This is a genomic window from Micromonospora sp. M61, assembly GCF_018070245.1.
Classification (GTDB): Bacteria; Actinomycetota; Actinomycetes; order Mycobacteriales; family Micromonosporaceae; genus Micromonospora; species Micromonospora zamorensis.
In genome coordinates this window covers 1-54,761 of sequence record NZ_JAGPYA010000034.1, presented here as the reverse complement: position 1 = coordinate 54,761, position 54,761 = coordinate 1, and the positions used below count along the sequence as shown (strand labels likewise).

General features: G+C 71.1%; 61 protein-coding genes, 1 pseudogene and 1 riboswitch (1 of these 63 running past the window's edge). Of the genes and pseudogenes, 27 read left to right on the top strand and 35 right to left on the bottom strand.

Annotated elements, in window-relative coordinates; genetic code table 11:
- Together KBX34_RS20230 and KBX34_RS20225 are read left to right on the top strand one after the other, a co-directional pair.
- Positions 1-360, top strand: a pseudogene (locus KBX34_RS20230) (family 20 glycosylhydrolase); its annotated part reaches 1,408 nt to the left of the window's first position; the annotation flags it as partial.
- A gap of 820 nt (positions 361-1,180) precedes the next feature.
- Positions 1,181-1,840 (top strand): C39 family peptidase, encoded by a 660-nt coding sequence (locus tag KBX34_RS20225; protein WP_210926293.1) that lies wholly within the window; start codon positions 1,181-1,183, stop codon positions 1,838-1,840.
- Positions 1,841-2,042: 202 nt separating this feature from the next.
- Here the strand turns inward: KBX34_RS20225 and dusB are convergent, their stop codons facing one another.
- The 4 genes from dusB to KBX34_RS20205 all read right to left on the bottom strand — a co-directional run bounded on the left by dusB (position 2,043) and on the right by KBX34_RS20205 (position 5,619).
- Complete coding sequence (dusB, locus tag KBX34_RS20220; RefSeq protein WP_210793585.1) at positions 2,043-3,200, bottom strand: tRNA dihydrouridine synthase DusB; 1,158 nt, start codon at positions 3,198-3,200, stop codon at positions 2,043-2,045.
- A 79-nt stretch (positions 3,201-3,279) separates the two neighbouring features.
- Positions 3,280-4,659, bottom strand: a complete 1,380-nt coding sequence (locus KBX34_RS20215) for a glycine--tRNA ligase (protein ID WP_088949663.1) — start codon at positions 4,657-4,659, stop codon at positions 3,280-3,282.
- 114 nt (positions 4,660-4,773) lie between these two features.
- Positions 4,774-5,253, bottom strand: coding sequence for a hypothetical protein (locus tag KBX34_RS20210; protein ID WP_088949664.1), 480 nt, complete (start codon positions 5,251-5,253; stop codon positions 4,774-4,776).
- 24 nt (positions 5,254-5,277) lie between these two features.
- On the bottom strand, positions 5,278-5,619 hold the full coding sequence (locus KBX34_RS20205) for an antibiotic biosynthesis monooxygenase (RefSeq protein WP_088949665.1): 342 nt from the start codon (positions 5,617-5,619) through the stop codon (positions 5,278-5,280).
- 29 nt (positions 5,620-5,648) lie between these two features.
- Here KBX34_RS20205 and KBX34_RS20200 point away from each other — a divergent pair, with 29 nt between their 5' ends.
- The 8 genes from KBX34_RS20200 to KBX34_RS20165 all read left to right on the top strand — a co-directional run bounded on the left by KBX34_RS20200 (position 5,649) and on the right by KBX34_RS20165 (position 10,234).
- Positions 5,649-5,906, top strand: coding sequence for a hypothetical protein (locus tag KBX34_RS20200; RefSeq protein ID WP_088949666.1), 258 nt, complete (start codon positions 5,649-5,651; stop codon positions 5,904-5,906).
- A gap of 54 nt (positions 5,907-5,960) precedes the next feature.
- On the top strand, positions 5,961-6,905 hold the full coding sequence (locus tag KBX34_RS20195; protein ID WP_210793529.1) for a metal ABC transporter substrate-binding protein: 945 nt from the start codon (positions 5,961-5,963) through the stop codon (positions 6,903-6,905).
- Positions 6,902-7,663 (top strand): metal ABC transporter ATP-binding protein, encoded by a 762-nt coding sequence (locus KBX34_RS20190; RefSeq protein ID WP_210926292.1) that lies wholly within the window; start codon positions 6,902-6,904, stop codon positions 7,661-7,663. The genes KBX34_RS20195 and KBX34_RS20190 overlap by 4 nt, the downstream gene beginning before the upstream one ends.
- Before the next feature lie 3 nt (positions 7,664-7,666).
- Positions 7,667-8,533 carry a metal ABC transporter permease gene (locus tag KBX34_RS20185; protein ID WP_099856520.1) on the top strand — a complete coding sequence of 289 codons (867 nt, stop codon included), beginning with the start codon at positions 7,667-7,669 and terminating at the stop codon, positions 8,531-8,533.
- A 43-nt stretch (positions 8,534-8,576) separates the two neighbouring features.
- On the top strand, positions 8,577-8,876 hold the full coding sequence (locus KBX34_RS20180) for a metalloregulator ArsR/SmtB family transcription factor (RefSeq protein WP_030338189.1): 300 nt from the start codon (positions 8,577-8,579) through the stop codon (positions 8,874-8,876).
- A complete protein-coding gene (locus KBX34_RS20175) occupies positions 8,873-9,271 on the top strand; it encodes a Fur family transcriptional regulator (protein WP_088949670.1) in 399 nt (132 codons plus the stop codon). Before KBX34_RS20180 ends, KBX34_RS20175 begins: the two co-directional genes overlap by 4 nt.
- Positions 9,272-9,448: 177 nt before the next feature.
- The gene (locus tag KBX34_RS20170; protein ID WP_088951942.1) at positions 9,449-10,057 is read left to right on the top strand and encodes a hypothetical protein; all 609 of its coding nucleotides are present in this window, start codon (positions 9,449-9,451) and stop codon (positions 10,055-10,057) included.
- Between the two features lie 9 nt (positions 10,058-10,066).
- Positions 10,067-10,234 carry a hypothetical protein gene (locus KBX34_RS20165; RefSeq protein WP_210926290.1) on the top strand — a complete coding sequence of 56 codons (168 nt, stop codon included), beginning with the start codon at positions 10,067-10,069 and terminating at the stop codon, positions 10,232-10,234.
- A 67-nt stretch (positions 10,235-10,301) separates the two neighbouring features.
- On the opposite strand, the gene KBX34_RS20160 is transcribed toward KBX34_RS20165, so the two are convergent.
- The 5 genes from KBX34_RS20160 to KBX34_RS20140 form a co-directional block, all read right to left on the bottom strand.
- Positions 10,302-12,308: an acyl-CoA dehydrogenase family protein gene (locus KBX34_RS20160; RefSeq protein ID WP_210926288.1), complete on the bottom strand. Its 2,007-nt coding sequence runs from the start codon at positions 12,306-12,308 to the stop codon at positions 10,302-10,304.
- A 112-nt stretch (positions 12,309-12,420) separates the two neighbouring features.
- A complete protein-coding gene (locus KBX34_RS20155) occupies positions 12,421-12,924 on the bottom strand; it encodes a DUF6328 family protein (RefSeq protein ID WP_088949672.1) in 504 nt (167 codons plus the stop codon).
- Between the two features lie 174 nt (positions 12,925-13,098).
- Positions 13,099-13,848: a sugar isomerase domain-containing protein gene (locus KBX34_RS20150; RefSeq protein WP_210793532.1), complete on the bottom strand. Its 750-nt coding sequence runs from the start codon at positions 13,846-13,848 to the stop codon at positions 13,099-13,101.
- Positions 13,845-14,651: an aminoglycoside N(3)-acetyltransferase gene (locus KBX34_RS20145; RefSeq protein WP_210926286.1), complete on the bottom strand. Its 807-nt coding sequence runs from the start codon at positions 14,649-14,651 to the stop codon at positions 13,845-13,847. Before KBX34_RS20145 ends, KBX34_RS20150 begins: the two co-directional genes overlap by 4 nt.
- Positions 14,652-14,680: 29 nt before the next feature.
- Positions 14,681-15,511, bottom strand: coding sequence for an alpha/beta fold hydrolase (locus KBX34_RS20140; RefSeq protein ID WP_210926283.1), 831 nt, complete (start codon positions 15,509-15,511; stop codon positions 14,681-14,683).
- 108 nt (positions 15,512-15,619) lie between these two features.
- A riboswitch (TPP riboswitch) is annotated at positions 15,620-15,724 on the top strand.
- Positions 15,725-15,798: 74 nt separating this feature from the next.
- On the opposite strand from KBX34_RS20140, the gene KBX34_RS20135 reads away from it, so the two are divergent.
- From KBX34_RS20135 to KBX34_RS20125, 3 genes are all read left to right on the top strand, one after another.
- Positions 15,799-16,392 (top strand): ECF transporter S component, encoded by a 594-nt coding sequence (locus KBX34_RS20135; protein ID WP_088951943.1) that lies wholly within the window; start codon positions 15,799-15,801, stop codon positions 16,390-16,392.
- Between the two features lie 113 nt (positions 16,393-16,505).
- Positions 16,506-17,942 carry an ABC transporter ATP-binding protein gene (locus KBX34_RS20130; RefSeq protein ID WP_210926280.1) on the top strand — a complete coding sequence of 479 codons (1,437 nt, stop codon included), beginning with the start codon at positions 16,506-16,508 and terminating at the stop codon, positions 17,940-17,942.
- Complete coding sequence (locus KBX34_RS20125) at positions 17,939-18,739, top strand: energy-coupling factor transporter transmembrane protein EcfT (protein WP_210926278.1); 801 nt, start codon at positions 17,939-17,941, stop codon at positions 18,737-18,739. The genes KBX34_RS20130 and KBX34_RS20125 overlap by 4 nt, the downstream gene beginning before the upstream one ends.
- A gap of 186 nt (positions 18,740-18,925) precedes the next feature.
- Here the strand turns inward: KBX34_RS20125 and KBX34_RS20120 are convergent, their stop codons facing one another.
- Positions 18,926-19,378 (bottom strand): hypothetical protein, encoded by a 453-nt coding sequence (locus KBX34_RS20120; RefSeq protein ID WP_210926276.1) that lies wholly within the window; start codon positions 19,376-19,378, stop codon positions 18,926-18,928.
- A 294-nt stretch (positions 19,379-19,672) separates the two neighbouring features.
- On the opposite strand from KBX34_RS20120, the gene KBX34_RS20115 reads away from it, so the two are divergent.
- On the top strand, positions 19,673-19,969 hold the full coding sequence (locus tag KBX34_RS20115; RefSeq protein WP_088949679.1) for an MTH1187 family thiamine-binding protein: 297 nt from the start codon (positions 19,673-19,675) through the stop codon (positions 19,967-19,969).
- 104 nt (positions 19,970-20,073) lie between these two features.
- Entirely contained in the window at positions 20,074-21,516 is a 1,443-nt protein-coding gene (gndA, locus tag KBX34_RS20110; protein WP_088949680.1) for an NADP-dependent phosphogluconate dehydrogenase, read from the top strand.
- A 36-nt stretch (positions 21,517-21,552) separates the two neighbouring features.
- Here the strand turns inward: gndA and KBX34_RS20105 are convergent, their stop codons facing one another.
- From KBX34_RS20105 to recO, 5 genes are all read right to left on the bottom strand, one after another.
- Positions 21,553-22,314, bottom strand: a complete 762-nt coding sequence (locus KBX34_RS20105) for a pirin-like bicupin family protein (protein ID WP_210793537.1) — start codon at positions 22,312-22,314, stop codon at positions 21,553-21,555.
- Complete coding sequence (locus KBX34_RS20100) at positions 22,311-22,511, bottom strand: thioredoxin reductase (RefSeq protein ID WP_231927123.1); 201 nt, start codon at positions 22,509-22,511, stop codon at positions 22,311-22,313. The genes KBX34_RS20105 and KBX34_RS20100 overlap by 4 nt, the downstream gene beginning before the upstream one ends.
- A 287-nt stretch (positions 22,512-22,798) precedes the next feature.
- Positions 22,799-22,984, bottom strand: coding sequence for a hypothetical protein (locus KBX34_RS20095; RefSeq protein WP_088949682.1), 186 nt, complete (start codon positions 22,982-22,984; stop codon positions 22,799-22,801).
- A 69-nt stretch (positions 22,985-23,053) separates the two neighbouring features.
- On the bottom strand, positions 23,054-23,866 hold the full coding sequence (locus KBX34_RS20090) for an isoprenyl transferase (RefSeq protein ID WP_088949683.1): 813 nt from the start codon (positions 23,864-23,866) through the stop codon (positions 23,054-23,056).
- Positions 23,867-23,870: 4 nt separating this feature from the next.
- Complete coding sequence (recO, locus tag KBX34_RS20085) at positions 23,871-24,737, bottom strand: DNA repair protein RecO (RefSeq protein ID WP_088949684.1); 867 nt, start codon at positions 24,735-24,737, stop codon at positions 23,871-23,873.
- Positions 24,738-24,839: 102 nt separating this feature from the next.
- Here recO and KBX34_RS20080 point away from each other — a divergent pair, with 102 nt between their 5' ends.
- Positions 24,840-25,646 carry a DUF4097 family beta strand repeat-containing protein gene (locus tag KBX34_RS20080; protein WP_210926274.1) on the top strand — a complete coding sequence of 269 codons (807 nt, stop codon included), beginning with the start codon at positions 24,840-24,842 and terminating at the stop codon, positions 25,644-25,646.
- Here the strand turns inward: KBX34_RS20080 and KBX34_RS20075 are convergent.
- From KBX34_RS20075 to KBX34_RS20040, 8 genes are all read right to left on the bottom strand, one after another.
- On the bottom strand, positions 25,633-26,796 hold the full coding sequence (locus tag KBX34_RS20075; RefSeq protein WP_210926272.1) for an acyltransferase: 1,164 nt from the start codon (positions 26,794-26,796) through the stop codon (positions 25,633-25,635). The genes KBX34_RS20080 and KBX34_RS20075 overlap by 14 nt on opposite strands.
- A 185-nt stretch (positions 26,797-26,981) precedes the next feature.
- Complete coding sequence (era, locus tag KBX34_RS20070) at positions 26,982-27,878, bottom strand: GTPase Era (RefSeq protein ID WP_374223709.1); 897 nt, start codon at positions 27,876-27,878, stop codon at positions 26,982-26,984.
- Between the two features lie 5 nt (positions 27,879-27,883).
- Positions 27,884-28,270: a cytidine deaminase gene (locus KBX34_RS20065; RefSeq protein WP_088949687.1), complete on the bottom strand. Its 387-nt coding sequence runs from the start codon at positions 28,268-28,270 to the stop codon at positions 27,884-27,886.
- Positions 28,263-29,687 carry a hemolysin family protein gene (locus tag KBX34_RS20060; protein ID WP_210926316.1) on the bottom strand — a complete coding sequence of 475 codons (1,425 nt, stop codon included), beginning with the start codon at positions 29,685-29,687 and terminating at the stop codon, positions 28,263-28,265. Before KBX34_RS20060 ends, KBX34_RS20065 begins: the two co-directional genes overlap by 8 nt.
- Positions 29,663-30,136 (bottom strand): rRNA maturation RNase YbeY, encoded by a 474-nt coding sequence (gene ybeY, locus KBX34_RS20055; protein WP_088949688.1) that lies wholly within the window; start codon positions 30,134-30,136, stop codon positions 29,663-29,665. Before ybeY ends, KBX34_RS20060 begins: the two co-directional genes overlap by 25 nt.
- 15 nt (positions 30,137-30,151) lie before the next feature.
- Positions 30,152-31,210: a PhoH family protein gene (locus KBX34_RS20050; protein WP_210926271.1), complete on the bottom strand. Its 1,059-nt coding sequence runs from the start codon at positions 31,208-31,210 to the stop codon at positions 30,152-30,154.
- Positions 31,211-31,342: 132 nt separating this feature from the next.
- On the bottom strand, positions 31,343-32,740 hold the full coding sequence (locus KBX34_RS20045) for a serine hydrolase (protein ID WP_210926270.1): 1,398 nt from the start codon (positions 32,738-32,740) through the stop codon (positions 31,343-31,345).
- The gene (locus KBX34_RS20040; protein ID WP_210793542.1) at positions 32,737-33,096 is read right to left on the bottom strand and encodes a histidine triad nucleotide-binding protein; all 360 of its coding nucleotides are present in this window, start codon (positions 33,094-33,096) and stop codon (positions 32,737-32,739) included. Before KBX34_RS20040 ends, KBX34_RS20045 begins: the two co-directional genes overlap by 4 nt.
- A 97-nt stretch (positions 33,097-33,193) precedes the next feature.
- Between KBX34_RS20040 and KBX34_RS20035 the strand changes: the two genes are divergently transcribed.
- Positions 33,194-33,955 (top strand): SDR family NAD(P)-dependent oxidoreductase, encoded by a 762-nt coding sequence (locus KBX34_RS20035; RefSeq protein ID WP_210793543.1) that lies wholly within the window; start codon positions 33,194-33,196, stop codon positions 33,953-33,955.
- 72 nt (positions 33,956-34,027) lie between these two features.
- The gene (gene ppk2, locus KBX34_RS20030; protein ID WP_088949692.1) at positions 34,028-34,939 is read left to right on the top strand and encodes a polyphosphate kinase 2; all 912 of its coding nucleotides are present in this window, start codon (positions 34,028-34,030) and stop codon (positions 34,937-34,939) included.
- Positions 34,940-34,959: 20 nt separating this feature from the next.
- Here ppk2 and KBX34_RS20025 read toward each other — a convergent pair whose 3' ends face one another.
- The 3 genes from KBX34_RS20025 to hrcA form a co-directional block, all read right to left on the bottom strand.
- The gene (locus tag KBX34_RS20025) at positions 34,960-35,694 is read right to left on the bottom strand and encodes a 16S rRNA (uracil(1498)-N(3))-methyltransferase (protein ID WP_210926269.1); all 735 of its coding nucleotides are present in this window, start codon (positions 35,692-35,694) and stop codon (positions 34,960-34,962) included.
- Position 35,695: 1 nt separating this feature from the next.
- A complete protein-coding gene (gene dnaJ / locus KBX34_RS20020) occupies positions 35,696-36,841 on the bottom strand; it encodes a molecular chaperone DnaJ (RefSeq protein ID WP_172862226.1) in 1,146 nt (381 codons plus the stop codon).
- A 75-nt stretch (positions 36,842-36,916) separates the two neighbouring features.
- Positions 36,917-37,939 carry a heat-inducible transcriptional repressor HrcA gene (hrcA, locus tag KBX34_RS20015; protein ID WP_088949695.1) on the bottom strand — a complete coding sequence of 341 codons (1,023 nt, stop codon included), beginning with the start codon at positions 37,937-37,939 and terminating at the stop codon, positions 36,917-36,919.
- 225 nt (positions 37,940-38,164) lie between these two features.
- On the opposite strand from hrcA, the gene KBX34_RS20010 reads away from it, so the two are divergent.
- Positions 38,165-38,761: a DUF4870 domain-containing protein gene (locus KBX34_RS20010; RefSeq protein WP_088949696.1), complete on the top strand. Its 597-nt coding sequence runs from the start codon at positions 38,165-38,167 to the stop codon at positions 38,759-38,761.
- A gap of 54 nt (positions 38,762-38,815) precedes the next feature.
- Here the strand turns inward: KBX34_RS20010 and hemW are convergent, their stop codons facing one another.
- Positions 38,816-40,039: a radical SAM family heme chaperone HemW gene (hemW, locus tag KBX34_RS20005; protein WP_210926314.1), complete on the bottom strand. Its 1,224-nt coding sequence runs from the start codon at positions 40,037-40,039 to the stop codon at positions 38,816-38,818.
- Between the two features lie 19 nt (positions 40,040-40,058).
- Between hemW and KBX34_RS20000 the strand changes: the two genes are divergently transcribed.
- Positions 40,059-40,868 carry an enoyl-CoA hydratase-related protein gene (locus KBX34_RS20000; RefSeq protein ID WP_210926268.1) on the top strand — a complete coding sequence of 270 codons (810 nt, stop codon included), beginning with the start codon at positions 40,059-40,061 and terminating at the stop codon, positions 40,866-40,868.
- Between the two features lie 119 nt (positions 40,869-40,987).
- Here KBX34_RS20000 and KBX34_RS19995 read toward each other — a convergent pair whose 3' ends face one another.
- A complete protein-coding gene (locus KBX34_RS19995) occupies positions 40,988-41,752 on the bottom strand; it encodes an SDR family NAD(P)-dependent oxidoreductase (protein ID WP_088949698.1) in 765 nt (254 codons plus the stop codon).
- 371 nt (positions 41,753-42,123) lie between these two features.
- On the opposite strand from KBX34_RS19995, the gene KBX34_RS19990 reads away from it, so the two are divergent.
- The 3 genes from KBX34_RS19990 to KBX34_RS19980 all read left to right on the top strand — a co-directional run bounded on the left by KBX34_RS19990 (position 42,124) and on the right by KBX34_RS19980 (position 45,496).
- Entirely contained in the window at positions 42,124-42,984 is an 861-nt protein-coding gene (locus KBX34_RS19990) for a hypothetical protein (RefSeq protein ID WP_088949699.1), read from the top strand.
- 221 nt (positions 42,985-43,205) lie between these two features.
- Complete coding sequence (locus KBX34_RS19985; RefSeq protein WP_210926267.1) at positions 43,206-44,108, top strand: phytanoyl-CoA dioxygenase family protein; 903 nt, start codon at positions 43,206-43,208, stop codon at positions 44,106-44,108.
- A gap of 197 nt (positions 44,109-44,305) precedes the next feature.
- Positions 44,306-45,496, top strand: coding sequence for a low temperature requirement protein A (locus tag KBX34_RS19980; protein ID WP_210926266.1), 1,191 nt, complete (start codon positions 44,306-44,308; stop codon positions 45,494-45,496).
- A gap of 32 nt (positions 45,497-45,528) precedes the next feature.
- On the opposite strand, the gene KBX34_RS19975 is transcribed toward KBX34_RS19980, so the two are convergent.
- Positions 45,529-46,722, bottom strand: a complete 1,194-nt coding sequence (locus KBX34_RS19975; RefSeq protein WP_210926265.1) for a low temperature requirement protein A — start codon at positions 46,720-46,722, stop codon at positions 45,529-45,531.
- Positions 46,723-46,849: 127 nt separating this feature from the next.
- Positions 46,850-47,491 carry an MOSC domain-containing protein gene (locus KBX34_RS19970; RefSeq protein ID WP_210926264.1) on the bottom strand — a complete coding sequence of 214 codons (642 nt, stop codon included), beginning with the start codon at positions 47,489-47,491 and terminating at the stop codon, positions 46,850-46,852.
- 72 nt (positions 47,492-47,563) lie between these two features.
- Between KBX34_RS19970 and KBX34_RS19965 the strand changes: the two genes are divergently transcribed.
- The 3 genes from KBX34_RS19965 to KBX34_RS19955 are packed head-to-tail and all read left to right on the top strand — an operon-like array spanning position 47,564 to position 49,947.
- Complete coding sequence (locus KBX34_RS19965; protein ID WP_247672016.1) at positions 47,564-48,361, top strand: ABC transporter ATP-binding protein; 798 nt, start codon at positions 47,564-47,566, stop codon at positions 48,359-48,361.
- On the top strand, positions 48,358-49,119 hold the full coding sequence (locus tag KBX34_RS19960) for an ABC transporter permease (protein WP_210926263.1): 762 nt from the start codon (positions 48,358-48,360) through the stop codon (positions 49,117-49,119). The genes KBX34_RS19965 and KBX34_RS19960 overlap by 4 nt, the downstream gene beginning before the upstream one ends.
- Positions 49,120-49,164: 45 nt before the next feature.
- On the top strand, positions 49,165-49,947 hold the full coding sequence (locus tag KBX34_RS19955) for a MerR family transcriptional regulator (protein WP_210926262.1): 783 nt from the start codon (positions 49,165-49,167) through the stop codon (positions 49,945-49,947).
- A gap of 24 nt (positions 49,948-49,971) precedes the next feature.
- Here the strand turns inward: KBX34_RS19955 and KBX34_RS19950 are convergent, their stop codons facing one another.
- The 5 genes from KBX34_RS19950 to KBX34_RS19930 all read right to left on the bottom strand — a co-directional run bounded on the left by KBX34_RS19950 (position 49,972) and on the right by KBX34_RS19930 (position 54,347).
- Positions 49,972-50,802, bottom strand: coding sequence for a carbohydrate ABC transporter permease (locus KBX34_RS19950; RefSeq protein WP_088949707.1), 831 nt, complete (start codon positions 50,800-50,802; stop codon positions 49,972-49,974).
- The gene (locus tag KBX34_RS19945) at positions 50,799-51,785 is read right to left on the bottom strand and encodes a carbohydrate ABC transporter permease (RefSeq protein ID WP_099856570.1); all 987 of its coding nucleotides are present in this window, start codon (positions 51,783-51,785) and stop codon (positions 50,799-50,801) included. The genes KBX34_RS19950 and KBX34_RS19945 overlap by 4 nt, the downstream gene beginning before the upstream one ends.
- Positions 51,782-53,068 (bottom strand): sugar ABC transporter substrate-binding protein, encoded by a 1,287-nt coding sequence (locus KBX34_RS19940; protein ID WP_210926261.1) that lies wholly within the window; start codon positions 53,066-53,068, stop codon positions 51,782-51,784. The genes KBX34_RS19945 and KBX34_RS19940 overlap by 4 nt, the downstream gene beginning before the upstream one ends.
- Before the next feature lie 251 nt (positions 53,069-53,319).
- Positions 53,320-53,604, bottom strand: coding sequence for a GlsB/YeaQ/YmgE family stress response membrane protein (locus tag KBX34_RS19935; RefSeq protein ID WP_091410004.1), 285 nt, complete (start codon positions 53,602-53,604; stop codon positions 53,320-53,322).
- 458 nt (positions 53,605-54,062) lie between these two features.
- Positions 54,063-54,347, bottom strand: coding sequence for a GlsB/YeaQ/YmgE family stress response membrane protein (locus KBX34_RS19930; protein WP_099857898.1), 285 nt, complete (start codon positions 54,345-54,347; stop codon positions 54,063-54,065).
- A gap of 233 nt (positions 54,348-54,580) precedes the next feature.
- Here KBX34_RS19930 and KBX34_RS19925 point away from each other — a divergent pair.
- Positions 54,581-54,761 (top strand): hypothetical protein (locus KBX34_RS19925; RefSeq protein ID WP_210926260.1); only part of this gene is annotated, 181 nt, incomplete at its 3' end.

Sequence of the window (54,761 nt, the reverse complement as noted above, 5' to 3'; positions counted from 1 at the left end):
ACTGGGCCGGCCTGATCGACGTACGAAAGGCGTACGACTGGGACCCGGCCACGCACGTCGCAGGTGTACCGCCCGAGGCCGTCCTCGGTGTGGAGGCCCCGCTCTGGACCGAATCGGTCACCTCACTGGCCGACATCGAGTTCCTGCTCCTGCCCCGACTCCCCGCCATCGCCGAGTTGGGCTGGTCCACCCGGGCGACCCACGACTGGGCCGACTTCCGTGACCGGCTGGCCGGTCAGGGCCCGCGCTGGGCGACCGCCAGCATCACCTTCCACCGCGCGCCCGAAATCCCCTGGGCAACCACCGCCACCATCCCCACCCAGCGCAACACGCCCCAGACCGACACCGCCACCCACTGACGCGGCCCGCGTTCACGGGAGGCCCCGGTCACAATCCGGGTCTCTGGGTCTACCCCTGATCGTGCTCGATCCCGGTTGTAGTGGCCTCGTCGGCGCCGGATGGGCCTGTTTCCTGGATCGAGCGCGACCTTGGCGTGATGCGCTGCGTTTGACGTCCCCGGCGTGGGTGTCCGGACCCCCACCCAGTCAAGATCCGCGCAACATCCGGGAAACTGCTGCCTCGCGGCGTCGTGAGGCAGCACTTTCCCGGAAAGTGCGCGGATCTTGGATTGTCCAGGCCGGGGTTGGCGGGCGTGGTGTCCCGTTTCGGGATGGGCTCTTGGGGCGGCTGTCCGATTTCGGTATGGATGTCCCGTGGTTGGCACGACCCTGGCGGCGGAATCGTGGGCCGGGCGGGGTCGTTATACCTGGCATGCCACCGCGACTTCGGGTCGTGGAGCGCGGCAGCCGCCGGGAACACCCGACAGGCCGCCCCGGTTACACCCCCTCAGCACGCACCGCCAGCGGGCGGAAATGCGTCGCCCGCCCGGCCGGTTACAGCCCCGGAGCACCGTGGCGGGGAACCCGGCGGAATGACTCGCCAGCCCGGCCGGTTACACACCCCGCACCCCCCGAGCACCCCGGTTACACACCCCGCACCCCCGAGCACCACAAGCCGGGGCCAGGTGGAATGACCCGCCGCCCCGCACCGTTACACCCTCACCCGACGCCGGCCCCTGTGGCCACCGGGCAAGAACCTCCCAAACTTCCCCCCTTGCACGTGCGGCACGCCCACCCCCCGGGCGTGCCGTGCACCCCCAATCGCAGAGGAGCACGCCATCATGCGTACCGATCTGATTCGTAAGACCGCTCTGACCGCTGCTGGCCTGGCCTTCACCGGCGGCGCGATCGTCGGACCCGTCACCGCCGCGTACGCCGCGACCGATGCGAAGCCGGCGTCGCAGACGCAGTCTGATCGCAAGCCTGCGGGTGAGCGTCAGCTGGGCGTGCGCTACGAGGCCCAGCCGAACTTCTACTACTGCGGACCCGCCGCCGCCCGTAACGCCCTGAGTGTGCAGGGCAAGGACATCAGCGTCGACGCGATGGCCAAGGAGATGGGCACCACCGAGGCCGGCACCAACTCCATCAACGACATCACCCCCGTGCTGAACAAGGAAACCGGCAAGAACGACGCCTACCGGTCCGTGGAGATCAGCACCCCGGACGCCGACGCGAAGCAGACCGACAAGCTGCGCGCCGACATCGTCAAGACCGTTGACGACGGCCGGGCCGTGGTCGCCAACATCGCCGGCACCACCACCGACACCGACGGTGCTATCCACTCCTTCGAGGGCGGGCACTACATCAGCGTCGTCGGCTACCGCGACAACGGCCAGACCGTGAAGATCGCCGACTCCGCCGACCCGAACACCGCCTCCTACGACGTCACCGTCGAACACCTCGCCGACTGGATCGCCACCCGCGGCTACGCCACCAGCTGACCCCGTACCAGACACGAAGCGAAGGGCCGGACCCCACCACGGGGCCCGGCCCTTCGTCATGACCGTTCACGACATCAGCTCGATAGGACGCCGAACTCATCTGCCCAGCCTCTGCGAGCGGATCGTCGAGGAAAGACCGAGCGCCACGAGACCGAGGAGGGATGGCCGCCGGGCGTCTCCGCCCAACCGGCCGGAGGCTCGGTCAGCCGCCGGAGTCGTCCATCTCGGCGCCCTCGGGGACGGTGTCGTCGTCCCGGCTGGCCAGCCACCCGTCGGGCAGGGCGACCTTGCCCGGCGAGTTGGTGCGCCCGCGTGGCTGCCCCAGAGCGGTCACCGGGAACGGCTCGCTCGGGTCGAGCTTGCCGAGCAGGTCGTCGAGCTGGGCCAGGCTTTCGATCATCGCCAGCGAGCGGCGCAGCTCGCCACCGACTGGGAAGCCCTTGAGATACCAGGCGACGTGCTTGCGGAAGTCGGTGCAGCCGTCCCGTTCGCCCCGGGCCGGGTTGCGGGCACCGGCCACGAACTGGTCCACCAGCAGCTCGGCGTGCCGGCGCATGGTCACCGCCACCTCGCCGAGGCTGGGCAGTCGCCGCTCTGGCCGGCCGTTGGAGGCGGCCTCCAGGTCGGCGAAGAGCCACGGCCGACCCAGGCAGCCGCGCCCGACGACCACGCCGTCCACGCCGGTGTGCGCGACCATCCGCAGCGCGTCGTCGGCCTCCCAGATGTCGCCGTTGCCGAGCACCGGCACGTCGAGGGCCTGCTTCAAGGTGGCGATCGCGTCCCAGTCGGCGGTGCCCGAGTAGCGCTGCGCCGCCGTGCGCCCGTGCAGGGCCACCGCGGCCACGCCGGCTTCCTGGGCGGCGAGCCCCGCTTCGACGTACGTCAGGTGGTCGTCGTCAATGCCCTTGCGCATCTTGACAGTGACCGGCACTCCGGCCGGTGACGCGGCGTCCACCGCGGCCCGCACCAGTCGGGCGAAGAGCCGACGTCGCCACGGCAACGCCGCGCCGCCGCCACGCCGGGTGACCTTGGGGACCGGGCAGCCGAAGTTGAGGTCGATGTGATCGGCCAGGTTGCGCTCGACGACGATCCGGACGGCGGCCGCGGTGATCTCCGGGTCGGTGCCGTATAGCTGGAGGCTGCGCGGCTTCTCGTCGTCGCCGAACGTGATCATGCGCAGCGTCTTCGGGTTGCGCTCGACCAGAGCCCGAGTGGTGATCATCTCGCAGACGTAGATGCCGCCGCCCTGCTCACGGCAGAGCCGGCGGAACCCGACGTTGGTGATCCCGGCCATCGGCGCGAGCACCACCGGCGGCCACACCTGGTACGGCCCGAGAGTCAACGGGCGCAGCGCGGGCATGGTCGAGACAGTCACCGGACAAGTGTACGGGGCCCCGACCGGCGCTTATCGCGTCGGCCGAGGCCCCGTGCACGCAGCCTCAGCAGCCGGGCAGACGCTCGATCAGGTAACGCTCGACCTGGTCCAGGGAGACCCGCTCCTGGGCCATCGTGTCCCGGTTGCGCACCGTCACGGCGTTGTCGTCCAGCGTGTCGAAGTCGACGGTCACGCAGAACGGGGTGCCGATCTCGTCCTGCCGGCGATAGCGGCGGCCAATCGCCTGCGAGTCGTCGAACTCCACCACCCAGCGCTTGCGCAGCAGCGTCGCGAGATCCTTGGCCTTCGGCGACAGCGCCTCGTTGCGGGACAACGGCAGCACCGCCACCTTGACCGGGGCGAGTCGCGGGTCGAACCGCATCACGGTGCGCTTGTCCACGCCGCCCTTGGTGTTGGGTGCCTCGTCCTCGTCGTACGCCTCCAGCAGGAAGGCGAGCACCGCACGGGTCAGACCGGCGGCCGGCTCGATGACGTACGGCATCCAGCGCTCACTCTTGGTCTGGTCGAAGTACGACAGGTCGACGCCCGAGTGCTTGCTGTGCGTGGAGAGGTCGAAGTCGGTGCGGTTGGCGACCCCCTCCAGCTCGGCGAACTCGGTGCCGCCGAACTGGAAGCGGTACTCGATGTCCACCGTCCGCTTCGAGTAGTGCGAAAGCTTCTCGGCGGGGTGCTCGAAGAGGCGCAGATTGTCCGCCGAGAGGCCGAGGTCGAGGTACCAGTTCCAGCGCTCCTGGAGCCAGTACTCGTGCCACTGCTCGTCGGTGCCCGGCTCGACGAAGAACTCCATCTCCATCTGCTCGAACTCGCGGGTCCGGAAGATGAAGTTACCCGGGGTGATCTCGTTGCGGAACGACTTGCCGGTCTGCGCGATGCCGAAGGGCGGCTTCTTGCGGGCGACCGTCTCGACGTTCTTGTAGTTGACGAAGATGCCCTGCGCGGTTTCCGGGCGCAGGTAGTGCAGCCCCTCGTCGCTCTCCACCGGGCCCAGGTAGGTCTTCATCAGGCCGTTGAACATCTTCGGCTCGGTGAAGGTGCCCTTGTTGCCGCAGTTGGGGCAGTTCAGCTCGGCCAGTGAGGTCAGCGGCTTGCCGTGCTTCTCCGCGTACGCCTCTTCCAGGTGGTCCGCCCGGAAGCGCTTGTGGCAGAACTGGCACTCGGTGAGCGGGTCGACGAACTCGGCGATGTGACCGGACGCCTCCCACACCTTGCGAGACAGGATCACCGCAGAGTCCAGGCCCACGACGTCGTCGCGCTGCTGGACCATGGTCTTCCACCACTGCCGGCGGACGTTCTCCTTGAGCTCCACGCCGAGCGGACCGTAGTCCCACGCCGATCGGGTGCCTCCGTAGATCTCGCTGGAGGGGAAGACGAAGCCTCGTCGCTTGGCGAGGCTGACGACGGCGTCGATACGGTCGGCTGGCATGTTTCCTCCTACGCCGGCTGGCGGTCGGCGGGGGCGAGATGTGGATGGAACGGTCAGTTCAGGACAACGGTACGACCACCGTCGCCCTGAGCCCAGCAGAATACCGGGGGCGGGTCAGCTCACCCCGCAGACCTCCACGCCGCCGGTCTCCCCGTCCTGCCCGAGCCTGACCTGCTGCTGCTCCCGGTCACCACCGGCGAGTGTCACGTCGACCGGCACGGTCAGGCTGGTGGTGTCCACCTCACCCACGCGGAACGCCGAGACCTGAGGTTCGGCGGAGGCTCGCCGCTCGAACTCGGGCCGGGACTCACGCCGCTGCGCGTCGTCGCAGAGCTGCTCGTACGCCCGCCCGTAGTCCCGCTCGACCAGCGCCTGGTAGTAGTCACCGGTCACGGTGCGGGCCTGCTCCCGGATCGCCTGCACGCCGCTGACGGCCAGGCCGACGACGGCGGTGCCGCCCCCGCCACAGCAGAGCACCACGGCGAGCGCGCCGACGCCGAGGCCGATCCAGAGCCGAGTCCGGCGACCCTCGGTGGGCGGCGCGGCGAACGGCGGAGCCACCCCGGGACCGGGTGGCGGGGCGGGTGCGGTCATAGGAGCAGCGTAGTGTCCGGCGGCTCAGCGGTAAGGACCCGCAGCCCGATCACTCTCGGCGACGACCACCGCTCCGCCGGGCGCCGCGGTCGCCAGCGCCTCGTACGCGGAGGGTTCGTCGACTGACTCGGCGAGCAGCGGCACGGCGCTGACCTTGACTTCGAAGGCCCCCAGGGCCCGCCGGTACGTGCCGACCGACTCCCATTCGGTGACCAGCGACCAGTGCCGGGGGTCGTCGAGCGCCCGGACCAGTTGACCGCGCAGGTAGCCGCGGCAGGCGGCCAGGGCGGTGAGGGCGGCGTGCGCCCGTTCGGTGAAGTCGTCGGCGACATCGACGTCGACCACGAACCGGTTGGTCACCAGCAACGGTGGTCCCTCCTCGTAGAGTCTGTGGGATGCAGCGTACGCAGCGCCCCCTGCTCGCCCGGTTGGCCGGGGCGAACCCGACGTCGGTGTTCCTGCTCACCCTGGTGGTGGTGCTGGTGGCGTTCTTCACGCCCGGGGTGATCGGCGGGCTGCTGACGCTCGCGCTCGCCGCGGGCCTGATCGCCCTGTTGGCGACGACCTGGGCGGTTCAGGCGCCGCAGACCCGCCTGATTCGACTGGTGATGCTGACCCTGCTGGTGACGGTGGGCCTCGCCAAGCTGCTCTGACATGCAATCATGCGTTTTTGACAATCATTATCGTTGCCACGGACAGTTGACGACATGACCAACCGCACCACGTACCGTGTCCTGGCCGCCGCGACCGCCCTCCTCGCCCTGGGTGCCGGGGCCGGCTGCTCCAGCGGCGACGCCGCCGGCGCCGACCCCCAACGGGTCGACGTGGTGGCCGCGTTCTACCCCCTCCAGTTCCTGGCCGAGCGGATCGGCGGCGACGCGGTCCGGGTGACCAACCTGGCCAAGCCGGGTGCCGAGCCACACGACCTGGAGCTCAACCCGAGCCAGGTCGGCCAGGTCAGCGACGCGGAGCTGATCGTCTACCTCAAGGGTTTCCAGCCGGCGGTGGACGACGCCGTCGCGCAGAACGGTGGCGACCGGGCGTTCGACGTGACCAGCGTGCAGCCGCTGCTGGACGCGTCCGCCGGCGGGCACGACCACGAGGGCGAGGAGGGGCACACCGAGGAGAGCGGCGGCAAGGACCCGCACGTCTGGCTCGACCCGACCCGGCTGGCCGGCATCGGCGACCAGCTCGCCCAGCGGCTCGGCAAGGCCGACGCGGCCCACGCCGCCGACTACACCGCCCGCGCCGCGGCGCTGCGCGCCGACCTGACGACCCTGGACGGGGAGTTCAAGCAGGGCCTGGCGACCTGCCAGCGGCGCGAGATCGTCACCAGCCACGCCGCGTTCGGCTACCTCGCCGACCGCTACCAGCTCGACCAGGTCGGCATCACCGGGCTGAGCCCGGACGTCGAGCCCTCCCCACAGCGGCTCGCGCACGTGATCGAGGAGGCGAAGGAGCACCAGGCCACCACGATCTTCTTCGAGACGCTGGTCAGCCCGAAGGTCGCCGAGACAATCGCCGGTCAGGTCGGCGCGAAGACCGCGGTGCTGGACCCGATCGAAGGGCTCGCCGCCGGCAGCAACGGGGACTACCTTTCGGTGATGCGTACCAACCTGCAGACCCTGCAGACGGCCTTGAGCTGCTCGTGACCTCACCTGTCATCACCGTCGAGCACGGGGTGGTCGGCTACGACGGCCGCCCCGTGCTCCGGAACATCTCGCTCACCGTGACCGCCGGAGAGGTGGTCGCGGTGCTCGGCGCGAACGGCTCCGGCAAGTCCACCCTGATCCGCGCCGTGCTCGGGCTGGTGCCACTCAGCGCCGGCTCGGTCGCCCTCTTCGACCGGCCGTTGCGCCGGTTCCGGCAGTGGGCGCGCATCGGGTACGTCCCGCAGCGCCTGGGCGCCGGCGGCGGCGTGCCAGCCACCGTCCGCGAGGTGGTGGCCTCCGGCCGGCTGGCCCGCCGGGGGGTGCTCCGCCCGCCGGGTCGAGCCGACCGGGCCGCCGTGGACGCCGCACTGCTCGCGGTCGGGCTCGCCGACCGGGCGGGCGACCCGGTGTCCACGCTCTCCGGCGGCCAGCAGCAGCGCACCCTGATCGCCCGCGCCCTGGCCGGTGAACCGGAGCTGCTGGTCCTCGACGAGCCCACCGCCGGGGTGGACGCGGCCAGCCAGGAGGCGTTCGCCGGCGCGCTGCGCAACTTCGTCGACAACGGTGGGACGGTGCTGCTGGTCGCCCACGAGCTGGGCCCGCTGCGACCGGTGATCAGCCGGGCGGTGGTCGTCCACGAGGGTCGCATCGCGCACGACGGCGCGGTGCCGGACCCGGCGGGCCATCACGCGGAGCCCGACCACGACCACGTGCACCCGCACTGTTACGACGAGCCCGCCGGGCTGTGGAGCAACTGACGCATGGAACTCTTCCAGTACCCCTACATGCAGCGTGCCCTGATCGGCGCGCTGGTGATCGGCCTCGCCGCGCCGGCGCTCGGCATCTACCTGGTGCAGCGCCGGCTGGCGTTGATCGGCGACGGTGTCGGGCACGTGGCGCTGACCGGCGTCGGGGCAGGCCTGCTGCTCAACCGCTCACCGGTGCTGGTCGCGGTGATCGCCGCCACCATCGGCGCGATCGCCATCGAGGTGGTCCGCGCCCGAGGGCGTACGTCCGGTGACCTGGCTCTGGCCCTGCTCTTCTACGGCGGCATCGCGGGCGGCGTACTGCTGGTCGGCCTCTCGGACGCGACCAGCGCGAACCTCAACGCCTACCTGTTCGGGTCGCTGACCACCATCTCGCCCGACGACCTGGTCACCATCGCGGTGCTCGGCGCGGCGATCCTGGTCACCATGATCGCGTTGCGCCCGGCGCTCTTCGCGGTCAGCCACGACGAGGAGTACGCCCGGGTCTCCGGCCTGCCGGTGCGCACGCTGAACCTGCTGATCGCGGTCGCCACCGCGGTCACCGTGACCATCGCGATGCGGGCTGTCGGGGTGCTCCTGATCAGCGCGCTGATGGTGGTGCCGGTCGCCACCGCCCAGCAGGTGACCCGGGGCTTCCGCAGCACGATGGTCGCCGCGATGGCGCTCGGGTTCTTCGCCGCCGGTTCCGGTGTCTGGGTGGCTGCTACGGCGGACACCGCGCCGGGCGCCTCGGTGGTGCTGGTGGCGATCGCCTCGTTCCTGGTCGTGGCCGTGGCCGGCGGCGTCTGGCGGACGTTGCGCCGCCGGGCGACACCGACCGACGCTCCGACGCCGGAGCCGCACGAGGTCGTGCTGAGCTGATCCTGATCAGCGAAGCGTCGGTGGTAATGGGTACCGTTGCGGAATGACCAGCGCGACGGGCTACGACGGGTTCGACGGGGCCAGCGAGTTGCTCCGCGCTCTGTCCGCGCCGATCCGGCTGGCCATCGTCAGCGAGCTGGCCGGCGGCGAGCGGTGCGTGCACGAGCTGGTGGAGAAGCTCGGTGCCGCACAACCGTTGGTCTCCCAGCACCTGCGGGTTCTGCGCGGCGCGGGAGTGGTGCGAGGCTCCCGCCGCGGTCGGGAGATCGCCTACAGCCTGGTCGACGAGCACGTCGCGCACATCGTGGCAGACGCGGTCAGCCACGCCGGGGAGGGATCATGAGCGAGAGCACCGCCGCGGTGCGCAACACCCGGCAGCGCTCGGCGGTGAGCGCGCTGCTGGGCGAGATGGAGGGCTTCCACAGCGCCCAGGACCTGCACGCCATGCTGCGGCAGCGCGGCGAGCGGGTCGGCCTCACCACCGTCTACCGCACCCTGCAGGGGCTCGCCGACGCCGGCGAGATCGACGTGATGCGCCCACCCGGCGGCGAGCACCTCTACCGCCGGTGCAGCGAGGGGCACCACCACCACCTGGTCTGCCGGGCCTGCGGGCGCACCGTCGAGGTGGCCGGCCCGGCGGTGGAGAGCTGGGCCGACCGGGTCGCCGCCCAGCACGGTTACGCCGACGTCAGCCACACCCTGGAGATCTTCGGCACCTGCCCAACCTGCGTCCGCTGATTCAACATCGCGGACTGGTCGCCGCGCCTTGAGGCAGCAATATCCCCGATGTTGCTGCCTCATTCGACAGCGAGGCAGCAATATCGCCGATGTTGCTACCTGCCCGGGCCGCCCGGGCCGTCCCGCCGGCTGATCTGACGGGTGCCGCGCCGGGCCGTTCGTGACACGCTGTCCGGCGTGAAAATCTATGCCGATCGGTTTCCGACCGCCGCCCGTCAGTTGCTCACCGACCTGCTCGTCGTCGCCTGGGTGTACGTGGCGATCCGCGGCGCGCTGTGGCTGCACGACCTGGTGCAGAAGCTCGCCGTACCGGGGCAGAAGCTGGAGGGCGCGGGCAGCGGCCTCGCCGACAACCTCGCCGACGCGGGCGGCAAGGTTCGCCGGGTCCCGCTGGTCGGTGACGAGCTGACCGCACCCTTCCAGCGGGCCGCCGACGCGGCCCGGGGGCTCGCCGACGCCGGCCGCGACCAGCAGCACCTGGTCGACCAGCTCGCCCTCGCCCTCGCCATCGCGGTCCTGATCTTCCCGCTCGGCATCGTGCTGTTCGGCTGGCTGCCGCTGCGGGTGCGCTGGATGCGCCGGGCCGGGTCAGCGGCGAAGCTGGCCGTCGGACCGGCCGGCCGGGACCTGCTCGCCCTGCGCGCGCTGGCCACCCAGCCGCTGGGCAAGCTGACCCGGATCGCGCCGGACGTCGCCGAGGCGTGGCGACGTGGCGACGACGCCACCGTCGACGCCCTGGCCGCGTTGGAGCTGCGCCAACTCGGCCTACGCGGCAGGAGCCGCTAAGGTCTTCGGGTGTTCTACTTCCTCCTCGTCATCGCCGTCCTGCTGCTCGGCTACGCCGCCGTCCTGGTCTCCTTCGTGCGACGGGGCAGGAAGATCCCACCCGCGGCGTACCTGGCGCTGGCCGGGCTCAACGGCCTGATCCTGGCCGGGGTGCTGGCCTGGGCGGTCGCCCGCTGACCGGCGCCATCGACGCGGCCGCCGACCAACCCGGCCGCCGACCAGCGTGACCACCGACCAGCCCGGCTTACGGCTTCGGTGGGATGCGGCGGCGGACGTCCTCGACGGTAGACGGGCCGGGTGACCAGCCGGCCACCCACGGCAGTTCGTCGGACGGGGTGAGCACACCCTCCTCCAGACCCGCGTAGCGGCCGGCGAGGATCCGCTTCGCCGCCGCGGTGTCGACCGAGTCGGTGTTGTCCCACAGTGCGGCGAACAGGGCGTCCACCCGCACCCGCGCCTGCCGGCAGAACAGGTCGGCCAGCTCCACGTTTTCCGGTCGGCTGTCCCGTTCGGCGACGGCCCGGACACAGACCGCGGACATCGCGAACAACTCGGCGCCGATGTCCACCACACGGCCCAGGAACGCCTGCTTACGCTCCATCTTTCCCTGCCAGCGGGACATCGCGTAGAACGTCGAGCGGGCCAGCTTGCGCGACGAGCGCTCGACCTGGCGCAGGTGCGCGGCGAGCGGCCCGAACTCGGCGTACGCCGAGGGCCTCTGCCCCCGACCCACGGCGAGGGTGGGCAGCCACTTCGCGTAGAAGGCACCGGCTCGTGCGCCGGCCCGTGCCTTGCGGCCCAGCCCAGCGTCCGGGTCGATGATGTCGCCGGCCACCGACAGGTGGGCGTCGACCGCCTCCCGGGCGATCAGCAGATGCATGATCTCGGTGGAGCCCTCGAAGATCCGGTTGATCCGCAGGTCGCGCAGCATCTGTTCGACGGCGGCCGGGCGTTCGCCACGGGCGGCCAGCGAGTCGGCCGTTTCGTAGCCGCGCCCGCCCCGGATCTGGATCAGCTCGTCGGCGATCTTCCAGGCCATCTCGCTGGCGTACAGCTTGACCAGTGCCGCCTCGATCCGGATGTCGTTGCGGTCGTCGTCGGCGAGCAGGCAGCAGAGGTCGAGCATGGTCTCCATGCCGTACGTGGTGGCGGCGATGAAGGACAGCTTCTGCGCGACCGCCTCGTGCTCGCCCACCGGCCGGCCCCACTGGACCCGGTCGGCCGCCCAGCCCCGGGCCACGTTCAGCGCCCACTTGCCGGCGCCCACGCACATCGCCGGCAGCGAGAGCCGGCCGGTGTTCAGCGTGGTCAGGGCGATCTTCAGACCCTTGCCCTCGCCGCCGATGACGTTCTCGGCGGGTACGAACACGTCGTGGAACCGGGTGAGGCTGTTTTCCAGGCCGCGCAGTCCGATGAACTCGTTGCGCCGCTCGACGGTGATGCCCTCGCTGTCGCCCTCCACCACGAACGCGGTGATCCCGCCCCGACGCCCCTCGGTGGCGGGCACCCGGGCCATCACCACCAGCAGGGTGGCCACGATGCCGTTGGTGGCCCAGAGCTTCACCCCGTTGAGCCGGTAGCCGGTGCCGTCCTCGGTCGGCTCGGCGATGGTGCCCAGGCGGGCGGGGTCGGAGCCGACATCGGGCTCGGTGAGCAGGAACGCGGACACCTCACCCGCGGCGAGGCGGGGCAGGAAGAGCTGCTTCTGCTCGGCGGTGCCGAACATCTTGAGCGGCTGTGGCACCCCGATCGACTGGTGCGCCGAGAGCAGCGCGCCGATGGCCGGGCTGACCGACCCGGCCAGCATCAGCGCCCGGCAGTAGTGCAGGTTGCTCAGCCCGAGCCCGCCGTACTTCCGGTCGATCTTCATGCCGAACGCGCCGAGGTCGGCCAGACCGTGGAACACCGAGTCCGGAATGGACGCGTCGCGTTCGATGGCGGCGCCATCCACCTCGGTGGCCAGGAAGGCGCGGAGCCGACCGAGGAACTCCTCGGCGCGCGCCACGTCGTCCGGGTCGGACCGGGGCCACGGGTCGATCAGGTCCAGCCGGAACCGACCGAGGAACAACTCCTTGCCGAAGCTGGGTCGGTCCCAGGTGGACTCACGGGCGGCCTCGGCGACCTGCCGGGCCTCCTTCTCGGAGACCTGCCCGGCCTCTCTGGGCAACGGGGCCGCGGCACCGGCGGTGCTGGGCGCGGCTTCGGAGTCGGGGCCGTCCGGTGCCGGTCGGCCGTCCTGCGTCGTGGTCACGGCTGCCCCCTCGAAGCTCGGTGCGGCTGCGTCGACGTGCGCGACTACCCGCCACGCTACCCCCGGTTGTTACCCAGGGGTAGCGCTGCGTGAAGATCTGCGCGATCAGCGATCAGCGACCGGCGATCGTGTCCGGGTCGTCGTCATCGTCGTCGATGTCGTCCTCACCCCAGTTGCGTCGCGCGAACGGCAGGATCACCCAGAACGCGAGGAACCAGATTCCGGTCAGGGCGCTGAGCAGGAAGGCGATCGGCCGGTCCAGCACGAAGTCGGTGATCAGCAGCACCGCGCTGACCATCGCGATCAGCATGAAGGCGAGACCGCCGGTGGCCATCCGGTGCGCGAAGCGCACCAGCTCCGGCTTGCGTCCCTGCCGGAACAGCGCCCGGTGGAACGCCACCGGCGAGATGATCAGCGCGGTGGCGGCGGCCGCCGCGAGCAACGCCACGATGTAGACGTCCCGCTGGAACTCCGTGGTCTCGGTGAACCCGTTGCTGAACGGCAGGGTGAGCAGGAAGGCGAAGAGGATCTGCACGCCGGTCTGTGCGACCCGCAACTCCTGGAGCAGGTCGGCGAAATTGCGCTGCCAACGCTGCTTGTCGGTCTCCTTGGACACGCGCTACCTCCGGTGAGACGCTACTGCCGGCGGTCCCGGCCGCCGGCAGCAACGCCAATGCCCCACCCGCCCGAGCGCGAAACAGGTTCACGACATCTTCCGTTCACCTCGGGGACGCAGGTCGGTCACCAGCACCAGCCGATGCCGGGCGACCGTGAGCACCGTCCGGCGGCGTCAGGACCCGCGACGGATGCGGCCTGCGTACCGGGCCTCCAACGCCGTGTTGTGCGCGTCGCCGTCCGGGATGTTCGCCGACAGGTAGACCGGTGGCCGCTCCCCCGCTGCCAGCAACCGCGCCACCACCTCCACGGTGATCTGCTGGGCGAGCAGCGCAGCGGTGATCGAGGAGACCGCGCCGACCGCACCGCCACCGGGAAGCGGCAGCGTCGCGTCGCCGTACGGGGCGCCGTTGTCGAGCACCACGTCGGCGATGTCGCCCAGCTTGCGCCCGGACGGGTGCCGGGAGGTCATCCGACCGGAGTGCTGCGCCGAGGTGATCGCGACCAGCCCGTGGCCACGTTCCTTGACCAGCGTGGCGAACTCCACCATCGCGCCGTTGACCCCGGAGTTCGAGGCAAGCACGAAGACGTCGGTGGGCCGCACCGGCGCCAGCTCGTAGAGGCGGTGTGCGACCGACGGGTCCCGTTCCAGCATCGGGCCCAGCCGATCGGCCGGTTCGCCGCCGAGCAGCACCAGGTCGCGGAGGGCGATCCGGTTGGTCGGCACCAGACCGCCCGCCCGGCCGGCGATCTCCATGGCGAGGGCCTCCGAGTGCCCGGTGCCGAACGCGTGCACCACGCCGTCGGCGCGTACGGCGTCGGCGATCAGATCCGCGGCCCGCCCCACCGCCTCCCGCTGGCTTTCGGCCACCCGGCCGATCGTCTCGGTCACCACGGCCAGGTAGTCCTCGGCACTCACCGTCATGCGTCCTCCGTCGTCCGATTGCGGGCCAACCAGTGCACCGCGAAGTCGACCGCCGCCCGCTGGCGCATCAACCTGCCGGTCCCGGCACCCACCGGGCCGGTGCGAACCTCTCCGGTGGCCTCCAGGGCCGCGCCCAACGCGTCGAAGTCACCCGCGTCGAGCCGTACGTCCTGCCACCACACCCATTCCCGGCCGCCGTCGGCGGTGCGCACCGCAGCGCCGACCCGCTCCCGGGGCGAGCCGGGGCTGCGGTATTCGGCCAGGTGCAGCGAGGTGCTCGCGGAGTGGCCGACACCGAGCAGCAACACGTCGGCGTCCAGGTCGTAGAGCCGGCCCAGCGGGGACTGCTCGCCGAGCATGTCGGCCAGGGCGTGCCCGGTCACCACCTGCTCGGCGGCCGGCCCGAGCGCGGCGAACGACACCTGGGGATGCGAGCTGCGCAGAGCGCCGGGCCAGCCGCGGACCGTCTCGGCGAGCGCCCCCATGAACCGGCTCGGGGTGACCGCCGGGTCGAAGCCGGGCATCTCCGAGCGGATCAGCGGCCACCAGTCCGCCGGCACCGGCGGGTTGCGCCACTGGGCGGGATCGCTGTTCTCCGGTGTGTGGGTGGGCACGACGATCGTGCCGTCCGGACCGAGCGCGTCACGCAGGGCCAGCACCACCGCGTGCGGACCACCGCTGATGAATCCCAGCGGACGGAGGCCGGCGTGCACCAGCAGCGTCGCGCCGGGGCGTACGCCCAGCAGGCGTAGTTGCGCGGCGATCGAGCGGCGGCTGCCCGGCCCGCTGCCGTCCGTCGTCATGATGGCCCTCCCCCGCTGACCCGCACGACTCAGGCCGTTGCGCTGACTCGGGCCAGGACCGCCTCGGCGAGCGGGCCCGGGGCCGCGTCCGGGATCCAGTGGCTCACACCGGCCAGTTGCACGAAGCGGTAGTCCCCGGTGACGTTCGCCGCACACGCCTCGGCGGCGGTCCGGCCGATCGCGACGTCCCGGTCACTCCAGACGTACGTGGTGGGCACCGCGACCGGGCCGACCGCCGCCAGGTCGGAGCGGGACATCGCCCGGTACCAGTTCAGTGCGGCGGTGAGGGCTCCCGGCTCGCGCATCGGGTCGGCGTAGCGGTCCACCCGCGGCCCGTCGCCCACTCCGCCGAGCAATTTTCGCAGCGCGGTGGCGTGCCACGCCAGCAGCACCTTCTCCGCCTTGTCCGGCTTACGGAACAGCGCAATGTACGACGAGCGGGCCTTCTGCTGGCTGTCGTTGGCCAGGGCGTGCGCCATGGCCGCCGGATGTGGCACGGACACCGCCGTCAGTGTGCGGACCCGCGCGGGGTGCCCAGCGGCGACCGCCCAGGCCACGATCGCGCCCCAGTCGTGGCCGACCAGGTGGACGGCGTCCAACCCGAGGGCGTCGAGCACCGCCACCACATCGGCGACCAGCTCGGGGATCCGGTAGTCCGCCACCGCCGCGGGCCGGGCACCCGGCGAGTAGCCGCGCTGGTCCAGCGCGTACGTGCGCAGCCCGGCCGCGTGCAGCGCCGGGACGACCTCGTCCCACTCGCCGCTGTGCTGTGGGAACCCGTGCAACAGCAGGACGGGTACGCCCTCCGGCGGACCACCGGCGGTTACCTCGAACGTGAAGCCTCGCGCGTCAACCCGCATGATCGGAAGCGTACCCAGCCGACGACGGGCCGGCTGCCCGCCGCAGGTCAGGCGGATGCCCTCCTGGGCCAGCGACCCACGTCGGTGTTAGCGTCAGCGAGACAACTTCATATCCGACAGGGGAGCGCACAGCGCTGAGAGTGCGGGCATGCCCGCAGACCCTCGAACCTGATCTGGGTAATGCCAGCGCAGGGAGTTCGGTCGACCTCCAGCCGCGCCGCAGTCCGGTGCCACCGGACGCGGCGTGCGTCTTCTCCTGGTTCGCACTCACGAACTGGGAGCAACACATGAAATCCACCACCGACACACACCGTTGGCGGACCATCGACATCGTGGTCGCCTCGGTGATCGCGGTCGCCTTCGGCGTCATCTTCTGGGCCTGGGGACTGGTCTGGAGCGCCACCGAGGGTGCGTTCGCCTTCTTCCCGCCGGCGCAGGCGCTGCTGTACGGCGTCTGGCTGATGCCGGCCGTGATCGGCGGTCTGGTCATCCGCAAGCCCGGTGCTGCGCTCTACTGCGAGACGGTGGCCGCGGTCCTCTCCGCGCTGCTGGGCAGCCAGTGGGCCGGCACGGTGATCCCGCAGGGCATCGTGCAGGGCATCGGCGCGGAGCTGGCGTTCGCCGCCTTCCGGTACCGGTCGTTCCGCCTGCCCACCGCGGTGGTGGCCGGCGCGCTGACCGGTCTCAGCGCCGCGCTGTTCGACTTCTTCATCTGGAACGTCGACTACGCGCTGGCCGACTACCGCATCCCGTACGCGCTGATCACCATCGTCAGCGCCACGGTGATCGCCGGAGCGGGCGGCTGGCTGCTGACCAAGGCCCTGGCCAACACCGGTGTCCTGGACCGTTTCCCGGTAGGCCGGGACCGCGCCCTGATCTGACCCCACCCACTCGCGTCGATCATGAGGTTGACGGGCGGATGGATCTTCAGAACCACCGTCAACCTCATGATCGACCGTGCAGGGTGGAGCCGGGGCTTGGGAGGGGGTGTTTGGTGGGCGGGGTACTGCTGCGGGGGTTCGGTTGGCGGCACGCCGGGCGGCGCGCGTGGGCTCTGCGCGGGGTCGACCTGCGGGTTGAGGTCGGGGAGCGGGTGCTGCTGCTCGGGCCCTCGGGGGCCGGCAAGAGCACCCTGCTCAACGCGCTCGCCGGGCTGCTACCCGAGGACTCCGGCGAGCAGGAGGGCACCGTCGAGATCGACGGGCTCGACCCCCGCAAGGGCCGGGAACGGGTCGGCATCGTCTTCCAGGACCCGGAAACCCAGCTGGTGATGGCCCGCTGCGGCGACGACGTCGCGTTCGGGCTGGAGAACCGGGGAGTGCCCGCCGACGAGATCTGGCCCCGGGTGGACGAGGCGCTGCACCGGGTCGGCTTCCCGTACTCCCGGGACCGCAACACGGCCGCACTGTCCGGCGGCGAGCAGCAACGCCTGGCCCTGGCCGGCGCGCTGGCCCTGCGCCCCGGCCTGCTGCTGCTCGACGAGCCGACCGCCAACCTCGACCCGGCCGGGGCCGAGCTGATCCGGCAGGCGGTTGCCGGGGCGCTGGACGCCGACACCACGCTGATCCTGGTCGAGCACCGGGTCGCCGAGGCGCTGCCACTGGTCGACCGGGTGGTCGTCCTGGACCCGGGCGGCGGGGTCCGTGCGGACGGCACGCCCGAGGCGGTCTTCGCCGCCCACGGCGCCGCCCTGGCCGCCGAGGGAGTCTGGGTGCCGGGTCACCCCATCGCGCCCCGGCGGGCCACCGCCGCTCCGGGCGAGCTGTTGCTCACCGCCGACCGGCTCGGCCTGCCACCCCGGCTGGCCTCCACCGATCTGGCGGTACGCGCCGGAGAGGCACTCGCCGTACGCGGACCCAACGGCGCCGGCAAGTCCACCCTGGCGTTGCTGCTCGGCGGGCTGCTCCGGCCAGGCACCGGCCGGGTCACCGCGTCCGCCGAGTTGGCCGGCGCGGACCATCGCACTCCCCCGCACCGCTGGCGGGCACCCGCGCTGACCCGCCGGATCGGGTCGGTCTTCCAGGACCCGGAGCACCAGTTCGTCACGAGCACCGTCTTCGACGAGCTGGCGCTGGGCCCGCGCCGCACCGGTCAACCCGAGGCAGCCGTGCGGGAGACCGTAGCCGGGCTGCTGGAGCGACTACGACTGGATCGGCTCGCCGCCGCCAACCCGTACACCCTCTCCGGGGGCGAGGCGCGGCGGCTGAGCGTGGCGACGGCCCTGGCCACCGCGCCCCGTCTGTTGATCTGCGACGAACCGACCTTCGGCCAGGACCGGCGGACCTGGCGGGAGCTGGTCGACCTCTTCGCCGAGCTGCGCGACGCCGGGCACGGCGTGGTCGCGGTCACCCACGACGCGGACTTCGTCGCCGCTCTCGCCGACCGCACCGTCACCCTGCACCGGGCCGTGACCGGCGACCGTGCCCGATGATCAACATCGAACCGGTCGCCGCGCCCGGTGCGCCGTTGGCCCGCCGCAACCCGGTGGCGAAGGTCGCCGCGGCGTTGGTCTTCTCGTTCACCCTGCTGGCCACCCTGGACCCGGTGGCCCCGGCGATCGCCATCGCGCTCGAACTCGCCGTACTCCCGCTGTTCGGCATCCGCTACCGGGTGCTGGCCCGGCGGGCCTGGCCGCTGCTCCTCAGCGCCACCGGCATCCTGGTCACCCTGGTGCTCTTCGCCGCCGACAGGTCCGGTCGGGTCCTGCTGGACGCCGGGCCGGTGTTCGTGAGCACCGGCGTGCTGCTCACCGCGCTCGGCCTGGTGCTGCGGGTCTTCGCGGTGGCACTGCCGGGCGTGATCGTCTTCGCGACCACCGACCCCACCGACCTGGCCGACGCGCTGATCCAGAACGCGAAGGCGCCGGCCCGGTTCGCCATCGGGGCGCTCGCCGCGTTCCGGCTGGTGCCGCTGCTCGGTCAGGAGTGGCAGATGATCAGCATGGCCCGGCGGGCGCGGGGCGTCGACGCGGGACGCAACCCGGTGGCGAAGCTACGACTGTTCGCCTCCACCGCGTTCGCGCTGCTGGTCGGGGCGATCCGCCGGGGCACCCGGCTGGCCGTGGCGATGGACGCGCGTGGCTTCGACGCCGGCACGCCCCGGACCGTGGCCCGCCGGCAGCGCTTCACCCGGGCCGACGGGCTGCTCGTCGCCGGGGCAGCCACCCTGGCCGCCGGCGCACTGACCACGAGCATCCTCCTCGGCAGCTTCCGCCCCCTGATCGGCTGACCTGACCCCTTCTCTCCACGCAGGGCGCCGCCCGGCGTCCGTTCGCGTCGCCGCGCGGGCATGATCCGCACAACATCAGGGATGGTGCTGCTTCGTTGGGCGGTGAGGCAGCACCATCCCTGAAGTTGCTGTCTGCCTCACCGCCCACGGCGTCGGGGACAGCGCGCCGGGTGGGTGCGGGGTCGGTCAGCTGCGGCGGAAGGCGTAGCGGCGGCTCTGGCCGGCTTGTTGACCACGCCCGCCGGCCGAGCGTGTCCCGCCACCCTGCGGCGGTCCGGCGGTCGGCGCCTTCGGTCGCCCGGCGACCTTCGGCAGGTCTGCCACCACCGGCGCGTCGACTGCTGCCGGCACGTCGAACGGCGGCACCAGCTCACCCGGCACCACCGCTGGCGGAGCCGGCTGACTCAGCACCGCCGGCGGAGCCGGCTGACTCAGCACCGCCGGCAGCGCCGGCTCGACCAGCACTGCCGGCTCACCCAACCCCGCCGGAAGCGCGGGATCGACCAGGAGAGCCGGTTGGACCGCGAGATCGAAGTCGGGGCGGGTCGGTAGGAGCGCGTCATGGCCGGCCGCCGTGTCTGTGCCGGCGGACGTAGGTGCGGCTGAACGGGATTTCTTCCGGTTGCGCCTGGCAGGCATCCGGGCCTCCTTCAAAGCCGACCGGCACGGCCGGTCCCGCGCGCCGGCGGTCGGTCGGATCGGCTGACGACCGTCGTCGTGCGACGGTCCAACGGGGAAGGGACTGCTCACCGGGGGTCGGGGCACAGCCAGCGCCGCCGAAGGGCGGGTGGGAGATGCGGGACGCCCGGGAGCGCACGGACCGCGACGCGGGGCGGCGGGCCGGCTCGGAAGTGGGGCGTCAGTTGCGCATGCCCGCACTCTATCGGCACCAGGTGGGGCGGTGCAGCCGATTTTCCTGGCACCATCGGCGGCATGCTGATCGCGTTCTCGATAACCCCGCTCGGTGTCGGTGAGTCCGTTGGTGACCTGGTCGCCGAGGCGGTACGGGTGGTCCGCGACTCGGGCCTTCCCAACCGCACCGACGCCATGTTCACCACCGTCGAGGGTGAGTGGGACGAGGTGATGGCGGTCGTCAAACAGGCGGTCGACGTGGTGGCCGCGCAGGCACCCCGGGTGAGCGTGGTGCTCAAGGCCGACATCCGGCCGGGGGTGACCGACGCGCTCACCGCGAAGGTGGCGCACGTGGAGAACCGGCTGGCCCAGGGCTGAGCGCCATCGGTCGGTGACCGGCTGTTGGGCAGCGCTCCCCCATGGCCCCCGCGTCGCGATACCGTCGCAACACATTGACACGACGGCGAGAGGTGGCGGCACGGATGGTTGAGCAGGCGAGGGCGCAGATTGGTGTGACCGGGCTGGCGGTGATGGGTCGGAATGTGGCCCGCAACCTGGCCCGCAACGGCTTCACGGTGGCAGTGCACAACCGGTCGCCGGAACGCACCCGCAGCCTGGTTGCCGAGCACGGTGACGAGGGCACGTTCGTGCCCGGCGAGTCGATGGCCGATTTCGTGGCGTCGTTGGAGCGCCCCCGCGCGGTCATCGTCATGGTCAAGGCTGGCGCGCCCACCGACGCGGTGATCGACGAGTTGGTGCCGCTGCTGGAAGAGGGCGACATCATCGTCGACTGCGGCAACGCCCACTTCGCCGACACCCGCCGTCGGGAGGAGGCGCTGCGCGCGCAGGGCCTGCACTTCAGCGGCACCGGCGTCTCCGGTGGCGAGGAGGGCGCGCTGCGTGGGCCGAGCATCATGCCGGGCGGTTCCGCCGAGTCGTACGCCAAGCTCGGGCCGATGTTCGAGAAGATCGCCGCGCAGGTGGACGGTGTGCCGTGCTGCATGCACGTCGGGCCGGACGGCGCCGGGCACTTCGTCAAGATGGTGCACAACGGCATCGAGTACGCCGACATGCAGCTCATCGCCGAGGCGTACGACCTGCTGCGGGCCGGTCTGGGCGCGGAGCCGGCGGAGATCGCGGAGATCTTCCGCGACTGGAACAACGGCGAGCTGGAGTCGTTCCTCATCGAGATCACCGCCGATGTGCTCGCGCACACCGATGCGGCGACCGGCCGGGCGTTCGTGGACATCGTGCAGGACCGTGCCGAGCAGAAGGGCACCGGCCGGTGGACGGTGCAGAGCGCCCTGGACCTGGGCATCCCGATCACCGGGATCGCCGAGGCGACCTTCGCCCGGTCGCTCTCCGGGCACGTCGACCAGCGGGAGGCGGCCCGTCGGGCGTTCCCGGACGCGGGTGAGAAGTGGCAGGTCGCCGACCGGGACGCGTTCATCGAGGACGTCCGCCGGGCGCTGCTCGCTTCCAAGATCGTTGCGTACGCGCAGGGCTTCGACCACATCCGGGCCGGCAGCCAGGAATACAACTGGGACATCGACCTCGGCGGCACCGCGACGATCTGGCGGGGCGGCTGCATCATCCGGGCCCGCTTCCTCAACCGGATCCGCGAGGCGTACGACCAGCAGCCCGACCTGTCGACGCTGCTGGTGGCACCGTACTTCGCCGAGGCGGTCGCCGCCGGTGTGCCGAGCTGGCGCCGGGTGGTGGGTGACGCGACCCGGGCCGGTGTGCCGACGCCCGCGTTCTCGTCGTCGCTGGCGTACTTCGACGCGCTGCGCGCCGAGCGGCTGCCCGCCGCGCTGATCCAGGGTCTGCGGGACAACTTCGGGGCGCACACCTACCAGCGGGTGGACCGGGACGGCTCGTTCCACACCACCTGGGCCGGCGACCGCGCCGAGTCCCCCGCCTGACCTGAGCGACGGTCACCTGGCCCCGCCCACGTGGGGTCAGGTGACCGTGGCGTGCATCTCCCAGACGAGGATCTCGGCTGGTTCGTCGGCGGTGACCCGCCGGCCGCCGGTCATGGTGAGCCGGGCCGCGTCGCCGGTGCCGAGTGGGCCGCTGCCCTCCAGGGTCACCGTGCCGTTGGGCACGTACAGGTGCACGAATGGCGCGTCGGGGATGGTGACCTCGTCGCCGGGGGCGAGTCGGGCGGCGTGCAGGGTCGCGTACCGGTTGCGGATCCGGATGGCGGACGCCCCGTCGTAGCGTTCCATCCCGGAGGCGATCGGCACCAGGCCGCCGCGGAGCAGCTCGTCCTCGATCTCCAACTGCTCGTAGCCGGGGTCGCCGCCCTCCTCGTCGGGGAGCACCCACATCTGCACGAAGTGGACCGGGTCGCTGTGCGGCTCCTGGTTGTTGAGCCGCCAGGCGTCGTTCTTCTCCGAGTGCAGGATGCCGGTGCCGGCGCTCATCCGCTGCGCCAGCCCCGGGTAGATCACCCCGGAGTGCCCGGTGGAGTCCTGGTGCACCAGGGAGCCACGCAGCACCCAGGTGACGATCTCCATGTCCTGGTGCGGGTGGGTCTCGAAGCCGGCACCCGGTCGCACCACGTCGTCGTTGTTGACCAGCAGCAGACCGTGATGGGTGTTGGCCGGGTCGTAGTGCCGGGAGAACGAGAACGAGTGGTGGGAGTCGAGCCAGGAGATCCGGGTGGAGAAGCGGTCCTCGCCACGACGGATGTCGACGGCGGGCGCGGGCGCGGTCACCAGGCACGCTGCCCGGTGTCGGAGGTCGACGGCGCCCACGTCAGGGCCGGTTCGCCGGTGGCCAGCTCGGCGATCTCACCGGTGCGCAGCTGCGGGGTGTGGCCGAACTCGGCGCAGTGCTGCTCGGCGATCTCGGCGCAGATGTCGGCCACCTGTTCGCAGATCGGGTCACCCAGATCGGCCGCGTTCAACGCCATGATCATCTTGAACCGAAGATCCCGCACACCCACCCCAACCGCAGTAGTCCCGCCACGTCCGGACCCTACCCGCCGCCCTTTCGCGAGACCCCGAAACGACAGCTCAGTCCCCCAGCCGGAACCCCTCCGCCCCGGCCGCGTCGATCATGCAGTTGTGGTGCCGCACAGAAGTGGCGAAAGCGGTGGAACCGCCCACCACAACTCCATGATCGACCGGGTTGGGGGCGGGTTGGGGCACAGGGAGGCGCCGCCCACACGGGGTGTGGGCGGCGCCGGTGGGTCTGGGGTTAGAAGAAGCGGCGGCGCTTGGCCTTCTGCGGGCGCATCAGGTCAGCGCCCCTGGTCAGCAACCGGGTAGCCCCGGAGGGACCACGCCGGGCCTCCAGGGTATGGCTGAGCCGGCGAGCACCGGCAGCCGCCAGTGGCACCGCGACCGCCATCACCGCCCACTGGGCAATGCGCTTCTGGATCATGTGGGTTCACCTCCGTCAGTGGCTTCTGACGTCTCTGATACCCCGAGTGACGTGCGGGTAAGCGTCGGTTCAGAGAACCGGGGCGACCGGGTTGGGCAGCGCCCCGCCGAAGCGCCGGTCCCGCTGCGCGTACAGCTCGCACGCGTACCAGAGATGGCGGCGATCGAAGTCGGGCCAGAGCGTGTCCAGGAAGACGAGCTCGGCGTACGCGGCCTGCCAGAGCAGGAAGTTGGAGATCCGCTCCTCGCCTGAGGGGCGCAGGAACAGGTCGACCTCCGGGACCTCCGGGTGGTAGAGGTACTTCGCGACGGTCTTCTCGCTGACCTTCGCCGGATCCAGCCGGCCGGCCGCCACGTCCCGTGCGATCGCGGCTGCGGCGTCGCCGATCTCGGCCTGCCCGCCGTAGTTGACGCAGAACTGCAGGGTCAGCGTCGAGTTGTCGCGGGACATCTCCTCGGCGGTCTGCAACTCGGAGATGACGCTCTTCCACAACCGCCCGGCCCGGCCCGACCAGACCACCCGGACGCCGAGGTCGACCAACTCGTCGCGACGGCGACGGATCACGTCCCGGTTGAACCCCATCAGGAACCGGACCTCATCCGGCGAGCGCCGCCAGTTCTCGGTGGAGAACGCGTACACCGACAGGTACGGGATGCCCATCTCGATCGCACCCTCGATGGTGTCGAAGAGGCTGTGCTCCCCCGCCTCGTGCCCCTTCGTGCGGGGCAGCCCGCGGTCCTTGGCCCAGCGGCCGTTGCCGTCCATCACCACCGCCACGTGCTTCGGCACCGCGTCGCCGGGCAGCGCCGGCGGCCGGGCGCCGGACGGGTGTGGTGTCGGTGGCGTCGGCTCGCGCCGGCCGGCCTTCTTCGATCGGATCACTCGGTCACTCCCTGTTCGCGCCGTCCGCCCCGGCCTCGACGTCGCCACGTGGCCGGAGCACCACGGCCCCGGTGCCATCCGGCGGCGAGGCCGTGCTGGTCGCCGAGGGACCCCGGTCGACCAGCGGCAGCGAGCGTAGCGCGCGCTCCAGGTGCCACTGGAGGTGAGCCGCGACCAGCCCACTGCACTCCCGGCGTACGCCGGCTTCGGTGGCGTCGGCGAGCACCCAGTCACCGGTGGTCAGCGCGGACATCAGGTCGACGGTGGCCGGCGCGGGGTGGGCCGCGCCGGGTGGTCGGCAATCGGGACAGACCGTGCCGCCGGCGGGCACGGAGAATGCCCGATGCCGGCCGGGGGTGCCGCACACGGCGCAGGCGATCAGCGCCGGCGCCCAGCCCGCGAGGGCCATTCCCCGCAGCAGGTACGCGTCGAGCACCAGGGTGGTGGCGTGCTCGCCCCGGGACAGCGCCTTCAACGCGCCCACGGTGAGCTGGAACAGCCGCAGCGACGGCTCCCGCTCCACCGGGGTCAGTCGCTCGGCGGTCTCGGCGATCGCGCTCGCCGCCGTGTAGCGCGGATAATCCCCCAGGAACCGCTTGCCGTACAGGTCGATGCCCTCGACCTGGCTGACGCTGTGCAGTGAGCTGCCGTGGTTGCCCTTCGGGTCGCCGGCGAGCTGGAGGTCGACGTGGCCGAACGGTTCCAGCCGGGCGCCGAACTTGCTGGTGGTGCGGCGGATCCCCCGGGCCACTGCGCGCAGCCGGCCATGTCGACGGGTCAGCAGGGTGATGATCCGGTCGGACTCGCCGAGTTTCTGCACACGCAGCACCACCGCGTCGTCGCGGTAGAGCTGTCGGCGATACCCGGCCATCGGGCCATTCTCCCTCGGGGTGTGAAATCAGGGTCGGTTCGGGGTGGATGCGCGGATGAACCCCGATGCGCGTGGCTCCGCACCGGCCGTAGCGTGCTGGCCATGGCAATGCAATCCACCACCGACGCCCGCCGTCGTCGCGCCGCCACCCCCATCGCCCTGGGGCTGGCAACCGCCCTCATCGTGCTCGCAGGGTGCGACAACCTGGCCATGCGCCGGCTCGACTACGACGACACCGAGGCCGTGAAGATCACCACCATCCGGGTGCTGCCGGGTGCCGGCGACGTGATCGTCCGGGGCACCGCCACCGCCGCGGAGGCGCGGATCAAGCGGGTGGTGCGCTACCAGGGCGGCGAGCCCAAGGCCCGGTACGAGATCAAGGGCAGCGAGCTGGTGCTGGACACCGACTGCGGCGACCGGTGCAGCGTGTCCTACGAGGTGGCCGTGCCGGAGGGCGTCGCCCTTCAGGGCGAGTCCGGCTCCGGCGATGTCGAGCTGAGCCGGGTCGGCGCGGTGGACCTGCGCCTGGGCTCCGGTAACGTCCGGGTCAACGGCGCCTCCGGCACGGTCGGGGTGGAGACCGGGTCCGGGAACATCGACGTGAGCGAGGCCGGTGGGACGATCCGCCTCCGCGCCGGCTCGGGGGACATCACGGCGCGCCGCCTCGGTGGCGCGGCGGACGCCGAGGCCGGCTCCGGCAATGTCACAGTCGAGCTGGACAAGCCAGCCTCGGCCCGGGCGCACGCCTCCAGCGGCGACGTCACGATGCTGGTGCCGGCGGGCAGCTACCAGGTGCGCTCCAGCACCGGTTCCGGCGACGCGCGGATCACCGTCACGCACGACCCGGCCGCGACCGACGTGCTCGACGGCTCGGCCGGCAGCGGCAACGTCACGATCACCCAGCGCTGACATCGCTCCGTGCCGCCGCAGCCCGCTGCGGTGGCACCACCGCCCGCCCGCGGGTGGCCATGGCCGGCTGCTCGTCGGGACGGTCGCGGCGCTCGGTGGAGGGCTGTTCGCGGCCCTCAGTGTCGGGCTGTTCGGCCAGCTCGGTTGCCTGGACCGGGCCGCCGGGGATCAGCTCCGGGCGGCGACGGGCGGCGACGTCCTCGACCCAACCGACGGCCAGGGTGACCACCCCGACCAGCGCGAAGACCAGCACCACCCGGATGGCCAGACCCACCGGGTCCTGATGGGACCAACCCACCACGTCGACCAGCGGAGTGAGCGCCACCACGAACGGCATGTGCCAGAGATAGATGGTGAGCGCCCGCCGGTTGACCACGGTCACCGACCGGTCAGGCAGCCGGCTTCGGCCCAGCCAGGCCACCCCGGCGGGGGCTCGGCCCAGCACGATCAGGATGAACGCGGCCGACCAGAGCGCGTTGCCGAGGTGGTTGTCGTTGAGGTCGTACCCGCGCGGGCCGGGATGCCCGACGATCCAGGCGCCGCCGGTCACCGCGAGCGCGAGCGCCACCGGGTACAGCACCCGACCGGCGAGCCGGCGCAGCATCCCGGCGTGATGGGCGAAGCCGAGCATCCACGCTCCGAAGTAGAGCCCGAACTCGCGCAGCACCGGAGGCGCCGGGTAGATCCCCACCTCGATCGCCACCAGCAGGAGGTACGGGGCGAGCAGGGTCAGCAGCGGGGCACGCCGGAACAGCCAGAACGCGACCGGTGAGGCGAGCACGAACCACAGGTAGTCGCGCAGGTACCAGATGATGCTCAGCGCCAGGGCGCCCCAGTTGTTGGCCGGCGGGTCGGCGATCGGAAACAGCCACAGCAGCACCCGAGGGCTCATCGGCATCCCGCTGAGCAGCATGGCCGGCACGAAGACCGCCGCGAGCACCCACAACGACGGCAGCAGCCGCCGCAGCCGCCGCCCGACCGCCGCCGGCCCGGAACGGGTCAACGAAGCGGCCATCAGCGAGCCGGCCAGCGCGAACATCACCGACATGGCGGGGAAGACGAGGGTGAGGGTCGCCCATCCCGTGACGTGGTAGACGACAACTCGAACGATGGCCAGGAAACGGAGCAGATCGAGATACCGGTTGCGCATCAGCCTGCATCTGGGTCGGGGACGCGGGGCGTAACTCCCCTACCCTGCGCGGTGCCCGCGCGAAACGGTCACCACCCCGACCAAACGTGAGCCTTTCCACCCACCTGACCGAAGACGATCATGGAGTACGGCGGCAGCTCCGGCCGCGCCGACCGGACCAGCCCCCAGCCGGCCGGTGTGGTGGATCAGAAACCCAGCTTGCGCAGCTGCTTGGGGTCGCGCTGCCAGTCCTTCGCGACGCGGACGTGCAGGTCGAGATAGACCCGACTGCCGAGCAGCTCCTCGATCTGCCGGCGGGCGTTCGTGCCGACCTCCTTGAGCCGGCTCGCCTTGTGACCGAGAACGATGGCCTTCTGGCTGGGCCGCTCCACGTAAAGGTCGGCGTAGATCTTCATGACCTGACCCTCGGGGATCATCTCCTCCACCACCACGGCGATGGAGTGCGGCAGCTCGTCACGGACGCCCTCCAGGGCTGCCTCCCGGATCAGCTCCGCGACGAGAACCTGCTCGGGATCGTCGGTCAGCATGTCGTCCGGGTAGAGCTGCGGCGACGGCGGCAGGTATTTGGTCATCACCTCGACCAGGGTGTCCACCTGGTGCCCGGACACCGCGCTCACCGGCACGATCTCGGCGAACTCCCCCATCTGGCTCACCGCGAGCAGCTGCTCCGCCAGGCGGCGCTTGTCGACCAGGTCGGTCTTGGTGACCACCGCCAGCACTGTCGCCTTCAACTCGGCCAGCTCACCGGTGATGAACCGGTCACCACGCCCCACCGGCTCGTCCGCCGGAATGCACAGGCCGATGACGTCGACCTCCGTCCAGGTGGACCGGACCAGGTCGTTGAGGCGCTCGCCGAGCAGCGTACGGGGGCGGTGCAGGCCTGGGGTGTCGACCAGGACCAGCTGCGACTCGGGTCGGTGCAGCACGGCCCGGATGACGTGCCGGGTGGTCTGCGGCTTGTTCGAGGTGATCGCGATCTTGGTGCCGACGATGGCGTTGGTCAGCGTCGACTTGCCCGCGTTGGGCCGGCCGACGAAGCAGCCGAACCCGGCACGGTACGGCCGCGCCTCCGGGTCCTGCACGGGGCTCACTGGGTCACCGTGCCGAGGACCGTGCCGTCGGGAGCGGCCACGTGAATCGGCGCGTCCACCGTGAGGTCACGTACGGCCGCATGACCGGCGCCGTCCAGCGTCGACGCCTCGGTCACCACCGCCGCGGCCTCCAGCCGGCTCGCCCCGGCAGCCACGGCGGACGCGACCGCCAACTGCAACGCGGTGAGGGTCAACGAGGGCAGCGCGACACTGGCCGCCGCGTACGTCCGACCGTCCTGATCCCGGACCGCGGCGCCCTCCACGGCGCCGACCCGTCCGCGGGCTCCCCGGGCCAGGACGACGAGCTTGCCGTCCTCGGCGCTGAGCGTCGCCGACTCGGTGGGGGCGGGTCGGGCGGCGGGCGCGGCGGGTGTGTCAGGCATCGGCAGCTTGCCTCTCGTCATCTCGGTAGTTGTCCGTGTCGTCCCCGGGGCCGGCGTGGTCGCCACGCCCCGCGGTGTCCTGTTCGTGGCCCAACTCCACCCGGCTGACCAGGACGGTGTCGATCCGGTTGCGCCGGCCGGTGGTGCCCTCGGCGACCAGCCGGAGGCCGGCGACCTCCGCCTCCGCACCGGGGATCGGCACCCGCCCCAGCGACTGGGCGAGCAGGCCACCGACCGTCTCCACCTCGTCGGTGGGCAGATCGGTGTCGAACATCTCGCCCAGGTTCTCCACCGGCAGGCGGGCGGTCACCCGCACCGTGGAGTCCGCCAGACGTTCGACGGGCGGGCGTTCGACATCGTACTCGTCGGTGATCTCACCGACGATTTCCTCCAGGATGTCCTCGATGGTGACCAGACCGCCGGTGCCGCCGTACTCGTCGACGACGATGACCAGGTGGTTGCGGGCCGCCTGCATCTCCGACAGCAGGTCGTCGACCGGCTTGGACTCCGGCACGAAGGTCGCCGGGCGCATCAGCTCGGCCACCGGCAACTGCTCGGCCTCCGGGTCACCGCCCCGGGAACGCCGGATCAGGTCCTTGAGGTAGAGCACACCCAGCACGTCGTCGACGCTCTCGCCGATCACCGGGATGCGGGAGAAACCGGAACGCAGGAAGAGCGCCAGCGCCTGCGCGAGCGTCTTGCCCTCCTCGATCCACACCATCTCCGTACGCGGGACCATCACCTCGCGGGCGATGGTGTCGCCGAGGGCGAAGACCGAGTGGATCATCTGGCGCTCGCCGTGCTCGACCACGCCGCGTTGCTCGGCCAGGTCGACCAGCTCCCGCAACTCCACCTGCGTGGCGAACGGCCCCTCACGGAAGCCGCGCCCCGGGGTGACCGCGTTGCCGATCAGGATCAGCAACGACGCGAGCGGGTTGAGCGCCCGGCCCAGCCAGCGGACCATCGGCGCCACCGCACGACCCACGGCGTACGCGTGCTGCCGGCCGATGGTGCGCGGCGCGACGCCGACCACCACGAAGCTGACCACGGTCATCGCGCCGGCGGTCACCAGCGCGGCCCGCCAGCCGGCACCGAAGCTGTCCACCGCGACGAGCGCCACCAGCGTGGTGGCGGTCAGCTCGGCGAGCAGCCGCAACAACAGGAGCAGGTTGAGGTGCCGGACGACGTCGCCGGCGACGACCTGGAGGGTGCGGGCGCCGCGCACACCGTCACGGGCCAGCTCGGCGGCCCGGGCCGGCGAGACCGCCGCGAGAGCCGCCTCGGTCATCGCGATCAGACCGGCCAGCACCACCAGGCCGGCCGCGAAGACGATCAGCTGCAGGTCCGGAAGGCCGGCGGTGGCACCGGCCGCAAGTAACGGAGGAGTGGACATCACTGGGTGCGGGTCGACCGCCAGCTGGCCAGCAGTCGGGCCTGGAGCGCGAACATCTCCCGCTCCTCCTCCGGCTCGGCGTGGTCGTAGCCGAGCAGGTGCAGCACCCCGTGCACGGTGAGCAGGTGCAGCTCGTCGGCCGGCGCGTGCCCGGCGGTCGCCGCCTGCTTGGCCGCGACCTCCGGGCACAGCACGATGTCGCCGAGCAGGGCGGGCTCGCCGCCGGCCGGCGCGGACTCACCCGGGCCGTGGTCGACGCTGCCCTCGTCCATGGGGAAGGCGAGCACGTCGGTCGGGCCTTCGCCACCCATCCAGCGGTGGTTCAGCTCGGTCATGTAGTCGATGTCGACCAACAGCACGGACAACTCGGCGAGGGGGTTGACTCCCATCTCGTCGAGGGCGTGCCGGGCGACGGCGAGCACGGCGTCAGTGTCGACGTCGACACCGGACTCGTTGGCGATCTCGATGGACAACTGCTTTCCTCTGCTTTAGCGGCGACGGCCGGCCCGGCCGCCCTGGGCGGGTCGCCCGGGCACGGCGTGGACGCCCTGCGCCTGCTGGTTCTCCCGCTCGGCGTCCCAGCGGGCGTACGCGTCGACGATCTCCCCGACCAGACGGTGGCGGACCACGTCGGTGCTGGACAACTGGGCGAAGTGCACGTCGTCGACGTTTCCCAGGATCTCCCGGACGACCCGCAGGCCGCTGCTCGTCCCGCCGGGAAGGTCCACCTGGGTGACGTCACCGGTCACGACGATCTTGGAGTTGAAGCCGAGTCGGGTGAGGAACATCTTCATCTGCTCGGGCGTCGTGTTCTGCGCCTCGTCCAGGATGATGAACGCGTCACTCAGCGTCCGGCCCCGCATGTATGCCAGAGGCGCGACCTCGATCGTGCCGGCGGCCATCAGCTTGGGGATCGTCTCCGGGTCGAGCATCTCGTGCAGCGCGTCGTAGAGCGGGCGCAGGTACGGGTCGATCTTCTCGTTGAGCGTGCCGGGCAGGAAGCCCAGTCGCTCACCCGCCTCCACCGCCGGCCGGGTCAGGATGATCCGGTTGACCTGCTTGGCCTGCAACGCCTGGACGGCTTTCGCCATCGCCAGGTAGGTCTTGCCGGTGCCGGCCGGGCCGATGCCGAAGACGATGGTGTTCGAGTCGATCGCGTCGACGTAGCGCTTCTGACCGAGCGTCTTGGGGCGGATGGTGCGCCCGCGACGGGAGAGGATGTTGAGCGTCAGAACCTCGGCGGGCCGCTCGGCGATGCCCTGCTCAAGCATGCCGACGGTACGCCGGACGGCGTCAGTGGTCAGGGTCTCGCCTTTCTCGATGAGTTCGAGCAGCTCACTGAAGACGCGCTCGGCGAGGGCGTTGTCCGCGGGCTCACCGGTGATGGTGATCTCATTGCCGCGAACGTGCACGTCACTGGCGACCGAGCGTTCGACGAGTCGGAGGATCTCGTCGCCTGCGCCGAGCAGATTGACCATGATCTTCGAGTCGGGCACGGTGATCCTGGTCTGCACCCGGGGCGGGCCGGGAGGTGGGGTGCCGGTCATAGGTCGGGCCCGTAGGGCCCTGCGCCACCTGCTCTCGATCTCGGCGCCGGCCTGCTGGCCTGGCGTGCGGACGTTACACCCATCGTATCCGTTCAACGCGGGCCGCATCGCGCCCATTTCCGCTGGCCGCGATCAACTGCCGGCCCGGAAGTCGTACCCCTCGAAGGTCTCCTGGTGGCGGGTGAACCGGTACGTCGCCCAGTGCATCCGGACCACCGCCCCGGCCTCGTCCCGGGTCAGCCGCAGCAGCTCACCGGCCTCCCGACCGGAGGCGGTGCGGAACACGTCCGGCTGGTCCGGCAGGGGCGTGAAGATCGCCGGCGGGCGTCCGGCGGCGTCACCGGCCCCGCTCGCCCGCAGGGCACCGTCGCGCCAGGAGAACACGTACTCGAAACCCTCCCCCCACCAGCGACCGAGCACGCCCCGCAGGGCCGCCGGGGCGGGTGCCCCCGGTCGCCATGGCTCGATCTCGGCCGGGTCGTGCTCGACCGCCGCGGCGAGCAGCCGGTGCGGCAGGTCGAACAGTTCGGCCGCCGTGCCGGACGAGCCGAGCACCGCGGCACCCATCGCGCCGGCCGTGCCGTCGCCGCCCCGACGGCCGTACACCCCGGCGAGGAAACCGGGCATCGCCCCGTGGTGCCCCACGTGCATCACCCGCTCCCCCTGCGGGACGAGGATCAGGCCGAGCCCGAAGCCCGCGCCCCAGAGCGTCTCGTCGGTGGTGGTCAGCGGCCAGCGCATCTCGTCCAGGGTGGCGGGGGCGAGCACCGTGCCGGTCGGGTCCAGTGCCGCCGGGTCGGCCAGGAACGCGGCCCAGCGCGCCATGTCGGTCGCGGTGCTCCAGAGCTGGGCGGCCGGGCCGACCGCGCCGAAGTCGGTCGGCGGCTCCGGGTGCGCCTCGTCGGAGTACGCGTCGACCAGGAAGCCGGTGGCCGCCGTCGGCCGAGGGGTCACCGTGGTGTCGGTCAGCCCCAGCGGCGTGAGGATCCGCTCGGTGAGCACCTGTGCCCAGCTCTCGCCGCGCAGCCGGGCGACCAGTTGACCGAGCACGGCCAGGCCCAGGTTGGAGTAGTGGAACCGCCGTCCGGTCGGCAGCACCCGCTCGGCCCGGTCCAGCTCTGCCACCAACTGGTCGGCGTCCGGTGCGCGCAGGCTGTCCCAGACGTCGCCGAACGGCTCGCGTTGCAGACCGGCGGTGTGCGACAGCAGCCGGCGCACGGTCAGCTCGCCATGTGCGGGAAGGTCCAGGTGCCGGCCCACCGGGTCGTCCAGGTCCAGCAGCCCGTCGTCGCGACACTGGAGGGTGAGGGCCGCGGTGAAGGTCTTGGTGACCGAGCCGATCCGGAACTGGGTGTCCGGCCCCAGCGGGCTGTCGGTGCCGGTCTCGCCGACGGTGCAGCTCCAGAGCGGGCGGTCGGCCCGGTGCAGCGCCGCCGACACCGCCGGCACCCGGGCGTCGGCCTGCACCCGCCGGACCAACCGACCCAGGCGCTCATCCACCCGGCTGTCCGGCGCCGGACCTGCGCTCACGCCAGGTCCCGGGCGAGCATCGGGCCGAGCGGCGCGCCACCGAGCAGATGTGCGTGCACGTGGAACACCTCCTGACCGCCGTACGCGCCGGTGTTGAACATCAACCGGAAGCCGTCGCCGAGCAGGCCCTCGTCCTCCGCCACCGAGGCGGACGTCGCCAGCACGTCGGCGGCCAGCGCAGGGTCACCCTGGGCGAGCGTGGCGACGTCGGCGTAGTGCTCTTTCGGAATGACCAGGACGTGCACCGGCGCCTTCGGGTCGATGTCGCGGAAGGCGAGCGTGGTGTCGGTCTCCCGGACCACGGTGGCCGGGATCTCCCCGGCGACGATGCGGCAGAACAGGCAGTCGGATCCCATCGGGGCAGTGTAAGGACTAACGGGCCGGGGGCGCCCCGGCGCAGCATGCGCCGCCGGCCTGTTCGCAGGAGAGACCGGCTGAGGCAGGATGGCCGGCATGACGGATCGGGCGGTACTCGTGACGGGGGCCTCGCGCGGCATCGGCCGTGCGGTGGCGACGGCGTTCGCGGTCGGTGGCGACCGGGTGGCGATCCACCACCGCGACTCGGCCGACGCGGCCGAACAGCTGCGCGCGCAGTTGCCCGGCACCGGGCACGTGGTGGTCCGCGCGGACCTCACCGACCCGGACGCCGTCCGGGCCATGGTCGACGGGGCCGCCGAGCTGCTCGGCGGGTTGGACGTGCTGGTCAACAACGCCGGAACGTACGGCGACCGGGACGAGCCGCACCCGATCTTCGGCACCTCCTACGAGCAGTGGCAGCAGCGCTGGCGGCGGGTGGTGGAAACCAACCTCACCGGAGCCGGCAACGTCACCTGGTGCGCCGCCCAGCACATGCGCGAACGCGGTGGGCGGATCGTCAACGTCTCGTCCCGTGGCGCGTTCCGGGGCGAGCCGGACCAGCCCGCGTACGGCGCCAGCAAGGCGGGTCTGAACGCGCTGGGTCAGTCGCTCGCCGTGGCGCTCGCGCCGTACGGCATCACTGTCGCCACCGTCGCGCCGGGTTTCGTGGCGACCGACATGACCACCGAGCACCTGCGCGGCGAGCACGGCGCGGCGATCCGGGCGCAGAGCCCGTTCGACCGGGTGGCCGAGCCGGAGGAGATCGCGGCCGCGGTGCACTGGCTGGCCTCGCCGCAGGCCGAGTGGGCCTCCGGCACGATCGTCGACCTCAACGGCGCCTCCTACCTGCGCAGCTGACGGCGGAACAGCTGCCCACATCACCCGGCCAGGGGGTGGTTCGCGGCACGAGGGCGGGTAAGTCTCTGCGACATGGCCGACTCCGCGCTGCTGGATCTCACCGCCGACTACCAGGTGGCCGATGGCCACGACGACGACCCCGTCCTGCTCCGACCCGACGGGACGCCCGTCGAGACCTGGCGGGAGGACTACCCGTACGACGAACGGATGGACCGCGACGAGTACGACCGCGACAAGCGGCTGCTCCAGATCGAGCTGCTCAAACTCCAGGACTGGATCAAGGAGTCCGGCGAGCGCCTGGTGATCGTCTTCGAGGGCCGGGACGCGGCCGGCAAGGGCGGCACCATCAAACGTTTCATGGAACACCTCAACCCGCGTGGGGCGTCGGTGGTGGCGCTCGCCAAGCCGGACGAGCGGGAGGCCGGCCAGTGGTACTTCCAGCGGTGGATGGCGCACCTGCCGGCGGCCGGTGAGATCGTGCTGTTCGACCGTTCCTGGTACAACAGGGCCGGCGTCGAGCGGGTGATGGGCTTCTGCTCCCGCAAGGAATACCTGGAGTTCCTGCGTCAGGCCCCGGAGCTGGAGCGGATGCTGGTGCGCTCGGGCATCCGGCTGGTCAAGTTCTGGTTCTCCGTCTCGCAGAACGAGCAGCGCACCCGGTTCGCGATCCGCCAGGTCGACCCGGTCCGGCAGTGGAAGCTGTCCCCGATGGACATCGCGTCGCTGGACCGGTGGGACGAGTACACGGAGGCCAAGGAGGCGATGTTCTTCTGGACCGACACCGCCGACGCGCCGTGGACGGTGGTGAAGAGCAACGACAAGAAGCGGGCCCGGCTGGAGGCGATGCGTCACGTGCTGCACCGCTTCGACTACGCGGGCAAGGACCCCGAGGTGGTCGGCACGCCCGACCCACAGATCATCGGGCCGGCCGGGCTGGACCTGACGCCGGAGGAAGAGGTGGTGCCGGTGTTCCCCCGCCCGTAAACGAGCCAGCAGCCGACGGGCTACCAGCGGCCGAGGCGGGTGGCGAGCACGCTGAGCGCCGCCACTCCGGCGGTCGACGTACGCAGCACCGCCGGCCCGAGCCGCACCGGCCGGCCGCCGGCCTCACGGAACGCGGTCAGCTCGGCCGGGGCGATGCCACCCTCGGGGCCGACCACCAGGACGATCTCACCGGTGGCGGGCAGCTCGGCGGTGGTGAGCCGCTCGTCGGCCTCCTCGTGCAGCACGAACCCGGCGGCGGCACCGGCGATCCGGCGGGCCACAGTGGCTGTCGACTCGTCCGGCGCACCGGCCACCACCGGCAGCCACGGCCGGCGGGCCTGCTTGGCCGCCTCCCGGGCGGTCGCCACCCACTTCTCCCGGGCCCGTACGCCCCGGTCACCCCGCCACTGGGTCACCGAGCGCGACGCCGCCCAGGGCACGATCTCGTCGACGCCGACCTCGGTCATCGCCTGCACGGCCAACTCGCCCCGGTCGCCCTTCGCGATGCCCTGCACGGTGACGATCCGGGGTACGGGCGCGTCCGCGTACCCCCGGGAGGTGATGGTGACCTCCAGGGTGCCCCGGCCGACGGCGGTGACCACGGCGGCGGCCGTGCCACCCCGGCCGTCGGCGAGCAGCAGCTCCTCGCCGACGCGCAGCCGCTGCACTGTGGCGGCGTGGTGCCCCTCGGGGCCGTCCAGGGTCAGCGCGTCGCCGGTGGGCAGCGCCTCGACCAGGAACAGCGGCGCGGACACCTCAGGCGTGCCCGTTGAACGCGTCGCGCATCCGGGAGAAGAAGCCGCCCTGCTTGGACAACTCGGCGACCTCCTCACCGCGGGTCTTGGCGAAGTCGCGCAGCATCTTTTCCTGGTCGGGGTCGAGCTTGGTCGGCGTCCGCACGTCCAGGTGCACGTAGAGGTCGCCTCGGCCGGTGCCGCGCAGGTGCGGCACCCCCCGGGCGCGCAGCCGCAGCGTGCTGGCCGGCTGGGTGCCGGCCTTGACGTCGACCGTCTCCTCGCTGTCCAGGGTCTTGATGGTGAGCCGGGTGCCCAGTGCCGCCGCGGTCATCGGCACGGTGACCCGGCAGTGCAGGTCGTCGCCCTTGCGGGAGTAGACGTCGTGCGGCCGCTCGTGGATCTCCACGTAGAGGTCGCCGGCGGTGCCGCCACCCGGGCCGACCTCACCCTGCTGGGCGAGCCGGATCCGCATGCCGTCCTCGACGCCGGCCGGGATCTTGACGGTCAGCGAGCGGCGGGTGCGCACCCGGCCGTCGCCGGCGCAGGTGGGGCAGGGGTGCGGGATGGTCGTGCCGTAGCCCTGGCACACGGTGCACGGCCGGGCGGAGACCACCTGGCCGAGGAAGGTGCGCTGCACCGACTGCACCTCGCCCCGCCCGGCACACGCCTCGCAGGTCGCCAGGTGGGTGCCGGCCGCCGTGCCGGCGCCGGAGCAGGTGGTGCACAGCACTGCGGTGTCGACGGTGATCGGGGCCTCGACGCCGAACGCCGTCTCGTGCAGGTCCAGTTCGAGGCGCAGGATCGCGTCGGCGCCCGGCCGGGTACGCGGACGCGGACCACGGGCACCGCCTGCGGCACCGCCGAAGAACGCGTCCATGATGTCCTGGAAACCGACGAACGGGCCGGCACCTCCGGGACCTCCGGGGCCTCCGGCACCGCCGCCGCCCGGGGCGAGCGGGTCGCCACCCAGGTCGACGATCTGCCGCTTCCGGTCGTCCGAGAGGACCTCGTACGCGGCGTTGATGTCCTTGAACTTCTCCTGAGCCTCCGGGTCCGGATTGACGTCCGGGTGGAACTGGCGCGCCAGCTTGCGGTAGGCGCGCTTGATCTCGTCATCGGAGGCTTCCCGGCTCACACCGAGAATGCCGTAGTAGTCCCTGGCCACTGCGTTCCGTGTCCTCATGTTCGTCTCGCGTTGTGCCGGTCGGCGGCCGCAGCCGGCCGCATCGGCCCTGACCAATCAGTTCTGGGCCAGCAACTCGCCCACGTAGCGTGCCACGGCGCGAACCGTGGCGATGTTGCCGGGGTAGTCCATCCGCGTGGGCCCCAGCACCCCCAGGCCGCCGACGATCGTGGCGCCCGGGCCGTAGCCGGTGCTGACCACGGAGGCGGCCCGCAGGTTGTCGAACTCGTTCTCGTCGCCGATCAGCACCCGGGTCGTGCTGGGCTCGGTCTCGCCGATGAGCTTGAGCAGGACGACCTCCTCCTCCAGCGCCTCGAGGATCGGTCGCAGGGAACCCTGGAAGTCGAGCAGGCCACCCCGGGTGAGGTTGGCGGTGCCGGCCAGGGCGATGCGTTCCTCATGCCGCTCGACCAGGGTCTCCAGCAGCACAGTGGCGAGCGTGGTCATGGCCGGACGCAGCTTGGGCGACGACTCCTCGACCAGCGCCTGCACCAGCGGCGGCGTGTCGGACAGCCGGGCGCCGGCGAGCTTCTCGTTGACCAGTCGGCGCAGGTCGGTGACGTCGTCGGCGGGCACCGGCCCGGGCAGCTCCACCAGACGCTGCTCCACCCGCCCGGTGTCCGCGATCATGACGACCATCAGTCGGGTGGTGGAGATCGGCACCAGCTCCAGGTGACGCACCGAGGAGCGGGCCAGGCTCGGGTACTGCACGACGGCGACCTGCCGGGTGAGCTGGGCGAGCAGGCGCACGGTGCGGTGCACCACGTCGTCGAGGTCGACCGCGCCGACCAGGAAGCGCTCGATGGCCCGGCGTTCGGCTGGGCTGAGCGGCTTGACCCGGGACAACCTGTCGACGAAGAGTCGGTAGCCGCGGTCGGTGGGCACCCGGCCGGCACTGGTGTGCGGCTGCCGGATGTAGCCCTCCTCCTCCAGCACGGCCATGTCGTTGCGGACCGTGGCCGGGGAGACCCCGAGCTGGTGCCGCTCGACCAGCGCCTTGCTGCCGACCGGCTCCTGGGTGGAGACGTAGTCTTCGACGATGGCACGGAGCACGGCGAGTTTCCGGTCGTCGAGACCCATCCTCCGCACCTCCTGTCGCACGTCGGCCGCCGGCGTCCTCGGCCGGCCGGGCCGTCCTGGCACTCGACTGTAACGAGTGCCAGTCTACGTCGGCGTGCCCGCCAGCGCGATGATCAACGGCTGTCCGTCGGTGCGGCCCGCGCCACCCCGCCGGGCCGATCGACCCTCACCGCCGGGCGGTGTCGCGCTGGTGCCGCGTTGCCACGTGCCCCTACGGTGGCATCCATGACTGAACCTCCTCGCCCTCCCGGCGCGGGTGACCCCGGCAACTACCCGCCGGAGCCGCCCACCGCACCACTGTCCGGGGCACCCGGCCCGGGCGGCTATCCCCCGCCCGGTGGCTATCCGCCGCCCACCGGTGACCAACCGCCGTCAGGCGGCTACCCTCCGGCGGGTGGCTATCCCCCGCCTGGCGGCTATCCCCCGCCCGGTGGCGGCTACCCGACCGGCGGCGCCTACGGCGGCCCTGGCGGCTTCGCCAACAACGAGGACAAGACCTGGGCGCTGATCGCCCACTTCGGCGGCGCCGTCGGCATGATCGTCAGCGGCGGTGTGCTCGGCTGGATCGCCCCGCTGGTGGCGATGCTGGCACGTGGCAGCCAGTCCCCGACGGTGCGGGCGCACGCCGTGGCGGCGCTCAACTTCCAGCTCATCTGGTCGATCGTCGGCCTGGTCGGCTGGGTGTTGACCTGCATCCTGATCGGCTTCATCGGGGTCGGCGCAGCCGTCATCCTCGGTCTCGTGTTCGGCATCATCGCCGGAATCAAGGCCAACGAGGGGCAGCTCTACCGCTACCCGCTCTCCGCGAACTTCATCAAGTGATGCCGGGTCGGCCGCTCCCCCGGCCGGCCCGCACCACCGGAACGGCCCGCCCACTCAGGGCAGCAGGTCACGCACGACCGCGTCGGCGAGCAGCCGCCCGCGCAGGGTGAGCACCGCCCGGCCAGCCGCGTACTCCTCGGCGGCCAGCAGGCCGTCGGCCAGGGCCCGCTCGGCGCCCGCTCGGCCGGTGGCGTCGAGCACCGCCAACGGGAGGCCGCTGGCGAGGCGCAGTCGGAGCATCACGTCCTCCATGTGCGCCTCGTCGCCGGTGAGCACCTCCCGGGCCAGGCCGGGTGACGCGCCCGCCGCCAACCTCTGGGCGTACGCAGTGGGGTGTTTGACGTTCCACCAGCGCACCCCGCCGACGTGGCTGTGCGCCCCCGGCCCCAGCCCCCACCAGTCCGCGCCCGTCCAGTAGAGCAGGTTGTGCCGGCAGCGGGCGTCGTCGGTGCGCGCCCAGTTGGAGACCTCGTACCAGGAGAGCCCGGCGGCGTCGAGCGCGGCCTCCGCAGCCAGGTAGCGGTCCGCGGCCACGTCGTCACTGGGGTACGCCAGTTCGCCGCGCCGCATCCGGGCGGCGAGCCGGGTGCCGTCCTCGACGATCAGGGCGTACGCGCTGACGTGGTCCACCCCGGCGGCGACGACCTGCTCCAGCGAGGCGGCGAAGTCCTCGGTGCGCTCCCCCGGGGTGCCGTAGATCAGGTCCAGGTTGACGTGCTCGAACCCGGCGTCGCGTGCCTCCAGGGCGGCGGCGGTGGCCCGGCCGGCGCTGTGTTTGCGGTCCAGGATCGCCAGCACTCCCGGGGAGGCCGACTGCATGCCCAGCGAAATCCGGGTGTAGCCGGCGGCCCGCAGCAGCTTCAACGATTCCGGGGTGACCGATTCGGGGTTGGCCTCGGTGGTCACCTCGGCGTCGGCGGCCAGCCCCCAGGTGCGGTCGATGCCGTCGAGGATGCGGGCCAGGTCGTCGGCGGGGAGCAGGGTGGGCGTTCCACCGCCCACGAAGACGGTGTCGACCCGGGGCGGCGGGCTGTCGCCCAGCACCCCGGCGGCGAGCGCGAGCTCGGCCAGGACGGTGTCGGCGTACCCCTCGCGGCTCGCACCGCCGCCCAACTCGGACGCCGTGTAGGTGTTGAAGTCGCAGTAGCCGCAGCGGCTGGCGCAGAACGGCACGTGGACGTACACGCCGAAGCCGCGCGCGCCGACCGCCGTGGTGGCGGTGGCGGGCAGCGATCCGTCGACGGGGACGGTCTCACCATCTGGAAGGACGCCGGGCATGGCCACTAGTGTGCCCGGCATGACCTCTCCCGACGTCCTCGTGCGGGTCGCCACGGCCCGCGGGGTGACCACCCTCACCCTGGACAGTCCGCACAACCGCAACGCGCTCTCCACCGGCCTCATGACCCAGCTGCTGGCGGGGTTGGGCGACGCGATCGCCGACGAGACGGTTCGAGCGATAGTGCTCGACCACACCGGCCCAGTCTTCTGCTCGGGCGCCGACCTGAAGGAGACGGCCGCGGCGTACGCCAGCGGCACGGTGCCCGCCGCGATGCTGGGTGACGTGCTCGCGGCGATCTGGGACTGCCCGAAGCCGGTGCTGGCCCGGGTGGGCGGGCCGGCGCGGGCCGGCGGGCTGGGCCTGATCGCCGCCGCCGATCTGGCGGTCTGCGCCGACGAGGCGACGTTCGCGTTCACCGAGGTGCGGATCGGGGTGATCCCGGCGGTGATCTCGGCGACCGTGCTGCCCCGGCTGCAACCGCGCGCCGCCGCCGAGCTCTACCTGACCGGGGACACCTTCGACGGCCAACGGGCCGCCGAGATCGGCCTGGTCACGGCCTCGGTCCCGGCGGACGGGCTGGACGACGCGGTTCGGCGCTACTGCGACTCGCTGGTGCGCGGAGCGCCGGGCGCTCTGGCCGGGGCGAAGGAGCTGCTGAGCCGGCCGGGCACCGCCGAGCTGCGCGGTGACCTGGCCCGGCTGTCCGCCCTCTCGACCGGCTACTTCCTCTCCGACGAGGGGCGCGAGGGGATCATGGCCTTTCGGGAAAAGCGACCGGCGGCCTGGGTGCCCGCTCCGGACGGTGGTTCCGGTGATCATGCCGGGTAGGACCGGGGGCGCCGGTGATCATGCCGGGTGGGACCGGGGTTGCCGGTGATGTTGGCTAGGACCGGGGCCGCTGGGGACGCCGCCTGCGTGATGTGGCGTCCCCGGGCCATTCGGTCCGGTCACCAGGCGGTCGCGCCGCCGTCGACCGGGTAGTTCGCCCCGGTGATGTACGACGCCCGGTCGGAGGCCAGGAACACCACCAGTTCGGCCACCTCCTCCGGTTGAGCGAACCGCTTGAGGAGCGTCTTGCCGGTGATCGCGTCCCGAGCGGCCTGGTTGTCACCCAGGTCGCGCTCACTTGCGGGGCTGACGATCGGCCCCGGGCTGACCGCCACCGCGCGGATCCCGTGCGGCGCGCCTTCGAGCGCGAGTTGTCGGGTCAGGCCGATGACGCCGGCGTTGGCGGCGGTGTGGCCGACCATCGGGGGGACGTGACCGGCGATCATGCCGGCCATGGAGGCGGCGTTGATGATGACGCCACCACCACGCCGGACCAGGTGGGGCCAGGCGAACTTGGACACGAAGTACGGAATGTCGAGTTCGCCGGTGATGGTGTAGCGCCAAGCCTCGACGGAGAAGTCCGGCATCGGGCCGAAGCGGAGCGCCGCCGCGTTGTTGTAGACCACGTCGAGCCCGCCGTAGGTCGCGGCGGCGTCCTCGACGAACTTCCGCACCTGCTCCGGGTCGGTGAGGTCGACCGGCGCGATGCCGGTCATCTCGCCGCCGGCGCTCCGAACGAGTTCGACCGTCTCGTCGTTTCCGGCGACCTGGATGTCGGCCCCGACGACCTTTGCGCCCTCCCGCGCGAAGATCTGCGCGGCGACGCGCCCCAGGCCGCCGCCGGTGCCGGTGACGAGCACGATCTTGCCGTCGAGCGTTCCCATGGAACTCCTCCTTGTTCCGTGGCTACCCCCGGCCACCTGCGTGAACGACCGGGCGGGCCAGCAATTGACATGTCAATCGGGAGTAAGCGCCTCGACCTTCCGACCATTCCGGGCACCGTCGGGGCGGTGACACGCACGACAGGTCAGACTGGCGGCACACGCGGTGCCCACGATCCGCCAGCGGGCCCTGGCGCCGGATGGCTCGATTCTCGCCGGAGCAGGGTGGACCACAGGGCCATACGGGCAGGTGAGAGCGCGGCCGGAGCGGGAATGCCGCGATCGGAACGGGTCGGCAGAGCCGGCCTGGAACCGCGCGGACGACCCGGAGGGGCCCGTGGGGGACGTACGCTTGTCAGACTGTCGATCTGGGGGTGTGGGTGCGAACTCGGGCAACCGTGGCGGGTGGAGTGGTGCTCATCCTCGTCGCCGTGATCGCGATCTGGCTCGTCGTACGGCAGGTCGGTGACCGCCTCCAGTTGCCGCTGGCGGCCCGGAAGTGCACCGTGCAGGCCGACGGTCGGGTCGCGCTCGACGCCGACCAGATGGCCAACGCGGCGACCATCGCAGCCATCGGGGCACAGCGCGGGATGTCCGAGCGGGCCGTGGTGGTCGCGCTGGCCACCGCGTACCAGGAGTCCGGGCTGCGCAACCTCGCCGACGGCGACCGGGACTCGGTCGGCCTGTTCCAGCAGCGGCCGAGCCAGGGCTGGGGCACCCCGGCCCAGATCCGCGACCCGCGCTACGCGGCCAACCGGTTCTACGCGGCGCTCAAGAAGGTGCGCGGCTGGGAGAAGATGCGCGTCACCGACGCCGCCCAGCGGGTGCAGCGCTCGGCCTTCCCGGAGGCCTACCAGAAGTGGGCCGACGACTCCGAGGTGCTCAGCCGAGCGCTGATGGGCGACGCGACCGGCGCGGTCGCCTGCACCGTCGGGCGTACCCCGGCGATGCACGGCGCGGCGGCGGCCACGCAGCTGACCCGCAACCTGGTGCTGGACTGGGGGCTGAAGGGCACCGACCCGACCGACCCCACCGGGTTGGCGGTGACGCCGGACGACCAGCGCGACGGCTGGCGGTACGCGCACTGGCTGGTTTCCCACGCCCAGGACCACGGCGTGAAGCGCGTCCGTTTCGGCGACCTGGAATGGACCGCCCGGGCCGGCACCTGGGGCCGGGCGGACGGCGAGCAGAGCCCCGCCGGTCAGGTGGTGGCAGAGGTGTTCAACGAGGGTTGACCGACCCGGATCTCTTAACCGGCAGTCACCGCACAATCGGACAAGTCTCCGCAAACACCTCTATTGATCACGGTCAAATCACTCTCCGCAGTCCTCTCGCTGCACGGGGTCCCCCTGCGGCCCACCAGCCCCACACGCCCTCCCCGGGGCCAGATCCGTCGCGTTACGATCGGCGGCCTGTGCCAGAAAAGGTTTCACCTCATGGGGAGGGGTACGACGCGGTGTTCGATTACGGCGACCGGACCGGTTACGAACCGATCAGCGACACTGACCGCAAGGAGTTCCACGAGCAGGGCTTCCTCCTGCTGCGCAACGTCCTGACGGAGGACCACCGGGCGGCGCTGGAGGCGGCGGTCGACCGCGTCTACGCGGAGGAGCAGGCGAAGGGCACCACCAAGAAGGACGGCACCCTGCACCTGCTGGGCTTCCTGGAGCGCGACGAGCTCTTCGGCGAGCTGCTGACCCACCCGATCGCCTTCCCGTACATGTGGGGGCTGGCCGGCTGGAACATCTACACGCACCACAACCACCTGGACGTCACCCCGCCGGCCGCCGAGCCGGAGAAGCCGTACTGGGGTTGGCACCAGGACGGGTACCGGCAGAACTCCGACCCGGAGACGATGGACCCGAACCTGCCCCGGCCGATGTTCTCGCTGAAGGTCGCGTACGTGCTGTCGGACCTCTCCGAGACCGGCCGCGGTGCCACCAAGGTCATCCCGGGCAGCCACCTGAAGAACTCGCTGCCCCGGCCGGCGGACCTCACCGTGCAGAACCCCGACCCGGAGGGCACGGTGGAGATCACCGCCAACCCGGGCGACGCCTTCATCTTCGACCGTCGGCAGTGGCACTCGCGGTCGACGAACCTGTCAACCGTCACCCGCAAGATGCTCTTCGTCGGCTACACCTACCGGTGGATCCGTCCGCTGGACGAGCTGCACCCCGACGTGAACGGCGAGTGGTACCGCAACCGCACCCCCGTGCAGCGCCAGCTGATCGGTGAGGGCACCCACACCGCCAACTACTGGGGCATCAACTGGGACGGGTACGTCGACGACGAGATCCCGCTGCGCAAGGAGCTCAAGGACCGCGGTCTGCTCGACCGCAACATCCCCTGGCTCCGCTGACCCACCGCTCGCAGAACGGCCCCCTGCCATCGCCCAGCGGTGGTAGAGGGGCCGTTTTTCGTGTCTGCGGACACGACCGCTCGGGCCGGCCCCGTTCCTGACCACCGCAGGCCGCACTGTCGGTAGCGTGACGGGTGCGCAGGTCGGGGCGCGGTGCCCCCACCCCAGGGCGCGGGGTGGCACAGGAGGCAGTCGCAGTGACGTCCGCTCCGCTTCCCCGGATCCTCCGCCGCCGGGGCGAGCCGGAATACCCGACCTTCCTGGAGCTCTTCTTCGACCTGGTCTACATCTTCATGTTCTCCCGGCTCGCCGCCAGCCTGGCCGCCGACCTCACCGTCCGGGGTGCGCTGCAGACCGCCGTACTCCTGCTGGCCGCCTGGTGGGTCTGGGTGCTGACCGCGTGGCTCACCGACCTGTTCAACCCCCGACTGCCGATCATCCAGGCGACCGTCCTGCTGGTCATGCTCGGCACCCTGCTGATGGCGATCGCCACCCCGTACGCCTTCGGCCGGTACGGGTGGCTCTTCGTCGCGGCGTACTTCGGCATCCACCTGGTCCGTGACGCCGTCCTGATCCCCGGCACCCGGGTGAACCGCCCGATCCAGGCCAGGAGCATCCGGGTCTTCTTCTGGTTCGGCGTCACAGTGGCGCCGTGGGTGGCCGGAGTGTTCGTGGACGAGACGGCTCGGCTGGTGCTCTGGTCGCTCGCGGTGGCGGTCGACCTCGGTTCGGCCCGGTTCGGCTGGCCGACGCCGAGGTTGGGGCGCACCGAACTCGCCAGCCAGATCTTCACCGGGGTGCATCTCTCCGAACGGCACCGGGCGATCTTCATCGTCGCGCTCGGCGAGTTGATCCTGAGCACCGGCATGGGACTGGCCGGCAGCGGGTTCACGGCCGGCCAGGTGGCCACCAGCGCGGTCGCGTTCGTCAGCGCAGTGCTCCTGTTCCAGCTCTACTTCCAGCGGGTCCAGCGGATCCTGGCCCCACCGAGCGTCGCGACGGTGGAACGGGTGCGCCCGGGCACCTCCACCTCGTACAGCCATCTGGTGATGGTGGCCGGGGTGGTGGTGGTCTCGGCCAGCACCCTGACGGTCATTGATCAGCCGTCCGGTCGCGCCCCGGTCGAGCTGATGGCCGCCATCCTCGGCGGGCCGGCCCTTTTCCTGCTCGGCAGCGTCCTGTTCGATGCCGTGGTGACCGGCCGGATGCTCTGGTCCCGGGTGCTGGCGATCGTGGTGCTGGGCGCCCTGATGGCACCCGCCACGTTCCTGCTCCCGCCCCTGGCCGCCCTGGTGCTGGCGAACCTGGTCCTGCTGCTCACCCTGGTCGGGGAAGGGCTGGCCGCGCGTGACCGCCGCCGGGCCCCGGCGGCCGCGCCGTCACTCTGAGCGGTCGCCCGGCCTTGGCCGCCCGTGCCGAGTCACCGCAGCATCGGCGGTGCCGGCGTACGTGCGTGTAGTCGAGTGCTCACCAGGTTCGCCACGGCGATCAGGAGCAGCACCGCCATGGCAAGCAGCGCGACCAGGACCGGCGGCAGCAGGGGCACGGTTGGCGCCACGCACGCCAGAAGCACGAGCCCGGCCAGCCGGGACCGCGAGATCCGCCCGAACACGGTGAAGTCGAGGACGCCCCGGCCGACCAGGTACAACGCGGGGCCGCCGAGGATCACCGCAGCCCACGAGGGCGGGGTCTCGCCCAACGGGCGGCCCACCACGAGGTGACTGGTGACCGCCGCGCCGACGATTCCGGCCACCATGACCAGATGGGTGGCCGCCGCGGACTGAGTGAGCAGCGCCGGGTTGGTCGACCGGGTGATCGCGTCGGTCAGCAGCTCACCGGCGCGGTAGGTGTAGATCCGCCACATCAACACGACGGTGGTGAACACCACGAGCAGTGCCCACCCTCGCACCAGCGTGTACTCGCTCATGCTGAAGGTCGTTCCGGTCACGAAGATCGAGACACCGAGCGCGACGATGACGAACTGCCGGTACCGCTCAGCCACCCGCGCGCCGACCAGTCGCCAGTCGCGCGGTCGTGAGCGACCGATCCGCGGCACCGGCCAGCCGAACACGGCTGCGACATACTCGACGACGACCGCGAGCGCCCAGATCGCCAACTGTCCCGAACCGCCGACGAGCGCCCCGCCGATCCAGCCGACGCCGGCGATGGCCTCCCAGACCTGGATCCGGATGCTGCGACGCGGCGGTTTCCTGATCGAGACGACCAGGACGTAGTAGGCCGAGGCGCTGAGGTGGATGACCACGTACGTGATCGCGAAGGGCAGCGCGTGATCGTCGTACGCGTCGGGCGCGAGCGCAGCCAACAGCAGGCTGGCGGCCGCCACCCAGATGAACTGCCCCTGCCCAGCCGGGCGGGTCAGGTCGACGCTGTCCGCCGACCAGACGGTCAGCGCCCAGATCATCGCGAACCCGAGCAGCAGCACCAGCGTCCTGGCGAGGCCGGTCCAGCTGAGGTTCTCGGACAGAACGGTCGCCAGGGTGACCAGCGCGAAGACGTAGACGAGGTCGAAGAAGAGTTCCAGGAACGCCGGACGCTCCAGACCCGGATCAGGTGGTGACGCCGCAGCAGCACCGCCGTCCGTCGCCATCGACATCGCGCTCCACCCGGTCCCGCGCCGCATGCCCCCGATGGGGACAATACGGGCAACCGTCCGCCGTCGGTTCCTGTTGACCGTCTATCCCGACCTGGACGGGAGGGCCGCGTGTCGTCGCGGCTCGCGGTCAGCCGCGGGAGGCGAGGCGGCGGCGTGCCTTCTCCCGGATCGGTTCCGGCAGGCCCTCCGCCTCCAGCAGCCGGGGCAGCAGCTCCGGCTCAAGGCTGGTCGCCCGGAACACCTCGCCGATGGTGACGCCGTGCGCGGGCCGCTCCACCACCTCGACCGGGTCACCCGGGCCGACCTCGCCCTCCCGCAGCACGCGCAGATAGGCGCCGGGCAGCGCCCGGGCGGTGAAGCGCTTGATCAGATCCGGTACGCCCCAGAACCCGGCGAAGGTGGTGCAGGGCGTACGCGGCTTGGTGACCTGGAGCAGGGCGGAACCGACCTGCCACTGCTCGCCGATCACCGCGCCGGTCACGTCGACCGCGTAGGTGGACAGGTTCTCACCAAAGCCACCCGGTCGTACGGCGCGGCCCAGCTCGGCCGCCCACCAGGCGGCGTCCTCCTCCGCGTAGGCGTAGACCGCCTGGTCAGGACCGCCGTGGTGGGCTCGCTCGCCGATGAAGTCACCGATCACCCCGTCCACGCGGACCTGCACCGGGCCGTCCACCGGCCGCTTGTCGATGCCGCTGCGACCGCTCGCGTCGCCGGCCCACTGCGCCTCGGTCACGATGCCGAGGTTCACCGCTGCCACCCTGCCCGTCATGACCGTCAGCCTAGGTGAATTCGCGGTGCGGGCTTGACCTTGACGCTGCGTCAACCCTCCATGCTGGCTGCCATGAGCATCCCGCCAACAACCGATCAGGTCGAGCCGCCGGTGATACACGTGCGGGGCCTGGAGAAGTCGTTCAAGCAACTGAAGGTGCTGCGCGGTGTGGACATCGACGTGGCGCGCGGCTCCATCTTCGCCCTGCTCGGCTCCAACGGGGCGGGCAAGACCACTGTGGTGAAGATCCTGTCCACGCTGCTCAAGGCCGACGCGGGGACCGCCCGGGTCAACGGCTTCGACGTCGCGGCGCAGGCTGCCGAGGTGCGCGAGTCGATCAGTCTCACCGGGCAGTTCGCGGCGGTCGACGAGGTCCTCACCGGGCGGGAGAACCTCGTCCTGGTCGCCCGGCTCAGGCACCGTCCAGCGCCGCGCACGGTCGCGGATGACCTGCTGAGGCGCTTCTCGCTGACCGAGGCGGGCACCCGGAGGGTGGCGACGTACTCCGGTGGCATGCGCCGCCGGTTGGACATCGCGATGAGCCTCATCGGGAACCCACCGGTGATCTTCCTCGACGAGCCGACAACCGGGCTGGACCCGGAGGCGCGCATCGAGGTGTGGCAGGCCGTCAAAGAACTCGCCAAGGGTGGTACGACCGTGCTGCTCACCACTCAGTACCTCGACGAGGCGGAGCACCTCGCCGACCGGCTCGCGATCCTGCACGAGGGACGGATCATCGTGAACGGCACCCTCGACGAGCTCAAGCAGCTCCTCCCACCCGCAAAAGTCGAGTACGTCGAGAAGCAGCCGAGCCTTGAGGACGTCTTCCTCACCGTCGTCGGCGCCCGCACGAGCAAGGAACAACGATGAACAGGCATTTCGTCGGCGACACCGCCGTTCTCCTGGGTCGCTCGCTGCGCCACATCGCCCGCAGCCCGGACACCATCATCACCACCGCAATCATGCCGATCGCCTTCATGCTGCTGTTCGTCTACGTCTTCGGCGGCGCGATCGAGACCGGGTCCGACTCCTACGTCAACTACCTGCTGCCCGGCATCCTGATCATCGCGATCGCCTCGGGCATCTCCTACACCGCCTTCCGGCTCTTCCTCGACCTGAAGGGCGGCATTTTCGAACGGTTCCAGTCCATGCCGATCGCCCGCTCCGCCGTGCTGTGGGCGCACGTCCTGACCTCGCTGGTCGCCAACCTGATCTCGATCGTCGTCGTCATCGGCGTCGCCCTGATCATGGGCTTCCGTACGGGGGCGGGCGTGTCGGGGTGGCTCGCGGTCGCCGGCATCCTCGTCCTGTTCACCCTGGCCCTGACCTGGATCGCCGTGATCCCCGGCCTCACCGCGAAGACGCTGGACGGCGCGAGCGCGTTCTCCTATCCGCTCATCTTCCTGCCGTTCGTCAGCTCGGCCTTCGTGCCCACCGGGTCCATGCCCGGCCCGGTACGCGCCTTCGCCGAGCACCAGCCGGTGACCTCCATCGTCAACGCGATCCGGGACCTGTTCACCCAACAGCCGGTCGGCACGGACATCTGGATCGCCCTCGCCTGGTGCACCGGCATCCTCGTCCTCGCCTACCTGTTCGCCAATGTCACCTACCGTCGCACGATCTCCTGAACCGGTGTCCACCAGAGCTGGACGGACTACGGGCAGGATCAGGGCATGCTGACGATCGGCCAACTCGCGGCGTACGCCGGCGTCACGGTGCGGGCGGTGCGGCACTATCACCAGATCGGGCTCCTGCCCGAGCCGGAGCGGGACGCTTCGGGCTACCGGCGGTACGGCGCAACGGCAGTCGTGTCCCTCATCAAGATCCGCACCCTCGCCGACGCCGGCGTGCCACTGTCGCAGATCAGTCGGATGCTCGAAGCCGACGCCGCAGCCTTCGCCGAAGCGATCCGGACCATCGACAGCCACCTGCGCGACGAGATCCAACGGCTGGAGACCAGCCGCAGGCACATCGCGCAACTCACCGCCGGGGACAGCCTGGCGCTCCCACCGGAGGTCGCCGCCTATCTCGACCGACTCCGGGGCATCGGGGCGTCCCAGCGGATGGTCGAGGCCGAACGGGACGGGTGGATCCTGGTCGCGGCGCGCTGGCCCGACCGGATCGTCGAGTGGATGCCCGGCAAGATCGCCCACCTCGATGATCCGCAGGTCGTCCGGCTCTACCAGGTGCTCTCGGAGATCTTCGACGGTGACGAGGAGGACGACCCGCGGCTGGCGGAGGCCGCCGACATCATGGCCTGCCTGGCAGAGCAGGCGTACGCCGCCAACGAGGTCCTGCACGTCGAGGAAGCCAGTGACGATCTTCCACACGACCTGATCGACGCGCTTGCCGTCGAGTCAGACCCGCGGGTGCGGCGGCTGCGGGAGCTGATGCACGAACGCGGCTGGTCCGGTTGGAACCGGATGGAGCGGCTGCCGAAGCCGCCGCCCGACTGACCGCCGGGCGGCGCTTCCGACCGCTCAGCCCTTGACGGCGCCGGCCACCAGGCCGGAGACCATCCGACGCTGCACCAGCAGGAAGAAGATGATGACCGGCAGGGTGAACAGGGTCGACGCGGCCATCACCGGCCCCCAGTTGGTGTCGTCGCGGCCGAAGAAGAAGGTCATCGCCACCGGCAGGGTGTAGCTCCCCTGGTCGTTGATGAACGTCAACGCGAAGATCAGCTCGTTCCACGCCGTGATGAAGGAGAAGATGCTGGTGGCCACCAGGCCGGGCGCGACCAGCGGGAAGAGGACCCGCCGGAAGATCTGGGCCCGGCTCGCCCCGTCGATGGCCGCCGCCTCCTCCAGTTCCTTGGGCACCGCGGCGACGAAACCACGAAGCATCCAGACCGCGAACGGCAGCGAGAAGCCCAGGTACGTGAGGATCAGGCTGGGCAGGGTGTTGTAGAGCCCCAGTCGCTGGATCATCAGGAACAGCGGGATGACCAGCGCCTCCAGCGGGATCATCTGCACCACCAGCAGCATGATCAGGAAGCTGGTCCGCAGCTTGAAGCGGAACCGCGCCACCGCCGTCGCGGCCAGCAGGGCCACCAGCCCACTGAGCACCACTGTGGAGACGGCGACCAGCGCGCTGTTGAGGAAGAAGTCGAGGAAGCTCACCCCGGGGATCAGGTTGCCGGTCAGGATCTCCCGGTAGTGCTCCAGCGTCGGGTGGGTCGGCACCGGCTGCGGAGTGGACGAGAAGATCTCCCTGCTCGGTTTCAGCGAGGTGGAGATCATCCAGTAGACCGGGAACGCCGCGAAGAGCGCGACCAGCAGCCCGGCGCCGTTGAGGGCGACCTTCTTCACGACTCGTCCTCCTGCCTGAGCACCATCCGTACGTAGAAGCCGGTGACCATCAGCAGGATCAGCGTGAGGATCACCGCGATGGCCGCGCCGAGTCCGTACTTCGGCGGCGGGGAGAAGGCTTCGGCGTACGAGTAGATGGCGAGCATGAACGTCGGCCGGTCCTGGGTGCCGCCGGCCAGCACGAACTGCTGGGTGAAGACCTTGAAGTCCCAGATGGTGGAGAGCACGATCAGGATCCCGAAGACCGGCCGCAGCAGCGGAAACGTGATCTTCCAGAAGACCCGCCACGGGCTGGCGCCGTCCACCCGGGCGGCCTCGTGCAGCTCGCTCGGCACGCTCTTGAGACCAGCGAGCACGCTCACCGCGATGAACGGGAACGAGTGCCAGACCACCACCAGGGTGAGGATGGCGAAGAAGAGCAGCGGCGAGTTGAACCAGCCGTAGCCGGTCCAGTCGCTACGGCCGAAGAGGCTGTTGGACAGCCCGTCGGGCAGGGCGTTGAACAGCCACGTGACGAGGCCGCTCGTGTCGTCGAAAATCCACTTCCAGACGATGGTGCCGGTCAGCGCCGGGGTGGCCCAGGCGAGCATCACGCAACTGGCCACGAAGGTCGCCATCTTGCGGCCGAGCCGGTTGAGCAGGAGCCCGACCAGGGTGCCGAGGACCATGGTGAGCAGCACGTTGGCCGCGGCGAACAACACCGTGTTGCGCAGCACCGTCAGGAAGAACGGGTCGGAGAGGATGTCGGCGTAGTTGCCCAGCCCCACCCACGGCCACTCCCGGTCGCCGCGCAGTTGGCGGACGGTGTTCAGCCGGTAGAAGGACATCACCACCACCTGGCCGAGCGGCCAGAGCAGCAGCACCCCGATGATCACCAGTGCGGGCAGGAGTAACAGGTAGGGCAGGCGGTCAACCCGGCGACGCCGCCGCGCGGGGGTCTCCCGCGCGGCGGCCGTCTCCGGGTTCTTTGTCAGCGTGGTCACTTGGCGTTGAGAATGCTTTCCATCTCACCGGCCGCGTCGGCGGTAGCCTTCTCGACCGTCTTCTGACCCTTCATGACCGAGCTGTTCATCGCCTGGGTCACCGTCTTGGTCCGGCTGACCTCCACCCACTTCGGGGTGAGCGGCGTGAGCTTGGTGTTCTGCATGGTGGTGGCGAACGCCGCCATCACCTTGTCGTTGGCGTACGCGTCACCGGCCACCAGGTCCTGGTAGACCGGGAAGAAGCCGAGGCTGCTCGCGAAGCTCTGTGAGTTCTTCTTGTTGAGCAGCACGGTCAGGTAGTCCCAGGCCAGATCCTGGCGCTCGCTGTCCTTCCAGATCGCCACGTCCGAACCGCCGGCGAAAGCGGGTGCCGCCTTGCCGTCCGGGCCGGGGATCGGGAACGTACCCCAGACCTTCTCGATCTCGGGGTTGTCCTTCTTGATGGCACCCTGCTGCCAACTGCCGGCGAAGGCCATCGCCGCCTTGCCGGTGGCGAACTGGGTCCGCGCGTCGATCTCGTTCCAACCGGCCGCGGCCGGCGGGGCCACCTTGTGCACGGTCACCAGGTCGGTCCAGAACTTGACCGCCCGCTGCGCCTCCGGCGTGGTGTAGCCGGACTTCCAGGTGCCGCCCTGGTTGCTGGCGATCTCGCCACCGGCGCCCCAGAGGAAGGAGTAGAACGGCAGCTCCGAGTTGCCCGGCAGGGCGATGCCGTACGTGCCCTTCTTCTTCGCCTGCACGGTCTTCGCCACGGTGACCAGGTCGTCCCAGGTCTTCGGGGGCTGCACACCGGCCTCGGCGAACCAGTCGGTGCGGTAGTAGATAGCGCGCACGCCCGCGTACCAGGGCACGCCGTACTGCTTGCCGTCGAGCTGCGCGTTGCGCACCAGGTCGGGCAGCAGATCCTTGCCGTCGGCCCAGCCGCCCATCCGACCACTCACATCGGCGAGCGCCTCCTGGGCCGCCCAGCCCTGGGTCTCGGTGTTGCCCAGCTCGGTGATGTCCGGTCCCTCGCCACCGGCGAGCGCGGCCTGGAACTTCTTGGGCGCCTCGAGCCAGGGAATGTACTGCACCACCACGTCGGTGTCAGGGTGCTTCTGGCGGAACTCGGCCTCGACCCCGTCGAGGAAGGTGTTCTGCGCGTCGCCGCCCTCGCCCATCATCCAGACCGTGAGCTCGCTGTCGTCGGCCGCCTTGTCGTCGGAACCCCCACAGCCGGTCAGCACCATCGCGGCCGAGGCCACCATGGCGGTGACCGGGGCCAACCGCTTCCACCTGTTCACGCCACTGCTCCCCTCGCGCCGCCTGGAACTAACCTTCTCCGCCGCACCCTAGTACGGAGAATTCCTTTACGACAGTGGGCGGGACTGGCCGAAGCGTCGCGACCGTACCGCAGAGGCCCGACGAACGGCACTGCCGCATCGGATCGAAGTCGGGTGTACCAGCACGAAAGAGCGCCCGGCCAAAGGCCGGGCGCTCTTTCCAGTGTTGCCGTCTTGCCGGTGGTGCTGTTCGACCAGGTGATGCCGGGTCGTTATCGGGTGACGCTGCGGCGGCGACCAACGCCGGCCACCAGCGCGACCGCGATCGCGGCCACCACGACCTGCACCAGCAGCTCGGCCCAGTCGATACCGCTCGTCTCGGTCGCGATGCCGATGGCCCGCGCCAGCACGGTGCCCAGCAGAGCCGCACCCACACCGATCAACAGGTGCAGCCAGATCGGCATGTTCTGCCGACCCGGAACAACCAGGCGGCCCAGCGCGCCGACGATGAGACCAACAACGATCGCAGTGATGATGCCCCACACGGTGAGCTCCACGGCCACCCTCCTTCAAAGAATGTCTGACACACAAGCGTGTGCTTCCTGTCGTGACCACTAATTGCCCGACCCAACGAAAATCCAAACCGACTCCATCCACCAAACGATCACGATTTGGCAGACACGAACACGTTCCGCCGACCGCCGATCGCCGAACGGACGCGGTCCTACCGAGGTCCGCGACCAGCCGGCGATCCCCGACCTACCGGCGCCGCTGGGCAATTGATCAACACGGAATCCTTGAAACTGGGGTATCGGAGGCCCTGGGACACCCCGACATCCCTGAACCCGAGTTGATCACGGCGGGCTCGACCGGCCGAGCTGGCGAACCAGGCCTACGGCCGGCCACGATCCGAAGAGCCAACCACCCTCCGAACAGGAGGAACGCCGATGGGCGCCCGACCTGTCGGTCGGGCGCCCATCAAAGATCTAGCAGTGGTACGGGGTGATGCTCGGTGTTACCGGGTCACGCGGCGGCGGCCACCCACACCTGCCACCAGCGCGACCGCGATCGCGGCCACCACGACCTGCACCAGCAGCTCGGCCCAGTCGATACCGCTCGTCTCGGTCGCGATGCCGATGGCCCGCGCCAGCACGGTGCCCAGCAGAGCCGCACCCACACCGATCAACAGGTGCAGCCAGATCGGCATGTTCTGCCGACCCGGAACAACCAGGCGGCCCAGCGCGCCGACGATGAGACCAACAACGATCGCAGTGATGATGCCCCACACGGTGAGCTCCACGGCCACCCTCCTTCAAAGAATGTCTGACACACAACGTGTGCTTCCTGTCGTGACCACTAATTGCCCGACCCTCCGAAAATCCAAACCGACTCACCTCAGACAGCAACGCCAAACGTCAATGCGCAGAGCTGCGTCGGTTCCGCGTGGGAGCGCATCCACACAGGTGGGAGCCCATCTGGTAACCCCCGGTGCTCCGCGACAGCGCAAGAAAATTTTCTTCCCGGCACTGTCCGGTGGCCGGTGGCCGGTGGCGCGCCCCGGGGCCGGTGGCCGGTGGCGCGCCCCGGGGCCGGTGGCCGAACCCAGTGGCCGGCGCGGTGGCGGTGGCGGTGGCGGTGGCCGGCGCGGCGGCGGTGGCGGTGGCCGGCGCGGCGGCGGTGGCGGTGGCCGGTCGACTCGCGTTTCGGGAAGTCG

What these genes read in the sequence shown, in the direction of transcription:
- KBX34_RS20225 (WP_210926293.1), top strand. Translation starts at nt 1,181, where the DNA reads ATGCGTACCGATCTGATTCGTAAGACCGCTCTGACCGCTGCTGGCCTG.
- dusB (WP_210793585.1), bottom strand. Translation starts at nt 3,200, where the DNA reads ATGCCCGCGCTGCGCCCGTTGACTCTCGGGCCGTACCAGGTGTGGCCG.
- KBX34_RS20215 (WP_088949663.1), bottom strand. Translation starts at nt 4,659, where the DNA reads ATGCCAGCCGACCGTATCGACGCCGTCGTCAGCCTCGCCAAGCGACGA.
- KBX34_RS20210 (WP_088949664.1), bottom strand. Translation starts at nt 5,253, where the DNA reads ATGACCGCACCCGCCCCGCCACCCGGTCCCGGGGTGGCTCCGCCGTTC.
- KBX34_RS20200 (WP_088949666.1), top strand. Translation starts at nt 5,649, where the DNA reads ATGCAGCGTACGCAGCGCCCCCTGCTCGCCCGGTTGGCCGGGGCGAAC.
- KBX34_RS20195 (WP_210793529.1), top strand. Translation starts at nt 5,961, where the DNA reads ATGACCAACCGCACCACGTACCGTGTCCTGGCCGCCGCGACCGCCCTC.
- KBX34_RS20185 (WP_099856520.1), top strand. Translation starts at nt 7,667, where the DNA reads ATGGAACTCTTCCAGTACCCCTACATGCAGCGTGCCCTGATCGGCGCG.
- KBX34_RS20180 (WP_030338189.1), top strand. Translation starts at nt 8,577, where the DNA reads ATGACCAGCGCGACGGGCTACGACGGGTTCGACGGGGCCAGCGAGTTG.
- KBX34_RS20175 (WP_088949670.1), top strand. Translation starts at nt 8,873, where the DNA reads ATGAGCGAGAGCACCGCCGCGGTGCGCAACACCCGGCAGCGCTCGGCG.
- KBX34_RS20150 (WP_210793532.1), bottom strand. Translation starts at nt 13,848, where the DNA reads ATGACGGTGAGTGCCGAGGACTACCTGGCCGTGGTGACCGAGACGATC.
- KBX34_RS20145 (WP_210926286.1), bottom strand. Translation starts at nt 14,651, where the DNA reads ATGACGACGGACGGCAGCGGGCCGGGCAGCCGCCGCTCGATCGCCGCG.
- KBX34_RS20140 (WP_210926283.1), bottom strand. Translation starts at nt 15,511, where the DNA reads ATGCGGGTTGACGCGCGAGGCTTCACGTTCGAGGTAACCGCCGGTGGT.
- KBX34_RS20135 (WP_088951943.1), top strand. Translation starts at nt 15,799, where the DNA reads ATGAAATCCACCACCGACACACACCGTTGGCGGACCATCGACATCGTG.
- KBX34_RS20125 (WP_210926278.1), top strand. Translation starts at nt 17,939, where the DNA reads ATGATCAACATCGAACCGGTCGCCGCGCCCGGTGCGCCGTTGGCCCGC.
- KBX34_RS20120 (WP_210926276.1), bottom strand. Translation starts at nt 19,378, where the DNA reads ATGCCTGCCAGGCGCAACCGGAAGAAATCCCGTTCAGCCGCACCTACG.
- KBX34_RS20115 (WP_088949679.1), top strand. Translation starts at nt 19,673, where the DNA reads ATGCTGATCGCGTTCTCGATAACCCCGCTCGGTGTCGGTGAGTCCGTT.
- gndA (WP_088949680.1), top strand. Translation starts at nt 20,074, where the DNA reads ATGGTTGAGCAGGCGAGGGCGCAGATTGGTGTGACCGGGCTGGCGGTG.
- KBX34_RS20100 (WP_231927123.1), bottom strand. Translation starts at nt 22,511, where the DNA reads ATGGCGTTGAACGCGGCCGATCTGGGTGACCCGATCTGCGAACAGGTG.
- KBX34_RS20095 (WP_088949682.1), bottom strand. Translation starts at nt 22,984, where the DNA reads ATGATCCAGAAGCGCATTGCCCAGTGGGCGGTGATGGCGGTCGCGGTG.
- recO (WP_088949684.1), bottom strand. Translation starts at nt 24,737, where the DNA reads ATGGCCGGGTATCGCCGACAGCTCTACCGCGACGACGCGGTGGTGCTG.
- KBX34_RS20080 (WP_210926274.1), top strand. Translation starts at nt 24,840, where the DNA reads ATGGCAATGCAATCCACCACCGACGCCCGCCGTCGTCGCGCCGCCACC.
- KBX34_RS20075 (WP_210926272.1), bottom strand. Translation starts at nt 26,796, where the DNA reads ATGCGCAACCGGTATCTCGATCTGCTCCGTTTCCTGGCCATCGTTCGA.
- KBX34_RS20065 (WP_088949687.1), bottom strand. Translation starts at nt 28,270, where the DNA reads ATGCCTGACACACCCGCCGCGCCCGCCGCCCGACCCGCCCCCACCGAG.
- KBX34_RS20050 (WP_210926271.1), bottom strand. Translation starts at nt 31,210, where the DNA reads ATGACCGGCACCCCACCTCCCGGCCCGCCCCGGGTGCAGACCAGGATC.
- KBX34_RS20040 (WP_210793542.1), bottom strand. Translation starts at nt 33,096, where the DNA reads ATGGGATCCGACTGCCTGTTCTGCCGCATCGTCGCCGGGGAGATCCCG.
- KBX34_RS20035 (WP_210793543.1), top strand. Translation starts at nt 33,194, where the DNA reads ATGACGGATCGGGCGGTACTCGTGACGGGGGCCTCGCGCGGCATCGGC.
- ppk2 (WP_088949692.1), top strand. Translation starts at nt 34,028, where the DNA reads ATGGCCGACTCCGCGCTGCTGGATCTCACCGCCGACTACCAGGTGGCC.
- hrcA (WP_088949695.1), bottom strand. Translation starts at nt 37,939, where the DNA reads ATGGGTCTCGACGACCGGAAACTCGCCGTGCTCCGTGCCATCGTCGAA.
- KBX34_RS20010 (WP_088949696.1), top strand. Translation starts at nt 38,165, where the DNA reads ATGACTGAACCTCCTCGCCCTCCCGGCGCGGGTGACCCCGGCAACTAC.
- hemW (WP_210926314.1), bottom strand. Translation starts at nt 40,039, where the DNA reads ATGCCCGGCGTCCTTCCAGATGGTGAGACCGTCCCCGTCGACGGATCG.
- KBX34_RS20000 (WP_210926268.1), top strand. Translation starts at nt 40,059, where the DNA reads ATGACCTCTCCCGACGTCCTCGTGCGGGTCGCCACGGCCCGCGGGGTG.
- KBX34_RS19995 (WP_088949698.1), bottom strand. Translation starts at nt 41,752, where the DNA reads ATGGGAACGCTCGACGGCAAGATCGTGCTCGTCACCGGCACCGGCGGC.
- KBX34_RS19975 (WP_210926265.1), bottom strand. Translation starts at nt 46,722, where the DNA reads ATGTCGATGGCGACGGACGGCGGTGCTGCTGCGGCGTCACCACCTGAT.
- KBX34_RS19970 (WP_210926264.1), bottom strand. Translation starts at nt 47,491, where the DNA reads ATGACGGGCAGGGTGGCAGCGGTGAACCTCGGCATCGTGACCGAGGCG.
- KBX34_RS19965 (WP_247672016.1), top strand. Translation starts at nt 47,564, where the DNA reads ATGAGCATCCCGCCAACAACCGATCAGGTCGAGCCGCCGGTGATACAC.
- KBX34_RS19960 (WP_210926263.1), top strand. Translation starts at nt 48,358, where the DNA reads ATGAACAGGCATTTCGTCGGCGACACCGCCGTTCTCCTGGGTCGCTCG.
- KBX34_RS19955 (WP_210926262.1), top strand. Translation starts at nt 49,165, where the DNA reads ATGCTGACGATCGGCCAACTCGCGGCGTACGCCGGCGTCACGGTGCGG.